This window comes from Sphingomonas sp. TX0543 (assembly GCF_048565505.1).
Classification (GTDB): domain Bacteria; phylum Pseudomonadota; class Alphaproteobacteria; order Sphingomonadales; family Sphingomonadaceae; genus Sphingomonas.
Genome location: NZ_JBLZUS010000003.1, coordinates 218,659 through 276,178, shown reverse-complemented (window position 1 = coordinate 276,178; position 57,520 = coordinate 218,659). Strand labels below are relative to the sequence as shown.

The 57,520-nt window shown below is 64.5% G+C and carries 53 protein-coding genes (1 of these 53 cut by a window edge); 35 read left to right on the top strand and 18 right to left on the bottom strand.

Annotated features, from left to right (window positions below; translation table 11 throughout):
• The 7 genes from ACM61V_RS19125 to ACM61V_RS19095 form a co-directional block, all read left to right on the top strand.
• Positions 1-1,104, top strand: partial view of a type IV secretion system DNA-binding domain-containing protein gene (locus ACM61V_RS19125; RefSeq protein ID WP_419714506.1) — the 3' portion only. Its footprint begins 1,203 nt before the window's first position; only the last 1,104 of its 2,307 coding nucleotides appear in the window; its start codon lies off the left edge, out of view; its stop codon occupies positions 1,102-1,104.
• Positions 1,104-4,148: a MobF family relaxase gene (gene mobF, locus ACM61V_RS19120; protein ID WP_419714505.1), complete on the top strand. Its 3,045-nt coding sequence runs from the start codon at positions 1,104-1,106 to the stop codon at positions 4,146-4,148. Before ACM61V_RS19125 ends, mobF begins: the two co-directional genes overlap by 1 nt.
• Positions 4,149-4,198: 50 nt before the next feature.
• Positions 4,199-4,399 (top strand): hypothetical protein, encoded by a 201-nt coding sequence (locus tag ACM61V_RS19115; protein ID WP_107396176.1) that lies wholly within the window; start codon positions 4,199-4,201, stop codon positions 4,397-4,399.
• A gap of 12 nt (positions 4,400-4,411) precedes the next feature.
• Positions 4,412-4,921, top strand: coding sequence for a DUF2726 domain-containing protein (locus ACM61V_RS19110; RefSeq protein WP_419714504.1), 510 nt, complete (start codon positions 4,412-4,414; stop codon positions 4,919-4,921).
• A gap of 6 nt (positions 4,922-4,927) precedes the next feature.
• Positions 4,928-5,587 (top strand): hypothetical protein, encoded by a 660-nt coding sequence (locus ACM61V_RS19105; RefSeq protein WP_419714503.1) that lies wholly within the window; start codon positions 4,928-4,930, stop codon positions 5,585-5,587.
• 72 nt (positions 5,588-5,659) lie between these two features.
• Complete coding sequence (locus ACM61V_RS19100; RefSeq protein ID WP_419714502.1) at positions 5,660-6,310, top strand: BON domain-containing protein; 651 nt, start codon at positions 5,660-5,662, stop codon at positions 6,308-6,310.
• 141 nt (positions 6,311-6,451) lie between these two features.
• The gene (locus ACM61V_RS19095) at positions 6,452-7,180 is read left to right on the top strand and encodes a Crp/Fnr family transcriptional regulator (RefSeq protein WP_419714501.1); all 729 of its coding nucleotides are present in this window, start codon (positions 6,452-6,454) and stop codon (positions 7,178-7,180) included.
• An 18-nt stretch (positions 7,181-7,198) separates the two neighbouring features.
• Here ACM61V_RS19095 and ACM61V_RS19090 read toward each other — a convergent pair whose 3' ends face one another.
• Both ACM61V_RS19090 and ACM61V_RS19085 read right to left on the bottom strand, forming a co-directional pair.
• Positions 7,199-7,822 carry a response regulator transcription factor gene (locus ACM61V_RS19090; RefSeq protein ID WP_419714500.1) on the bottom strand — a complete coding sequence of 208 codons (624 nt, stop codon included), beginning with the start codon at positions 7,820-7,822 and terminating at the stop codon, positions 7,199-7,201.
• Between the two features lie 364 nt (positions 7,823-8,186).
• A complete protein-coding gene (locus ACM61V_RS19085; protein ID WP_170112695.1) occupies positions 8,187-8,324 on the bottom strand; it encodes a hypothetical protein in 138 nt (45 codons plus the stop codon).
• Between the two features lie 266 nt (positions 8,325-8,590).
• Between ACM61V_RS19085 and ACM61V_RS19080 the strand changes: the two genes are divergently transcribed.
• Positions 8,591-8,986 (top strand): cupin domain-containing protein, encoded by a 396-nt coding sequence (locus ACM61V_RS19080; protein ID WP_419714499.1) that lies wholly within the window; start codon positions 8,591-8,593, stop codon positions 8,984-8,986.
• Between the two features lie 107 nt (positions 8,987-9,093).
• Here the strand turns inward: ACM61V_RS19080 and ACM61V_RS19075 are convergent, their stop codons facing one another.
• Positions 9,094-10,647, bottom strand: a complete 1,554-nt coding sequence (locus ACM61V_RS19075; protein WP_419714498.1) for an AAA family ATPase — start codon at positions 10,645-10,647, stop codon at positions 9,094-9,096.
• 161 nt (positions 10,648-10,808) lie between these two features.
• On the opposite strand from ACM61V_RS19075, the gene ACM61V_RS19070 reads away from it, so the two are divergent.
• Positions 10,809-11,786, top strand: a complete 978-nt coding sequence (locus ACM61V_RS19070) for an ATP-binding protein (protein WP_419714497.1) — start codon at positions 10,809-10,811, stop codon at positions 11,784-11,786.
• Here the strand turns inward: ACM61V_RS19070 and ACM61V_RS19065 are convergent, their stop codons facing one another.
• Positions 11,787-13,049, bottom strand: coding sequence for an MgtC/SapB family protein (locus ACM61V_RS19065; protein ID WP_419714496.1), 1,263 nt, complete (start codon positions 13,047-13,049; stop codon positions 11,787-11,789). It abuts the gene before it with no gap.
• A gap of 137 nt (positions 13,050-13,186) precedes the next feature.
• Here ACM61V_RS19065 and hemN point away from each other — a divergent pair, with 137 nt between their 5' ends.
• The 7 genes from hemN to ACM61V_RS19030 all read left to right on the top strand — a co-directional run bounded on the left by hemN (position 13,187) and on the right by ACM61V_RS19030 (position 20,363).
• A complete protein-coding gene (gene hemN / locus ACM61V_RS19060) occupies positions 13,187-14,530 on the top strand; it encodes an oxygen-independent coproporphyrinogen III oxidase (RefSeq protein WP_419714495.1) in 1,344 nt (447 codons plus the stop codon).
• Between the two features lie 512 nt (positions 14,531-15,042).
• The gene (locus ACM61V_RS19055; RefSeq protein ID WP_107396200.1) at positions 15,043-16,635 is read left to right on the top strand and encodes a PAS domain S-box protein; all 1,593 of its coding nucleotides are present in this window, start codon (positions 15,043-15,045) and stop codon (positions 16,633-16,635) included.
• Complete coding sequence (locus ACM61V_RS19050) at positions 16,625-17,239, top strand: response regulator transcription factor (protein ID WP_107396185.1); 615 nt, start codon at positions 16,625-16,627, stop codon at positions 17,237-17,239. Before ACM61V_RS19055 ends, ACM61V_RS19050 begins: the two co-directional genes overlap by 11 nt.
• A gap of 86 nt (positions 17,240-17,325) precedes the next feature.
• Positions 17,326-17,742, top strand: a complete 417-nt coding sequence (locus ACM61V_RS19045; protein ID WP_107396186.1) for a response regulator transcription factor — start codon at positions 17,326-17,328, stop codon at positions 17,740-17,742.
• Between the two features lie 47 nt (positions 17,743-17,789).
• On the top strand, positions 17,790-19,415 hold the full coding sequence (locus ACM61V_RS19040; protein WP_245897003.1) for an MBL fold metallo-hydrolase: 1,626 nt from the start codon (positions 17,790-17,792) through the stop codon (positions 19,413-19,415).
• A gap of 2 nt (positions 19,416-19,417) precedes the next feature.
• Entirely contained in the window at positions 19,418-19,837 is a 420-nt protein-coding gene (locus ACM61V_RS19035) for a hypothetical protein (RefSeq protein WP_107396187.1), read from the top strand.
• Between the two features lie 118 nt (positions 19,838-19,955).
• The gene (locus tag ACM61V_RS19030; RefSeq protein WP_245897004.1) at positions 19,956-20,363 is read left to right on the top strand and encodes a group II truncated hemoglobin; all 408 of its coding nucleotides are present in this window, start codon (positions 19,956-19,958) and stop codon (positions 20,361-20,363) included.
• Between the two features lie 77 nt (positions 20,364-20,440).
• On the opposite strand, the gene ACM61V_RS19025 is transcribed toward ACM61V_RS19030, so the two are convergent.
• The 7 genes from ACM61V_RS19025 to ACM61V_RS18995 form a co-directional block, all read right to left on the bottom strand.
• Positions 20,441-20,884, bottom strand: coding sequence for a hypothetical protein (locus ACM61V_RS19025; RefSeq protein WP_245897005.1), 444 nt, complete (start codon positions 20,882-20,884; stop codon positions 20,441-20,443).
• Complete coding sequence (locus ACM61V_RS19020; protein ID WP_419714494.1) at positions 20,881-21,795, bottom strand: GGDEF domain-containing protein; 915 nt, start codon at positions 21,793-21,795, stop codon at positions 20,881-20,883. The genes ACM61V_RS19025 and ACM61V_RS19020 overlap by 4 nt, the downstream gene beginning before the upstream one ends.
• Positions 21,796-22,170: 375 nt before the next feature.
• Positions 22,171-22,638 carry a hypothetical protein gene (locus ACM61V_RS19015; RefSeq protein ID WP_107393763.1) on the bottom strand — a complete coding sequence of 156 codons (468 nt, stop codon included), beginning with the start codon at positions 22,636-22,638 and terminating at the stop codon, positions 22,171-22,173.
• 21 nt (positions 22,639-22,659) lie between these two features.
• Positions 22,660-23,871 carry an NO-inducible flavohemoprotein gene (gene hmpA / locus ACM61V_RS19010; protein WP_419714493.1) on the bottom strand — a complete coding sequence of 404 codons (1,212 nt, stop codon included), beginning with the start codon at positions 23,869-23,871 and terminating at the stop codon, positions 22,660-22,662.
• A gap of 42 nt (positions 23,872-23,913) precedes the next feature.
• Complete coding sequence (locus tag ACM61V_RS19005) at positions 23,914-24,183, bottom strand: DUF1971 domain-containing protein (RefSeq protein ID WP_107393761.1); 270 nt, start codon at positions 24,181-24,183, stop codon at positions 23,914-23,916.
• 10 nt (positions 24,184-24,193) lie between these two features.
• Positions 24,194-24,592, bottom strand: a complete 399-nt coding sequence (locus tag ACM61V_RS19000; protein WP_107393760.1) for a group III truncated hemoglobin — start codon at positions 24,590-24,592, stop codon at positions 24,194-24,196.
• Between the two features lie 87 nt (positions 24,593-24,679).
• Positions 24,680-25,402 carry an NnrU family protein gene (locus ACM61V_RS18995; protein ID WP_419714492.1) on the bottom strand — a complete coding sequence of 241 codons (723 nt, stop codon included), beginning with the start codon at positions 25,400-25,402 and terminating at the stop codon, positions 24,680-24,682.
• Positions 25,403-25,451: 49 nt separating this feature from the next.
• On the opposite strand from ACM61V_RS18995, the gene ACM61V_RS18990 reads away from it, so the two are divergent.
• Together ACM61V_RS18990 and ACM61V_RS18985 are read left to right on the top strand one after the other, a co-directional pair.
• Complete coding sequence (locus ACM61V_RS18990; RefSeq protein WP_107393759.1) at positions 25,452-25,820, top strand: hypothetical protein; 369 nt, start codon at positions 25,452-25,454, stop codon at positions 25,818-25,820.
• Between the two features lie 12 nt (positions 25,821-25,832).
• Positions 25,833-26,582 (top strand): STAS/SEC14 domain-containing protein, encoded by a 750-nt coding sequence (locus ACM61V_RS18985; protein ID WP_107393758.1) that lies wholly within the window; start codon positions 25,833-25,835, stop codon positions 26,580-26,582.
• Between the two features lie 130 nt (positions 26,583-26,712).
• Here the strand turns inward: ACM61V_RS18985 and ACM61V_RS18980 are convergent, their stop codons facing one another.
• Positions 26,713-27,099 carry a response regulator gene (locus tag ACM61V_RS18980; protein WP_419714491.1) on the bottom strand — a complete coding sequence of 129 codons (387 nt, stop codon included), beginning with the start codon at positions 27,097-27,099 and terminating at the stop codon, positions 26,713-26,715.
• Between the two features lie 87 nt (positions 27,100-27,186).
• Here ACM61V_RS18980 and ACM61V_RS18975 point away from each other — a divergent pair, with 87 nt between their 5' ends.
• The 3 genes from ACM61V_RS18975 (at position 27,187) to ACM61V_RS18965 (ending at position 30,263) form a co-directional block, all read left to right on the top strand.
• Positions 27,187-27,798 (top strand): response regulator, encoded by a 612-nt coding sequence (locus ACM61V_RS18975; RefSeq protein ID WP_419714490.1) that lies wholly within the window; start codon positions 27,187-27,189, stop codon positions 27,796-27,798.
• Positions 27,799-27,899: 101 nt separating this feature from the next.
• A complete protein-coding gene (locus ACM61V_RS18970; RefSeq protein ID WP_170112526.1) occupies positions 27,900-29,732 on the top strand; it encodes a CHASE3 domain-containing protein in 1,833 nt (610 codons plus the stop codon).
• A 117-nt stretch (positions 29,733-29,849) separates the two neighbouring features.
• The gene (locus ACM61V_RS18965; protein WP_146163361.1) at positions 29,850-30,263 is read left to right on the top strand and encodes a hypothetical protein; all 414 of its coding nucleotides are present in this window, start codon (positions 29,850-29,852) and stop codon (positions 30,261-30,263) included.
• A gap of 14 nt (positions 30,264-30,277) precedes the next feature.
• Here ACM61V_RS18965 and ACM61V_RS18960 read toward each other — a convergent pair whose 3' ends face one another.
• On the bottom strand, positions 30,278-31,468 hold the full coding sequence (locus ACM61V_RS18960) for an acetate/propionate family kinase (protein ID WP_419714489.1): 1,191 nt from the start codon (positions 31,466-31,468) through the stop codon (positions 30,278-30,280).
• Positions 31,465-32,886, bottom strand: a complete 1,422-nt coding sequence (locus ACM61V_RS18955) for a bifunctional enoyl-CoA hydratase/phosphate acetyltransferase (RefSeq protein WP_419714488.1) — start codon at positions 32,884-32,886, stop codon at positions 31,465-31,467. The genes ACM61V_RS18960 and ACM61V_RS18955 overlap by 4 nt, the downstream gene beginning before the upstream one ends.
• Positions 32,887-32,905: 19 nt before the next feature.
• Here ACM61V_RS18955 and ACM61V_RS18950 point away from each other — a divergent pair, with 19 nt between their 5' ends.
• From ACM61V_RS18950 to ACM61V_RS18940, 3 genes are read left to right on the top strand one after another with little or no spacing between them, the layout of a single operon-like run.
• A complete protein-coding gene (locus ACM61V_RS18950) occupies positions 32,906-33,718 on the top strand; it encodes an NAD(P)H-dependent oxidoreductase (protein WP_419714487.1) in 813 nt (270 codons plus the stop codon).
• A 19-nt stretch (positions 33,719-33,737) separates the two neighbouring features.
• Positions 33,738-34,259 (top strand): N-acetyltransferase family protein, encoded by a 522-nt coding sequence (locus ACM61V_RS18945; protein ID WP_419714486.1) that lies wholly within the window; start codon positions 33,738-33,740, stop codon positions 34,257-34,259.
• Positions 34,259-35,296 carry a zinc-dependent alcohol dehydrogenase family protein gene (locus ACM61V_RS18940; RefSeq protein ID WP_419714485.1) on the top strand — a complete coding sequence of 346 codons (1,038 nt, stop codon included), beginning with the start codon at positions 34,259-34,261 and terminating at the stop codon, positions 35,294-35,296. Before ACM61V_RS18945 ends, ACM61V_RS18940 begins: the two co-directional genes overlap by 1 nt.
• An 18-nt stretch (positions 35,297-35,314) precedes the next feature.
• Here the strand turns inward: ACM61V_RS18940 and ACM61V_RS18935 are convergent, their stop codons facing one another.
• A complete protein-coding gene (locus ACM61V_RS18935; RefSeq protein WP_419714484.1) occupies positions 35,315-36,127 on the bottom strand; it encodes a universal stress protein in 813 nt (270 codons plus the stop codon).
• Positions 36,128-36,354: 227 nt separating this feature from the next.
• On the opposite strand from ACM61V_RS18935, the gene ACM61V_RS18930 reads away from it, so the two are divergent.
• The 6 genes from ACM61V_RS18930 to ACM61V_RS18905 all read left to right on the top strand — a co-directional run bounded on the left by ACM61V_RS18930 (position 36,355) and on the right by ACM61V_RS18905 (position 43,129).
• The gene (locus tag ACM61V_RS18930) at positions 36,355-37,131 is read left to right on the top strand and encodes a universal stress protein (protein ID WP_419714483.1); all 777 of its coding nucleotides are present in this window, start codon (positions 36,355-36,357) and stop codon (positions 37,129-37,131) included.
• 37 nt (positions 37,132-37,168) lie between these two features.
• Positions 37,169-38,206: a zinc-dependent alcohol dehydrogenase family protein gene (locus ACM61V_RS18925; protein ID WP_419714482.1), complete on the top strand. Its 1,038-nt coding sequence runs from the start codon at positions 37,169-37,171 to the stop codon at positions 38,204-38,206.
• Positions 38,203-39,765: a thymidine phosphorylase family protein gene (locus ACM61V_RS18920; protein WP_419714481.1), complete on the top strand. Its 1,563-nt coding sequence runs from the start codon at positions 38,203-38,205 to the stop codon at positions 39,763-39,765. Before ACM61V_RS18925 ends, ACM61V_RS18920 begins: the two co-directional genes overlap by 4 nt.
• Positions 39,765-40,670 carry a ribose-phosphate diphosphokinase gene (locus ACM61V_RS18915; RefSeq protein WP_419714480.1) on the top strand — a complete coding sequence of 302 codons (906 nt, stop codon included), beginning with the start codon at positions 39,765-39,767 and terminating at the stop codon, positions 40,668-40,670. The genes ACM61V_RS18920 and ACM61V_RS18915 overlap by 1 nt, the downstream gene beginning before the upstream one ends.
• A gap of 64 nt (positions 40,671-40,734) precedes the next feature.
• On the top strand, positions 40,735-41,556 hold the full coding sequence (locus ACM61V_RS18910) for a universal stress protein (RefSeq protein WP_419714479.1): 822 nt from the start codon (positions 40,735-40,737) through the stop codon (positions 41,554-41,556).
• A gap of 58 nt (positions 41,557-41,614) precedes the next feature.
• Positions 41,615-43,129: a catalase gene (locus tag ACM61V_RS18905; protein ID WP_419714478.1), complete on the top strand. Its 1,515-nt coding sequence runs from the start codon at positions 41,615-41,617 to the stop codon at positions 43,127-43,129.
• A gap of 425 nt (positions 43,130-43,554) precedes the next feature.
• On the opposite strand, the gene mgtA is transcribed toward ACM61V_RS18905, so the two are convergent.
• Positions 43,555-46,113 carry a magnesium-translocating P-type ATPase gene (gene mgtA, locus ACM61V_RS18900; RefSeq protein WP_419714477.1) on the bottom strand — a complete coding sequence of 853 codons (2,559 nt, stop codon included), beginning with the start codon at positions 46,111-46,113 and terminating at the stop codon, positions 43,555-43,557.
• 160 nt (positions 46,114-46,273) lie between these two features.
• Between mgtA and ACM61V_RS18895 the strand changes: the two genes are divergently transcribed.
• From ACM61V_RS18895 to ACM61V_RS18875, 5 genes are all read left to right on the top strand, one after another.
• Positions 46,274-47,320, top strand: a complete 1,047-nt coding sequence (locus ACM61V_RS18895; protein WP_419714476.1) for a lysylphosphatidylglycerol synthase transmembrane domain-containing protein — start codon at positions 46,274-46,276, stop codon at positions 47,318-47,320.
• A 72-nt stretch (positions 47,321-47,392) separates the two neighbouring features.
• On the top strand, positions 47,393-48,199 hold the full coding sequence (locus ACM61V_RS18890) for a universal stress protein (RefSeq protein ID WP_419714475.1): 807 nt from the start codon (positions 47,393-47,395) through the stop codon (positions 48,197-48,199).
• Between the two features lie 43 nt (positions 48,200-48,242).
• Positions 48,243-48,797, top strand: a complete 555-nt coding sequence (locus ACM61V_RS18885) for an HdeD family acid-resistance protein (RefSeq protein ID WP_419714474.1) — start codon at positions 48,243-48,245, stop codon at positions 48,795-48,797.
• A 67-nt stretch (positions 48,798-48,864) separates the two neighbouring features.
• Positions 48,865-51,237: a phosphoketolase gene (locus ACM61V_RS18880; RefSeq protein WP_419714473.1), complete on the top strand. Its 2,373-nt coding sequence runs from the start codon at positions 48,865-48,867 to the stop codon at positions 51,235-51,237.
• 64 nt (positions 51,238-51,301) lie between these two features.
• Positions 51,302-54,154 (top strand): cation-translocating P-type ATPase, encoded by a 2,853-nt coding sequence (locus ACM61V_RS18875; protein WP_419714472.1) that lies wholly within the window; start codon positions 51,302-51,304, stop codon positions 54,152-54,154.
• A 38-nt stretch (positions 54,155-54,192) separates the two neighbouring features.
• On the opposite strand, the gene ACM61V_RS18870 is transcribed toward ACM61V_RS18875, so the two are convergent.
• The gene (locus ACM61V_RS18870) at positions 54,193-55,188 is read right to left on the bottom strand and encodes a DUF6607 family protein (protein ID WP_419714471.1); all 996 of its coding nucleotides are present in this window, start codon (positions 55,186-55,188) and stop codon (positions 54,193-54,195) included.
• 13 nt (positions 55,189-55,201) lie between these two features.
• Entirely contained in the window at positions 55,202-57,424 is a 2,223-nt protein-coding gene (locus tag ACM61V_RS18865) for a TonB-dependent hemoglobin/transferrin/lactoferrin family receptor (RefSeq protein ID WP_419714470.1), read from the bottom strand.
• Between the last annotated feature and the right edge of the window lie 96 nt (positions 57,425-57,520).

Sequence of the window (57,520 nt, the reverse complement as noted above, 5' to 3'; positions counted from 1 at the left end):
GCACAGGTCCTGCGCTTCCTCCCCGATGACGGGGAACCCTTCTCGATCCGTGACTGGATCACCCGCGACAAGAAGCCCGGCTCGATCCTCTTCGTGACGTCGAGCTACGTCGACTTGCCGATGAACCGGGCGCTCCTGACGCTCTGGATGGACCTCGCCATCAACCGCCTGATGACGCTGCCGCGCACGCGGTCATTGCGGACCTGGTTCATGTTCGACGAGCTCGGCGCGCTCCACCGTTTGCCCGCGATCGAAAACGGTCTCCAGACCGCCCGCGCGTTCGGCGGCGCGATGATCCTCGGCATCCACAGCTTCGAAAAACTGGTTGAAGTCTACGGCGAACAGGGCGCGCGCAATCTCGCCTCGCTCGCCCGTTCCAAGCTTATTCTGGCGACCGCCGATCTCGACACGGCCGAGCAATGCGCGCGCTACATCGGCAACCGCGAGGTCCGCCAGATGGATGAGGCCTATAGCTACGGCTACAACAACACCCGCGACGCCTCGACGCTCACCCCGCGCAAGCAGGTCGAGCCGCTCGTCATCGCCGACGACATCACCAACCTGCCCTCGATGCACGGCTTCGTGAAATTCCCCGACGGCTTTCCCGTCGCGCGTATTCTCCTCGAGTGGAAGGACTATCCCCAGCTCGCCCAGGGCTTCGTGCCAAGACCCGATATTCAGCCCGTTCGGTCGAAGCGCGGAGAGGAAGCGTTCGAGGAGGATGGGGCAGGGGAGGCCGGCGGGCGTGATGGCGCGGGGCAGGTGATCGGAGAGGTGTCCGAGACCACCAATCTTGCGCGTGATCTGGCCGCGAGGATCCTGTCGGCCGAGGTCGAGGAGGAGGACGATGCCGCCCGGCGCGCAGCCCAACGCGCCGACGATCGCGACGAACAGGCAACGCCTGCCACCCAGGCCGCGGACAAGGCGGCAGCAGCGCGCTCTGGCAGCGAGGAACAGCCCGTCGCCACGCGCGATCGTGACGATCGGCGCGATGGCCACCGGCACGGTTCCACTGCACCGCAGGTCGAAGACCAGACACTCGCCGAACTGCGCCAGGACTTCTCATCGGGCCGCGACCATGATGGCATGGACATGGGCATCTGATGCTCTCCGTCGCCGGCGTCCGCTCCGCTTCCGGTGCCGCGAACTATTTCGCGAAGGACGACTATTACACCGTCGAGGGCTCGTCCGAGATCAGCGCCTGGGGCGGCGAGGGGGCCGATGCGATCGGCCTCTCCGGCGAGGTCTCCAAGGACGCTTTCGAAGGCGTGCTCAACGGCATCCTTCCCAGCGGCGAGGCGGTGGCCCAGGTCGAGAACCGGCGCGCCGGCTACGACCTCACTTTCTCGATGCCGAAATCGGCCTCCGTCATGGCCTATGTCGCCGGCGACAAGCGCGTGCTCGCTGCCAATATGGCGGCCGTCCAGAAGACCATGGCCTGGGTCGAAAAGAACCTCGCCGAGGGCCGCCGCGACGTCGAGGGGCGGAAGGTTCCGGTCCAGACCGGCAACCTCGTCTACGCGCTGTTCCAGCACGACACCAGCCGCGCCCTCGATCCGCAGGCCCACATCCATGCCGTCATCGCCAATCTCACCCGGATGCCCGATGGCAAATGGCAGGCGCTCCACGCGGACAAGATCTGGAGCCACAACAGCATCATCGGTTCGATCTACCATGCCTTCCTGCGCGCGGGCCTCGAACAGATCGGCTACCAGCTCGACCTCAAGGGCAAGCACGGCACATTCGAGATCGCTGGCGTGCCCAAGGCGGTGGTCGAGGAGTATAGTCAGCGACGCGAGGAGATCCTCGACCGGGCGACCCAGCTCGGCATCAAGTCGCCCGAAGGCCTGCGCGAGATCACCAAGCGTTCGCGCGATCCCAAGCTCGATGTCGAGGATCGCGCTGCGCTCAAGCAGGACTGGATCGACCGGGCGGCCGCGCTCGGCTTCAACGGCAAGGATCTGATGGCGGCGGCCGAGGCACGCGCCGGGATGATGCAACCAGAAGGCACGCTGGAGCGCGGTTACCGGGCGATTGCGGATGCCATCGAAGGCGCGCGCGATCGCCTAGGAAGCCTGATGCGTCCACGCGATCCGCTGGTCGACAATGCGCTGGCCCGCGCCGTCAAATCTCCGGGAGAGGCGCGCGCGCAGCTCGCCGTCGCATCGGCCGTGCGCATTCTTTCCGAACGCGAAGCCGCCTGGCCCGTCGCTCTTCTGAGCAAGACCGCGCTCGATCTTGGCCTCAAGGGCGTCACCGTCGACATGATCGAGAAGCGGATCGACCGGCTGGTCGAGAACCGTCAGCTCATACCGGGCATCGCGACCGCTGCGGACCGGACCGGCCGCATGGTCACTACCCAGGAAGCTCTGCGGACCGAGGAGAAGATCCTCGGGGCCGTCGAGGAAGGAAAGGGGAGGGCGGAGCCGATAATCGCAGCAGCCGATGCTCCCCAGCGTTTGCAGGATGCCGCCGCACTTCCCCTCAATCCGGGGCAACTCGCCGCCGCGACGGTGATCCTGTCTTCCGCCGACCGCACGGTCTCGATCCAGGGCGTCGCGGGTGCCGGCAAGTCGACCATGCTCCAGGCGGTCTCGCGTGTTGCCGAAGCGGAGGGCCGGACGATCACGGGCCTCGCGTTCCAGAACAAGATGGTGGCGGACCTCGCCGAAGGGGCCGGTATCAAGGCGCAGACCATCGCTTCGTTCGTGCTCGCGAACGAGCGGTTCATCGAAGAGCGCGGGACCCAGCGCTTCGATACCGCACGCGACAAGCTCGCCGGCACCATGCTCGTCGTCGACGAAACCTCGATGGTGTCGTCGAACGACATGCTCAAGCTCCACCAGATCAGCGCCGCGCTGGGCGTCGACAAGCTCGTCCTGGTCGGCGATCGCCAGCAGCTGTCCTCGATCGACGCCGGGAAGGCCTTCGCCATGATTCAGGCGGGCGGCGGCACCATGGCACGCATGGACCAGAATATCCGCCAGCGCACCGATCAGCTGCGCACGGTCGCCGCGCTCGCCAATATCGGCAAGGCCGCTGCGGCGATGAAGGTGCTGGGGGACCATGTCGTCGAGGCGTCCGAGCCTGCCGCCGCCGCGGCCGACATGTGGCTCGGGCTCGATCCCGCGGAGCGCGAGGCGACCGCCGTCTTCGCTTCGGGCCGTGATGCCCGGGCCATCATCAATCAGCGCATCCAGGACGGATTGATCGGCGAAGGCAGCGTCAAGGGCCAAGCCATCCATCTCACCGTCTACGAGCGGGTCAACACCACCCGCGAAGAGCTGCGCTACGCTTCGACCTACCGGCCGGGCCAGACGCTCGAAGTGGGTCGGGGCGGTGCGCAGGACATCGGCCTGGCGGGCGGACGCTACGATGTTCTGAAAGTCCACTCCAACGGCAAGATCGAATTGTCGGACGGCCGACGCAAGATTCGGTTCGATCCGCAAAAGCTCTCGCCGACGGAACAGCGCGATCGGCTGCAGCTCTCCGAGAAGAAGGACCTTCAGCTGCGCGAAGGCGACCGCATCCGCTGGACCGCCAACGACAAGGAGCGCGGCCTCCACAATGCCGCGCTCGCGCGGATCATCGGCGTCGATACCGACGGGGTCAGGGTCGAGACTGCAGACAAGGGGGTCCTGACGCTAGGGCTCGGTGATCCCATGCTGTCCAGACTCGACCTTGCCTACAGCCTCAACATGCACATGGCGCAGGGCATCACCACCGACAAGGCGATCACGGTCATGTCGGCGCATGAAAGGAATCTGTCGAACCAGCGGCTGTTCAATGTCGGCGTCACCCGCGTGCGCGATGAGCTCACCATGATCGTCGACGACCGGGAGAAGCTCGAGCGCCAGCTCGACATGAATCCCGGCAACAAGACATCCGCGCTCGAAACGCTGGGCCGGCTCGACATCGACGGCAAGAAAGGGCCCGGGGCTCAGCCCCGCGAGAAGTTCGACCCCGGTCCGATCGACGGGGTCGATCTCTCGGACCTTCCGCCGCTTCCGACCGACTTGCCGCCATTGCCAGACAGCGCTGCGCCCGCGCCAACCGCCAGGGACCCGAAGCCGCCGCCGGATCTGAAGCCCGATCGCGGTGACCCGCTGCCGCCGCTGCCGGAGCGCAGCCTGGGCCTCGACCTGTGAACTGGAAAGCCGCTGGCGGAGTGCCCGTGGCAAGGAGAAGGAGACGAACGATGGGTTGGGAATTTGAAGAAGCCGGAAAGTTCGGCAGTGAAAAGGCGGCGGATGACTATGCCCGCCGCAACAATCTCGATCCGCGCGATGTCCAGATCACGCGCAAGGGCGACGAGGTACAGCTCAATATCCGCCGATCGGCCGTCGATGGCCGCAACCTTCGCGACAATGGCGAAGGCCGCCGGGACGGCTGGGGTTGAAGGGAGGCAACAATGAGCACTTCCGAATTTCTGGCCTCGCTCCTGTTCGTGGCCGTCATCGTGGCGCTTGGCTGGTCGAAGATGTCCCGGGGCTTCGGGCCGCAGAAGCCCCTGGAGCCCGTGGCACGGCCGTTCATGACACAGCGCGAGCAGGCTATGCTGGCCGCGCTCGAGCACGTGCTGCCGATGTACCGCATTCACGCGCAGGTCGCGATGGGCGCACTCCTCAAAGTGCCTGCCGTGCCTGGCCGAAGGGTCACGCCGGCGGACTGGAATCCCTTCGCCCGTAAGATCGTCGACTTCGTGGTCGAGGATCCCACAACGGGTAGAGTGGTCGCATTGATCGAGATCGACGACCGCTCGCATGATGCCGACAAGGATCGGTTGCGCGATGCGATGACGGCGCAGGCGGGCTATCTGACCCTGCGGATACCGGCAGGCGCAAGACCGACGGTCCAGCACGTGCTCGGCGTCGTCGGCGTTCTTCGCGAAAACGCGGCCGACGCCGCGTACCAGGGATAGTTCGCTATGGGACTCGACGATCGCGACTACATGCGCGAGCGCTACCGCGCGCGCTCCGGGGCCACGAAGTGGAGCGATCGTGCCGGGCGCGTCGAAGGCGCTTGGTTCGATCCTGTCAACCGGGGCTTCGACTATCAGAAGGGCAGGTTTCGAGGGGCCCGGCGTGGCCGGGGCAGCCTCCTACGCTGGTTGCCTTTCGCGTTGAGCCTGCTGCTGATCGCGATCCCCGCCTATTATTCGCTCAAGCGCGAAGGCTGGCTGCCCGATACCCGGCCGGGTCTTGCGTTCCCCGAGAGCGGCAGCGTCACCATAGGCCCCGGGGTCAGACCAAAGAGCGCCACAGCCCGCCTGACCGTGACGACGTCAAATGCCAATGCGGTCGTCCAGCTCTTTGAACCGGAAAGCGGGCGGCATATCCTTTCGCTCTATGTTCGCAAGAACGAGCAGACGACGACGGTCGTCCCGCCCGGAACCTATCGAATGAAGATCGTCGAAGGGCAGCGCTGGCATGGGCCGAAGGACTTCTTCGGGTCATCCACCACCTATGAAGCCGTCGCGCAGCTGATGACCTTCACCGAGACGGAGGGCCACCAGATCGACCTCAACAGGCGTCCGAACGGCAACCTGCCGACGCGGCCAAACTGGAGCGCTCCCGCGCCGCTGTAATGCGCGGAGGCAGACGGCTTCTCATGATATTGTCACATCGGCCGCGTAGGTCTTTCGGGCAGGAGGAACCCCATGTCCGATGATCTCGATCTGCAAGAGGCCGTGCTGGATGAGTTGCGCTGGGAGCCTCGGCTGGAAGCGGCGCATCTTGATGTGATTGTCCATGACGACGTCGTGACGCTCACGGGGCACGTCGACACCTATGCCCAAAAGCATGCGGCCGAAGTCGCCGCCCATAGGGTCAAAGGTGTTCACGCGCTCGCGAACGACGTCGAGGTTCGCCTGCCGGCCGATGATCAACGCACCGACGAGGACATCGCCGCCGCAGCGCTCGAACGTCTGGCCTGGGACGTGACCATTCCCGACGGGACGATCCATCTGACCGTCGAGGATGGATGGGTCACACTCGGAGGCCATGTCGACTGGCACTATCAGCGCGAAAATGCAGAGCAGGCGCTGCAGCGGCTCTACGGGGTTACGGGCATTTCCAATGAAATCGCCATCAAGAAGCAGATCGACGCCGGGCATATCAGCGACGACATCATGCATGCACTGCATCGCTCCTGGTTCTTCGATCCCAAGACGATCGACGTCCGCGTCGATGAGGGAACGGTGTTCCTGAGCGGCACGGTTCACACGCCGCATGATCGGCAGGTCGCGGCGGCAACGGCCTGGGCTGCCCCCGGTGTGACCGACGTCCGGAACGAGATCGACGTCGCCTGATCTTCGCGGTCGCCGCACAGCAGCGGCTCGTTACGTATAGTTCCCAATGTCGAGCCGCATGAGCCGAAGCTACCCCCGGTTCATGCCGACAAGAACCCTTGAACCCGCCACGAGCTTGGTGCCACTTCAGGCCGTTCGCTCATGACCGCGCTTGCTTTCGCGCCCGCCCAGACCTGTCAGGATCCCGCGATCCACGGCTGTGCCGCGTGCCCGGTCCGCATCGATGCGCTGTGCGGAGCCCTCGAGACCCCCGACGAGCTCGAGACGATCCATCGGCTCGGCCGGCGTATCGAAGTGTCGCGCGGGCAGACGGTCGTTTGGGAGGGCGATGAATCGCTCGTGGTCGGCAATGTGATCGAAGGCCTGCTCAAGCTGTCGATCATCAGCGCCAACGGGACGGAGCAGATCGTCGGTCTCGCCTATCCATCCGACTTCATCGGCAGGCCGTTCGGCGCCAATGCCGGCCACAGTGTGACCGCGCTGGTCGATTCCACCATTTGCGTCTTTCCCCGGCGGGCCTTCGATGCTTTTGCCGAAACCCATCCGCAGCTTGGACAAGCGCTCTTGCGGCGCACGCTCGACGATCTGGACAGGGCACGCCAGTGGATGGTTCTCCTCGCCCGCAAATCGGCGAGCGCGCGCGTCGCAAGCCTTTTGCTGGACATGTGGGACCGCTGCCCGTCCGGACCGGACCGAACGGTCATGCTTCCCCTGTCGCGGCAGCAGATGGCCGATCTTCTCGGCCTGGTCATCGAGACCGTGAGCCGGTCGATCACCGCGCTCCGGGACAAGGGGGTGGTCTCGCTTCCCGGCGGACGACGGCTGGTTGTCGAGGAGCCCGAAAGCCTCAAGGCCATCGCGGCAGACTGAGCATCGCTCAGGAACGTCTCATGTCTCGGGTCGGTCCAGTTCAGCGGCGAAGGCGATCCTGAGCGCCTCCGAGAGGGTATGAACGCCGAATTTGACCATGAGGTTCGCGCGATGCACTTCGACCGTGCGCGGCGATATACCGAGTTCGAGGCCAATGGCCTTGTTCGCCAACCCCTGCACCAGCCCACGCAGGACCTGGCGCTCGCGCGTGGATAGACCCGCGACGAGCAGTCTTGCCTCTTGCGCGCGAAGATCTCGCAGCCGCTGTTCGCCCAGGCGCGCGAATGCCTGGTCGAGGGCGCCAAGTACGGCCTCTTTTTCGAACGGCTTTTCGATGAGCTCGACCGCGCCCAGCTTCATGACCTTCACCGCGGTCGCGACATCGCCATGTCCGGTGAGGAAGACGATCGGCATCGCGATGCCGCGCTCAATCATGACCTCCTGAACCTGCAGCCCGTCGATGTCGGGCATCCTTATGTCGAGAAGGACGCAGCCCGGCTCGAGATGCTTGACCTCTTTCAGAAAGGCCGCACCTGTTGCGAACGTCGCGACCCGGTAGCCGGACGTTTTTAGCATGAAACTGATCGAGCGTCGGATAGATTCTTCGTCATCGACGATATAAGCGATCCGCCGCTCCGTCACACATTCCTCGCCACTGCCGCGTCAGCGAGCTCCACAGGCAGCATGGATGCATCGGCTTTGCCGTGGCCGAGCCGGCGAGCGACTGGATAATGCTCAAAATTCGGACGGCAGACAGCGCACACGACACACCTTGTGTTTCCCCCGCCGCCAGTCGGGACGGTTGATCGCGCGCAAACATAAGGAAAAAACGCGCCCCGCGTATTTCCCGAAGGTATTATATTCCGCAGGCCGCCCGACCGAAGTCGAGAGCCTATGTTTCCCGCGCGACAGCGGGCCGAACCTCACGATCAAGATTGGAACGGCGTCGGCAACCTATGCCGAACGCCGTCTCATGTCCACCCAAAGGGGCAGGGCACCGCGGGGGTCAACGGACAGCGAGCGACCAGATCGCCTGCACGCCGAGTATCAGCGACAGAAGCGCCAGCCCGACCATCATGCGGAGCTGCGGCTGGCTGGCGCGACGCACGGGCGCAGCAGCGGTTCTGATCAGGAAGGCGGTCATGTCCTCGTCCTTTGTCGTCGCCTTGCAACCTTCGGGGAATCTTACGGTCGCCCCCATTCGTAATTTTACGGAAGGAAGCGCGATCGGTAAGACGATCGCATCGATTGCCAAGCCGGCCTCACGCAGCGGGACCGCGGCGACAGGCGTCTACGTAGCATCCCGGACAGACTTTTCCCGGCTGCCGCGCGAAATTGTGTGGTGCAGGGGCGGGCTCGGTCCGAAACCGCCCGACGGCATCGAAGGACGCATTTGCGAAAGGAAAATCCATGCGAGGGTTTGTCGCGGATATCGAGGATCTGACCACAGATAATGGCGACTTCCGGCGTGTCCTGTACACGGGCCGCAACCTTCAGCTCGTCGTCATGTCCCTGAAGCCCGGCGAGGAAATCGGCCTCGAGACCCACGACGACCGCGACCAGTTCTTCCGCGTCGAGAGCGGGGCCGGGGAAGTCCTGATCGACGGCGAAAAGACCCCGATCGCCGATAATGACGGCATCATCGTCCCGGCTGGTGCTCTGCACAATGTGATCAATACCGGTGACGCGCCGCTCAAGCTCTATACGATCTACGGTCCTCCCGAACATGTCGACGGAACCGTCCACCGCACCAAGGCCGACGCCGAGATGCACCACGAGCATTTCGACGGCAGGACGACGGAGTAGGCGCTTTCGCGCGCGCCACTTGTCATCTTGCAGAGGGTTTGCCTGCACCCATCCTTTCCATGAAACTCTGGTGTGTCGGCGACGGTATCCAGACCGCCTAGAGCGCCTTATTCACGAAGAAGCGCCCGGACGTTCTGCGCGACGCCTTCGCGTGGGCCAGCCGCGGTTACACGGTGCCAGGTCCCAAGCTCTCCGATATCGTAACGCTCCTGCAGACGGGCGACGGCGAGGTCTGCATCTGAAGCGTCGTTCTTTCGGCCTTCGATCCTCGCCTGAAGCGTTGCCGGGGGCGCCTCGAGCCATATGCCTGAAAATGTGGCGTCCAAGTCGCTTGCCGTCCTTTCGATTGCGTCGCGTTCCGCGCGGTCGGCAAATACGGCGTCAGCGATCGCCGAATGTCCGGCCTCAAGCGCGCGTGCCGCGAGCATGCCCATCTCTTGGTACACGCCGTCGCTGGCCTCCTTGGTGTAGGCGTCCTTGCCCAGCGGATCTTCGGGCTTCAGCCCGGCCATTCGCTTGCGCAAGACATCCGACCGGACGATGCGCGCGCCAGGCGCGCGTCCGAGCTCACCGCCGACGATCCGCGCGATGGTGGATTTTCCCGTGCCGGAAAGACCGCCGATCGCGACCAGACGCGGTGGGGGTGCGTCGAGGAGGCCGATCGCCAGCGAGAAATAGGCCTGCGCACGCGCCACGAGCGGCTGAGGGTTGTCAGAGGCCTTGCCTTGGGCGGCGAGCGCGTGCGCCCGGATCGTCGCGCGAATGGAGAGAAAGAGCGGCAAGAGAGGCAGTCCGTCCTCGTCGCCAGGCGACATATCCAGATAGCGGTTGAAAAGGCCATTGGCCTGGCGCCGTAGCCCGCGCTCCCACAAATCCATCAGCAGGAAGGCGAGATCGTAGAGCACATCGGTGGTGGCCAGTGCCTCGCTGAATTCAAGGCAATCGAACAGGACCGGCTCGTCGTCGATGACCGCGATGTTGGCGAGGTGAAGGTCGCCGTGGCCGTGCCTCACCCGGCCCTTTTTGCTGCGGGCGTCCAGCAGGGCCGACCATTGCCCGCCAAGTAGCAACGGCCGATCGACGAGGCGATCCCTCTCTTCTTCGGCAAAAAGCTCGGGATACCGCGCCAGGCTCTCGCGGTTACCCTGGATCACCGCCTCGATTAGCGCGTGGCCGGCTTGTCCGTCGGACCGCGCGGCGGTCTCGTGGAAGGCGACAATCGTGTCCGCGAGCTTCAGGACGAGCGCATCGTCGACCTCTCCGCGCTCGACGACATGCTCGAGCAGTGCATCGTCGGGGAAGCGGCGCATTTCGAGCAGCCAGTCGACAACCTCATCGCCCTGGCCGACCCGAAGCGCGCCAGTCTCGGTTCGGCACAACGGATGGACCGCCAGGTAGAGCTCCGGCGCGCTCCGGCGATTGAGTTCGAGTTCGGCCGTCAGCGCCGCACGGCGTTGGTCGACGTCCGAAAAATCGAGGTAAGGGAAGCGAACGGCGCGCTTCATCTTCCAGGCGCGGTCGCCGGCAAGGAAAACATAGGCCGCATGAGTATCAATGCGGCGGGCAGACTCGGCCGGGCAGAGCGTTCCCGGCGCCTCCAGATAGGCGACGGCGTCGGCCTGGGCATAGTGCGGGTCCGTCGGGATGGTCGATGCCGTCATGTCGCGCTCCGTCGACGCTCTGCTCGCGGCGAAACTAAGCCGGCGCGCTGCCCGGCTCCATCGGGAAGTCTACTAGGAGCAACCCCGAAGCAGAGTTACGTAACTTCCCGAATTCACCTCCAACTGTTCGCGCGCGATGCAAGCACGAGAGGAGGGGCCTCATGCTGGACGCCGCAAAGCAAATCTCGAGCCGCGAAAACATTCATGATTTGCGCAACCTCTTTGGAATCGTCGCGTCGGGAAGCCACCTCCTCGAGGGTCGGCTGACTGCCGAAAAGCGATCGCTTATCCTCGACGCGATCTCGGATGCTGCGCGACGTGGCGGACATTTGACGACAGCCCTCCTCGCCAAGGATGCCAATCCCATGCTCAAGTCGTTCGATCTCAATGAACATCTGAGCCAGCTGGAAGGGCTTCTTGCCGCGCAGGCAGCGCCAGGACTGGAGATCTGCCTCGACATTTCAAGCACGCGCTCGCCGGTCAAACTCGACGCTGCCTCGCTCGACGCCGCCATCCTGGAGCTCGTCGCCAATGCCCGGACGGCCGTTCGGGCAGGCGGGACCATCCACGTACGGAGCAAGCGAATCGGCCGGCGCGCGTGGATCCTCGTCGCAGACACCGGCATCGGGGCAAGCCGGGCGAGCCTCGACGCCATCCTAGCGGGCGAGACGAAGGCCGGGGCTAACGGCTCGGGGCTTCGGCGGGTGCGCCGTTTCGCGGAAGCCGCTCACGGGCGGTTTCTGATCCGCAGCCGCGAGGCATGCGGCACCGTCGCCGCGCTCGCTTTGCCGGTCACGCTCTTTCTCGGCGCGAGGAGCGAAGCGGCCAACGTCGGATTCCCTCATGTCTCGGACCGAACTCGGTCCAGGGTGCGAGCACGGCGCGGCGCCCAACAGGCGGCCTTGTCAGCGCGGCAGTGGACGGTCCGGCACCCTCAACCCGAAAAGCAGGAGCATGCAATGGCGACCCAACCCGGCGCTCCGGAGCCTGACATCGTCCGGCCGCAATCTCCCCCCGAGAGACCGGCGCCAGCAGATCCGGGAGAACGTCCGCAGCCGGGCGGTCCTGAAATCCTCCCCGATCAACCCGACTTCGATCGGCCCGACAGCTCGCCGCCAGAAATTCCCGGAACACTGTGATCACCGCACGGCCAGAAGGCCGGCGATACCGACTGCCGAGGCGACCACGGACCCCACCAGGGGAGCCGCGGCCTTCCATCCCTTGTGCCGCGGGCCCGCCAGGACGAGGGCGAGCACGGCTTTGAAGGCCGTGTTCGCAAGGACCGGAACAGCCAGGACAAGTCCGGCGGCTGTGCCATCGAGCGTGTTGTCGGGCATGCCCGACAAGGTCAGCACGGCCGCATCGACGTCCATCATCCCTGTGAGGCCGAGCACCACGACGATGCCCTGATCGCCATATTGCCGCATCGCCCAGCGCGCTGCGACCGCCATAGCCGCTACCAGACCGGCAAGGATCAAGGCGGGACGAAAATCGAGCGGGTTTCCGAGGCTGATGTCGCCGGCGTTCGCTTCATCCCGGCGATGGCGCAGAGCCAGCAATGTTGTCAGACCCCCGACCAGGAATGCCGGCACCATCGCGATCGCCAGCGAGACCGCGGCATGAGGCACCAACGCCGTCGCCAGTACCTGAACGCGTACGAACATCACCAGCGACGCAAGCGCGATACCGGCCACCAAGGCGCCCTCGGGCCCGTCATTCTGCTTGAGACGCCGCGCATAGCTTGCGGTCACCGCCGTCGACGAGACGAGTGCGCCGCACAGCGCGGTAATCATGATCCCTCTGGCCGATCCCAGACGGCGCGAGGCAACATAACCGACAAAGGAAAGGCCGAGGACGATGACCACCACCAGCCAGATTTGCCGAGGGTTCCAAGCCCCGAAGGGGCCAAAGTGGCCATCGGGTAGGAGCGGCAGGACGACCAGGGCGACGAGCGCGAACCGGGCGATCGACTCGACCTCTTGCTGCGACATGCCCTTCAGCATCGCGTGGGCCTGACTGCGCATAGTCAGGATGAGCGTCGTCACGGCCGCTGCCGCCAGCGTCTCCGTTACCATGCCCCGGGTTGCCAGCATCCCGAGCGCAAAGGTCACGACACCGACCAGCGTATTCGTCACTGACAGGCTGGCTTCGCGCAGCAGCGCGTTGCGATAACCGATCACGAGGCTGGCGAGGATCGCAAGGGCCATGACGGCGGCGACGATGTCGGGAAGATAGCCGGCAATCCCGCCGGCCAGTCCGAGCAGCGCGAATGTCCTCAGCCCGCTCACGCGGCTGCCATCGGCGGCATCGCGCTGGCGCCACCCGCGTTCGATCCCGATCAGTATCCCGACGGCGAGCGCGGCTGCCAGCCCGCGAAAGATCATATTGTCGAACAGCGTCATGCGTCGTGACTTGCTCCTGCGCCTTCACGCGCTTTGGTTACTGCGGTCTGCAATGATTGGCCCGTCCACGGGATGTCAATTCGGGCGCTACCCTATTGCCCGCGCATCCCGATTTGATTGCCATCAAGGCAAGCGCCGTGAAGAGGGGCCATATCCGCGGCATGTGGCCCTATTTCCCCGATCTCCTCGACCGCGCCGTCCCGCGATATACGAGCTATCCCACGGCGGCTGAATTCGCTGAAGGTATGGCTGAGGAGCCCTATCTCCGCCAGCTCGCGGCCGTCGATCCACGACAGCCAGTCTCGCTCTACGTCCATATTCCCTACTGCCGGGAGATATGCTGGTATTGCGGCTGCAACACCGGCGCGGCGGGGCGGGCCGGGCGCCTCCAAGCCTATCTGGACGCGCTGTGCGCGGAGGCAGACCTCGTATCGGCGGCGCTTCCGCCAGGCGTCGAAGTTGCGCGCATCTCTTTCGGCGGCGGTAGCCCGAACGCCCTGTCCGCACTCCAGTTCATTCGCCTCGCCGATCATCTGATGACGCGTTTTCGCGCGTTCAGTCCGTTGTTCTCGCTCGAGCTCGATCCTCGCGGACTCGACTCCGCCTGGGAGCATGCCATCGCCGGCCTGGGCATCGCGCGCGCAAGCCTTGGCGTCCAGACCTTGGCGCCGCACGTTCAGTCGGCGATCGGCAGGCATCAACCGCTCGAGATGATCGAGAGCGCCGTGGAGCTTCTGCGCCGTGCCGGTGTCGGCTCGCTGGGCTTCGATCTCATGTACGGGCTGCCCCACCAGTCGAGCGCGGATCTCGCTGACACGATCGACATGGCGCTGGCGCTCCAACCCGACCGTTTCTCAGTGTTCGGCTACGCGCATCTGCCTGCAGCAATACCCCGGCAGCGGCGCATTCAAGGCGACGCGCTGCCTCGAAGCAGGGAGCGCTTCGAGCAGGCCATGCTGGCCGATCGGCTGTTGCTCGAGGCAGGATATGTTCGAGTCGGGTTCGATCACTATGCGAAGCCGGACGATCCTCTTGCCCGCGCAGCCGGTGCCGGAGGGCTCCGGCGAAACTTCCAGGGGTTCACCGACGATGATTGCGATGTCCTGATCGGTCTCGGGGCGAGCGCGATCAGCAGCTTCCCCGACCTCCTTGCACAGAACGAGAAGAATGCCGGCCGCTATCGCATGCTGGTATCCGACGGCCGGGCGCCCGTTCGCCGGGGCGTGCTACGCGGGCCGGAAGACCAGCGTCGGGGGCGTCTGATCGAGCGTATCCTATGCGACGGGACCGTGAGCCTTCCAGCGGACCTCAACGCCGTGATCGGTCCGCCGCTCGGCGTTTTCCTGACGCGAGGGCTGGCGACGCGGGAAGGGGACACAATCGCGCTGACGGAGCAGGGGCGGCCCTACGCGCGGGCGCTCGCCTATCTGCTCGATGGTCACCGCGCCGAAGGGGAAGGTGCCTTCAGCAAAGCCGTGTGATCGTTCGGGTGCCCGCGTGGTAAGGGAATCCCGCTCCTCCGCCGGGTGACGGTCGGCCGGGCGGGCACCGCTTGCGCGCTAAATCATAGCGATCCCATAACATCTCTTGGCCGACCCGCGCCCCGATTGCTACTATCGCAAGCGGGGGACGGCGAGTTCGAATGCTGGCTCGCTCCCACTATCGCAAAGGGAGACGCCACATCCTCAAAGCACGCCGCGAAGCTGGAGAGAACCAATCCGGTTTGCCGGACATCACGCATGGTGCCTCGTTGGGCCGCATGCGAGGTTCCGTCCTGCTTGCGGTGATAGTCTTTACCGCGATTTTCCTGGCGCTGCGCCTGCTTCCGCCGGTTTTCAGCGACCCGTTGCTGCAATTTCTGGCCGCGCTCGCACTCACGGGCCTGATCGGCCTGCGCTTGCCGCTCGCCTTTCCATTCCTCGCCGCGGTCGCGGCGATCACGTTCCTTGGCGTCGTCACCTCCGAAGGCGAAATTGCGACGCCGCGCGGGTGGATGGGCGGCGTCGCGTTTCTTGTCGCCCTCGGGCTTCTTGCCAGCCGCAAGACCTTAGTCCGTCAATCCCCACCCGAAGCTGGCGGTGACGCAGCCGTCGCAGAGGAACTGAACCTCCTGATCGATGGGGCCGAGGACTACGCGATCTATATGCTGGACCCGGAAGGCCGCGTGACGATCTGGAACCATGGCGCCGAGCGCCTGATCGGCTGGACCGAAGCGGAAATGGTCGGCAAGTCGGCCAGTCTCTTCTACCCTACCGACACGATCGATGCGGGCCGGCCAGCTTCGGACCTCGCGGCTGCGCGCGACCAGGGCAAGGTCGAGCTCGACGACTGGAGGGTCCGAAAGGACGGAAGCGAATTCCTCGCCCACGTCTCCATCACGTCGCTTCGCGGTCAAGACGGGGCGCTGCGCGGCTTCGCCACTATCGTGCGCGACATAACCGACCAGCGCGCTGCCGAAGGGGCGCTGCGGACCAGCGAGAACCACCTTCGCTCGATCCTCTCGACCGTCCCGGATGCGATGATCGTGATCGACGAACGCGGCATCATGATGTCGTTCAGCGCCGCTGCCGAACGGCTCTTCGGCTACACGCAGGCCGACGTCGTCGGCAAGAATGTCAGCATGCTCATGCCCTCTCCCGATCGCGAGCGCCATGACGGCTATCTCGACCGGTACCTGCGCACCGGGGAAAAGCGCATCATCGGGATTGGCCGCGTCGTCTTCGCGGCGCGCAAGGACGGCACGACCTTTCCGATGGAGCTGTCGGTCGGCGAGGCGACCGGGGAGGGACAGCGGTTGTTCACCGGCTTCATCCGCGATATCACCGACCGCCAGCGGACCCAGGAGCAACTCGAGGAGCTTCAATCCGAACTGATCCACATCGCGCGTGTAAGCGCCATGGGGACCATGGCCTCGACGCTCGCGCACGAACTTAACCAGCCGATCACCGCCGTCGCCAACTATGTCGAAGCCGTCCGCGATCTTCTGGCTGTGCCCGATCCGGAGGATCTGCCGATGATCCGCGAGGCGCTGCAGGATGCCGTCGGCGAGGCCATGCGCGCCGGACATATCGTCCGCCGGCTTCGCGACTTCGTTGCCCGGGGCGAAGTCGAGAAGACGGTCGAGAAGCTGCCGCTGCTGATCAACGAAGCCGCCGCGTTCGGCCTTTTGGGCGCAAACGAGAAGTCGATCGAAGCGCGTTTCGACATCGACCATGACGTCGCGGACGTCCTCGTCGACAAGATTCAAATCCAGCAAGTCCTGGTGAACCTCATCCGCAACGCGGTCGAAGCGATGAGCACATCCGAGGAGCGCGTCCTCACAGTCTGTACCGAACCCGACCAGCCTGGTTTCGTCAGGGTGACCGTGGCGGACACTGGGCCTGGCGTCGCGCCCGAGGTGGCCGCGCAGCTTTTCACCGCGTTCATCAGCACGAAAAGCGAAGGAATGGGGCTGGGGCTCTCGATCTGCCGAACGATCGTCGAAGCAAATGGCGGCAGGATTTGGATGGAACCGCGAAAAGGTGGCGGTACACAGTTTCATTTCACTTTGGTAAGAGCGGAGCCGGAGAAGTTGGATGGGCGATAAGCGTTTAATTCATATAGTCGACGATGAAGATTCCATCCGCCGATCTGCCGGGTTCATGCTCAAGACCTCCGGCTTCGCGGTCGAGACCTGGACATCGGGCGTCGAGTTTCTGAAGCACGTCAAGAACGCGGAGCCGGGCTGCATTCTGCTCGACGTCCGCATGCCCGAAATGGACGGCCTCGAGGTCCAGCAGGCGTTGGCCGAGCGCGGCGTCGCGATGCCTGTCGTGGTCCTGACCGGCCATGGCGATATTTCGATCGCGGTCCGGGCGATGAAAGCCGGCGCAGTCGACTTCATCGAGAAGCCTTTCGAAAAGGCGGTGCTGATCTCTGCGATCGAGACCGCCTTTGCCCGCCTGGACGATACCGAGGGCCGCGCCAGCCGATCCGCCGAGGCTGCCGTGCTTGTCGCAGGGCTTACCGCCCGCGAGCAGGATGTCCTCAAGGGTCTCGCGCACGGCCTGCCTAACAAGACGATCGCCTACGATCTTGGCATTTCGCCCCGCACCGTCGAAGTGCATCGCGCCAACCTGATGACGAAGCTCAACGTCCGCAGTCTTTCCGAAGCCCTTCGCATCGCATTCGCCGCCGGGCTCAACACCTGACCCCTAGGACGATTACGTAGCGACCTTCGGCGCCGTTCCTGACATTTCCCGTCGACCAGCAATCGCGCTGGAGTTGATGGTGTATCATGGCAGGCGAAAATATCGCTACTCCGTCCCCGGATCGTCCCCGACTTCTTCTCGTCGAAGATGACGCTGGTGTCCGGCGCTCGCTACAGCTCTTGCTGCGTGCGCGGGGCTTCGACGTGCGGGCCTATTCCGCGGGGGCCGCTCTGCTCGCCGACCCGCTTGCGGACAGCGCGGGCTGTTTCGTCGCCGACTACAGCATGGACGATCTCGACGGTCTCGAGGTGCTCTCGCGCCTTCGCTCCCGAGGCTGGACCGGTCCCGCCGTTCTGATCACCGCCTTTCCGACCGCCGATCTTCGGGAACGCGCTCTTGCCAGCGGTTTCGACGAGGTCCTGGAAAAGCCGTTCCGCGAGCATGTTCTTGGCGACACCGTGGTACGCCTCACGCAAGCGCGCGAGGCTCATCGACTTTCATAGCCCCGCCGCGACGAGCCGGATCAAATATCGAAAATTGGAGAATTTGGATGGAGGCACCCGAGCTCATCTTTCATGGCGCAGCGCAGACCGTCACCGGCTCCTGTATGGAAGTCGCATGGGGCAAGCACCGGATTCTCATCGATTGCGGAATGTTCCAGGGATCCCGGAGCCTCGAGCGCTGCAATCACGACCCGTTCGATTTCCGGCCCGAGGCCATCGATGCGGTCATCCTCACCCACGCCCATATCGATCATAGCGGCCTCTTGCCGCGCCTGGCGGCAGAGGGCCTTAAGGCTCCGATCTTCACGACATCGCCCACGATGGACCTGATCGGCTATATGCTCGCGGACTCGGCCCGCCTCCAGGAACAGGATGCCGCGCACCGCAACAACCGCAAGGACCGCGCGGACGAGCCGAAGGTCGAACCTCTTTACACCATGGCGGACGCCGAGGCTGCGCTCGCGCTGGTTGAACCCGTCGAGCTGGGCGACTGGTTCGAGCCCGCTCCCGGCTTTCGGGCGCGGCTGTGGAACGCCGGCCACATTTTGGGATCGGCCTCGGTCGAACTCGAGGTTGGCGGCGTCACGACCCTTTTCTCGGGCGATCTCGGTCCGACGCCGAAGACGTTCCAACTCGCCCCCGACGGCCCGTCCGACATCGACTATGTCGTGTGCGAGAGCACCTATGGCGACCGCGACCGCGAAGATGTGACGATCGCCGAACGACAGGCTCTTCTCGAACAGGAAATTCGCGACGCAATGAGCCGCGGCGGCAATCTCGTCATCCCGGTCTTCGCGGTCGAGCGGACGCAGGAACTGCTGTTCGACATCGCCAGTCTCATGAACAGCGGCCGTCTTCCCGAGCGGCAGGTCTTCATCGACTCGCCTCTCGCGACGCGCGCGACCAGCGTCTTCGCCAAGCATGATCATGAGCTTGCGGCGATGGGGGAGGGGGAGGTGTTCCGCCTGCCCGCATTCCACTATGTCGAGAACTCGCTGGAATCGATGCGGCTCAACACCACGTCCGGCGCGATCATCCTTGCAGCTTCGGGCATGTGCGAAGGTGGGCGTATCCGCCATCATCTCGTCCACAACCTCGCCCGCCAGGATTCGACGATCCTCTTCGTCGGATACCAGGCCGTAGGAACGCTCGGCCGGATCATCCGCGATGGCGCCGAGCGGGTGCGCATCTCGGGCCGCGACATAGCGGTGCGCGCGCGTATTCGCGCAATAGACAGCTATTCGGCCCATGCCGATCGCAGCGATCTGCTCGCCTGGATCGGCAAGCGCACGCCGATCAAGGGAACGCTTTTTCTCGATCACGGCGAGGAACCCGCGATCGCGGCGCTCAAGGCAGCGAGCGAGAAGCTGGTTGCCGTTGCCGACGTCAGGGCGCCGGCGCTGGGCGAACGCTACAGTCTCGTGCCGAACGGTCCGGCGAAGAGACTGTCGACTGGCGATCCCGTCCGACAGCGGTGCGTGTCGCGCGATTGGCAGAACGATTACGCCGATTTCACAGTGCATCTCAAACGCAACCTGCAGCGGATCTCCGACGAAGCGGCCCGGCGCCACGCGCTCGAGCAGATGCGCAAGGTGCTCGATGACTATGACCATTTCCGCGAAGAGCGCCGCCATCGTGCGGAGGAGACCCCTTCGCAGAGACGCCGACGCTGACCATGCCGGTAACCCTTCCATCGGACGAGAAGCCGCCGTCGATCGCCGTCATCGGAGTAGGTCCGTCCGACCAGTTCGCCCTTGTCGAGGCGATCGACAGACACCGGATACAATGGGGCGGCGTCGTTGATAACCTTCCGGCGCTGGGATCGATGGCCCCCGGGGCGTCGGCGGTGATCCTCCTAGACGGCGACGGGTTGGCACTGCAGTTGATCGAAGTCCTCGATCAAAATGCCGCTCTTCTATCGAGAAATGCGGTTATTCTTCAGATCAGCAAGCCGCCGGTGCGGCTGGCGGTCGCCGCGATGCAGCGCGGTGTCATCGACGTGCTGGTCAAGCCGTTGAACGCGGTACGCCTCGACGCTGCGCTCCAGGACGCTGTGATGGAATGCGAGCGTCGCGTGCGCGCCCCTGCGCGCTGAACGTCCGAGTCATGGTTTGACGTCGGTCAAATCCGCAATCGACCGGTCATTCTACAAGCGGCTTCAATGGTGTCGCGCGCGCCAAGAGCGCCCGCGATCCAAATAGATGGAGGATAGCGTGGCGGCAGCGCAGGAAGCAGCGTCGAAGACGCCTTTTGACCTGATCGGCGGAGCGGACGTGGTCCGCACGATCGTCGATCGCTTCTACGATCTCATGGACGAGGAACCGGCATATGCACGGCTGCGCGCCCTCCATGCCAGCGACCTCGCGCCGATGCGCTCCTCGCTCTCCGGTTTCCTCAATGCATGGCTCGGCGGCCCGCGAGACTGGTTCGCCGAGCATCCCGGTGTCTGCGTCATGTCCGCCCATGCCCGCATAGCGGTCGACCAGGAAACGGCCGAACAATGGGCCGACGCCATGCGCCGGGCCATCTACGAATCCCCCGTCGATGCCAACCTGGGTGCCCGGATGTCGGAGGCGCTGACCTCGATGGCGCAAGGCATGATCAAGCGGGCCGCGGCCTGACCGCCCGCTTCCGCCCTTCAATTTGAGCGGGAACCCTCCCCACAGCCGGGTTCCCGCTCTCTCCGCCCGCACTCTCCTCAGGCGCCAGGCGAAGAAACGGCGTCCGTATCCTTCTCATCCTTCGTGCAATGATCGGCCGCTTCACGCAAGATGCTGGCCCAGCAGCCGATCAACAGGCCCTGCGGGCGGTCGTTTTCCGAAGTGATGGTCGCATAGATGGCAAGGATGTCGGCGAGCTCGCGCATCGGGATGACGCCGGCGCGACCGAGCACGGATGCGAGCACAGTCAAGGTTCCGCCCAAGGCGCGAACCGCGGCTGGGTCCATTCGCAGTTCGTCCGGACCCGCATCCGCCAGGGCATCGTCTATCAGCCCGGGCTTAACGCCTTTGACAAGATCGTGCGCCAGCTGGAGGTGAGCGGTTGCAGTGTCATGCTCGCTCGCGCTGCCGAGCAGCTCAAGCGCCTCTGCCATCAAAGCGACCGCGCGCCCGACCTCTGGCTTGGTTTCCGGCTCGGTCACGCGGTCTGCTCGCGCAATGGCAGCGGCGCCACATGGCCGGGTTGGTGTGAGAGGCTCTCCGCCGAACCTATATGGATCGCGTTCTTCCCGCTTCGCTTGGCCTCATACATGATCTGATCGACCGCGTTCATCAGGGTCGGCGCGTCCCGCTCGACATGAGGCGGTATCACGAGCGCGCCCATGCTGCATGTTACCGGCCGTTCGCTCGCCGCAAGCACGGCAGAAACGCGCTCATGCAGTATTCGCGCAAAGCTCTCGCCCGCGTCCGCAGGATGAACGCGCAGCAGGAGCGCAAATTCATCGCCGCCGATCCGGCCAAAAACATCCTGACGCCGCACCATCTGGGCAGCGCCGCGCGCGAAGGTTCTCAGCACCCTGTCGCCGGCCGCATGGCCGTAGCGATTGTTCACCGCCTTGAAGTCGTCGAGATCGAGGATGGCGAGCAGCAGCGTCTCGCGGCTCTGCCGCGCGGCGTGCAAGGCCCCGGTAAGCCGCAGGTGAAAGTTCTCGTTGTCGAGAGCGCCGGTCATACGATCGACATGCGCCAGGTGCTGCTGGCGATCGAACGCACGGCGGAAGCTCATGATCGCGCCTGCGACGAACAGATAGGTGCCGATACGGACCGTGACACGCACCGCGAGCGCCGTCGCTGACGATGCGGGGACGCCGATATGCGGCATCACGGCGGTGAACGCGCAGATCAGCGCGACGAAATAACCTGCCCTTTCACCCAGAGCCCAGCACGCGGCGCAGATGATCGGAATGTAGAGCGGTGCGAGCCCAGCGTCCGGGAAACGGCTGTCAGCGAAGGACAGCGCGGCGGTCGCGCTGACGACGAAGAGCCAGGCCCGCTCGCGTGGCATCGCCTCCAAGGCTTCTGCTAGTCGACCTACCGGCAAATGGCTGTTCACGCACTGACCCTACTCGATCCTCGAAGTTCCGACTCGATAGTGGAATGGGATAACGCCCAGCCGGCGGCACGTCCCCATTAGAGACGTGCCGGCCCCGGAACCGGGTGTTGGAAACCTGAGAGTTAGTTCAGGCGCGGACGCCTTTGGGCCGGGTGGCCTTGGACATACGCGTCCGCCACCCGGTCAAGAAGCTTGACCGGCTCTAACTCTACGAAGGTTTCCACGCCTCCACCCATGTCTCCATGGGCGCGGCTAGGGTAAGCCCAACTGGTTAAGAAAAGCAAGAAAAGGCCGGGAGCGCCGACCCAAAAACGATCCGTATCGGAGTCTGTTTCGCAGGAGGTTCATTTGGCACCCTCCCGAGACAGATAAAAACTAGCCCAGAAGGCCGTGCGCACCCGCCATGGCGCCAAACACCGTAACGAGGGCGATGCCAAGCAGGATCCGGTGCATTCGCTCCATTCGGTCGAAATCGCCCGCAGGGTCGTTCGATAGCTCCATCCGGCGATGCAGAAAAAGAGGTTCGATCAGATACAGCATCGCCGCGAAGATCGCCCAAAGCCCGACCATCGCGTGCATCCACCAGTAATGGAGATCGAGAAAGCGCGACCACAGGTCGGCGCGATGGATCATCCAGAGTCCGGACAGCCCGGCCAGAGCCACCCATAGCCGGGCCTGCCAGGCAAAGCCGCTCTCGAAACGGTGGAACGCGGCGAGGCGCTGGTCCGGCGGGTTTCCCCGCCGGATCGCCGGCATGAGGACCGTTGTCACGAAGGCGACGCCACCGATCCAGGGAACGATGGCGATAACGTGCAGGACACGAGCCAGAGTAAAGTCGTCCATCGCGCCACCTCGTCAGGGCCTTCAGGCAGCGAGCAATTCGTCCGCCGGCCCGAAGAATTCATAATGGATACGGTCGTTCGCGACACCGCTAAGCGACAGGGCAGCGACAAGCGCGCGCAGGAACGGGCGCGGGCCGCACAGGAAGAAGTCGGCCTCGTCGACCGGCGTATTGGCCGTCAGCCAGTCGGCATCGATCAGGCCTGCCACGTCATAGTCGCGCCCCTGCGTGTCCTCGGCGCGCGGCGTCTGATAGAAGATCGTGGTCCGCCCATTGTGGTGCTGCGCGGTGAGCGCGCGGACATGCGCGCCCATGGCATGGGTCGTTCCGTCGAGCGTCCCATGCGCGAAGTGAACGGGAAGTTCGGGGTGCTCCCGCGTGATCGTCTCCAGCATCGACACCATCGGAGTGAGGCCGACGCCCCCCGAAAGGAGGACTACGGGCCGCTCGGGCCGGGCCGCGAGGAAGAATTCGCCGGCCGGCGGCGCGACCTTCAGGATGGCGCCCGGCTTGACGTCGCCATGCAGCCAGCCCGAGGCCAGCCCCAGCGGCTCACGCTTCACCGAGATGCGATAGGTGGTGCCATTGGGCGCATCCGAGATCGAATAGTTGCGCTTCACCGGAGGATGTCCGGGAATTTCGAACCAGAACGTCAGATACTGTCCCGGCTTGTGACGAATGACCGGGCCGCCGTCGACCGGGCGCAGCGTGAAGGAGCTGATGATGCTGCTTTCGCGCTCCACCGCCTCCACCTTGAATTCGCGCCAGCCCGTCCAGCCGCCGTCAGCGTCCGCGAGGTCGCGATAGATATGGCCCTCGCGCGCGATGAGAATGTTCGCAAGGAACCAGTAGGCCTCGCCCCAGGCAGCAAGGATCTCATCGGTCGCGGCGTCACCCAGCACCGCCTTGATGGCACCGAGGAGCGCTTCGGCGACGTGCGGATAATGCTCGGGCAGGATCTGAAGCCCGACGTGCTTCTGGGCGATGCGCTCGACGGCCGGCGCGAGCGCGCCCAGATTGTCGATGTTGCTCGCATAGGCGAGGATCGCCCCGGTGAGGGCGCGAGGCTGGGAACCGCTGTCGCCATGGTGCGACTGGTTGAACAGGTCACGGATCTGCTCATTCCGGAACATCCGCGAATACATCTCATGGACGATGTCGAGCCCGTGGGCTTCGAGGGCAGGGACGGTGGCTTTGACGAGCGCAATGGTCTCGTCGCTAAGGGTCTGCGACATCAATATCTCCAGGCTGTGTTGAAAGTTGGTCCGCGAACCGGCTCAGGGGTCGGGCGGCTCTGTGTAGAAATCGACCTGCATTTTCACCTGCCCCAGAGGGGTCACGAAATGCGTCTGCTCGGGGTTCACGACACCCGGGTTGCCGGGGCTCAGGACCTTCTCGGCGTGCGGCTCGCAATAGGTGAGATTGAGTTCCCCCTCGATCACGCGGATCAGGCCCCAGACGCCGGGCTTCGTGCGATGCTCGCCGCGAAGCGCGGCCGGGATCGTGCTTTCATCAAAGACGGGCGTGGAGCGATAGGGTTCGGCCATGTCGCGCGCCTCACGCCGCTGCCCGCGGCTTCGCGGGATCGAGTTTGAAAAACAAAGCGAGCTGCAAGCTTTCGGCAATCCTTGCCGCTTTGGCCTGCAAGGCTGCCGCCGCTTCGGGCGACATCAGTTCGGTGGTCGTCTCGTTCCAGAGGTCGAGCCACCGGTCGAACAGCTCGGGAGTGATGCGGCCGACATGCTTCATATGGGCAGGAACGGGCTGGCCCTTGTAGCGCCCACTGGTCAGCATCACGGAGGACCAGAACGCGGTCAGCTTTTCGAGGTGCTCGGGCCAGTTCGCGATCGCGTCGTTGAAAATCGGGCCGAGCTCGGCATCCTCTCGAACCCGCGCATAAAAACGGTCCACGAGCCGTTGCAGCCCAGCTTCATCGATCCCGGATTCTTGGCCCACGACTCAGGCTCCAATCATGCATTACAAATGCATCTATAGGGCGGGCCCGAAATATGCAAGCAAAATACATCTTAAACTGTCCCGCGCTCAGCCCTTCTGAAAAGCGACTGTGGGATCAGGGCCGAAAAGCCACGGATGGGTCAACAGCAAGCCAGCATAGGCGGCGATCGTTGCCACGATCGCGACGGACAGGAGTCCCCTCGGCCAGGCCCAGCGCCTGGATACTCCCGCGAACGGCAGAGTGGGGCCAATAGCAGCCAGTTCCTCCCACCGTGGTCCCAGCTCACGCCGTTTGCGCCGGTCGATCACCGGCATCGCGACGAGCGCGAATAGAGCAAATCCGCCGAACATGATGACTGAAACGAGATCGCCGTTGGGAACCACATGGCTGAGCCCCCAGAGCGCAAAGGCCCAAAGAAGCGGATGGCGGGTGATGCCGACGATACCGGCCCGAGCAGGATCGAAGCTTGCGCCCCGGAAACCGACCGAAAGCGGGTTTGGCGACAGCAGCCCGCCGACGGCCAGGAAAAGAGCTGGCGGCATGACAAGGATCGGCACCCAATATTGACCAAGGGTTTGCGGCCATAAGGGGATGTAGGGCGCGTGCCGCGCTGCGACGATCAGCCACACGAGAAGGGCGGTCGACACCGCTCCGTAGATTGCCAAATAGAGCTTCTCGCCGAGCAGCCTCACGAGGCGCGCGCGCAGCGCCGGGCGTGCCGGGATGCTATGACTGGCCAGAAACAGGAGCAAGATAGCGACGAAATCGGCCATCTGCGCAAAATGCCCCGCTCGCGCCGGGTCCGGCATCCGTAAAGACCCTAATTCTCCGGTGACGGCCCCGCGCTAGACCAGAGGCATGACCTGGAAAACGATCCGCCTCGAGCTCGCCCGAACCCCTGACTTTCCCGAAGGGTCCACCTCACGGCAATACATCCTGTCCTTGCCTGTCGATGACGCCGGCCGGATCGATGCCGCGGCGATCGAGGCAGAGCCTGCCCGCGCCACCGTCCGACGCATCTGGGATGGCGAGCCGGATCGCCACGGCTATGTCATCCGAACCGAGCGGGGATGGGCCTTGTCCTACGCCGTCGGTGAGGATGATGACGAGCCGATCTTCCATCTCGAGACCCATCGGATCCGGAAGGACGAATATCTGACGCTCACCGAGAATGACGGCGAAGTTCAACCATTCCGCATCGCCGAGTGCGACGACGCGCAATCCTGAGGAAGCGAAGCCATGTTGAAGGATCAGACCGAGCACGACGACATCGTCATCCTCTCCATTTCGGGCAAGCTTGAGAAGGGTGATGTCGATCAGGCGATGCGTCGCCTCGACACCGCGTTCAAAGGCGGCGGCAAGGTTCACCTGTTCGTCGAGGTTCTGGGCTTCACGGGCATGCCGAAGGAGGCCTGGTGGAGCGATCTCAGCCAAGGCTTCCACTATCTGACACGCCTCAAGCAATTCGGCCGTATAGCGATCGTGAGCGATCAAAGCTGGGTGCGCGTCGCCTCCCGCATCGAAAGCGCGCTCCTGCCGTTTGTCAGTTATGAGGTCTATACGCCCGACCAGCGCGAACATGCGCTTGCCTGGGTCAAGGGCGATGCAGCCACGGCGCGGCCCGAGACGCTGCGCGTCATCTCCAACGGGGATGACGACATCGTTGCCTTCGAGGTCGATGGGCGCGTGACCCGCGACGGCATCGACGCGCTTTACGCGCATCTCTCGCCGCTCGCGCGGCCGGGCGCGAAGCTGAAACTCCTCAATCATGTGAAACATTTCGCGGGCTTTGACCCGGCGATCCTCGCCGACCCCCAATATCTCCAGCTCAAATTGACCCTGCTTCGCCATGTTGCTCGCTATGCGGTCGTGGGAGGTCCTTCCTGGCTGGACGGCGTGGCGAAGGTCGCCGATCCTCTCCTTCATATGGAGATCCGCCATTTCCCTGAGAGCGATCTCGAGGCCGCCCGGACCTGGTTGCTCACCTAGGGAAGCCGTTCGTCCCATCAACGCACCGAAGGGAGAGGGGCCCCGTGGTCCCCCCCACTGCCCGATTTGGGTGGGGCTGGCTGGATCAGGTGCCGACGATCACAAAGCCTTCGGTCGTCTTATCGCGCCACTAAGCGGCCCAGCTTAGCCGCTCGATCTCGTTGATAAGCTGCTGAACGTCGACTGGCTTCGCCACGAAGGCGCTGCGCGACGGCAGATCGGCGGCCGTCAGCCTTGCGACACCAGAGGACACTATAAGGATCGTCGGCGGCCAGCGGTTGCGGATGACGTGCGCCAGCTTAACGCCGTCCATCGAACCTGGCATCTGGACGTCCGTTACGACAATCTCGATCGCCGCATGACTCTCCAGAGCTGCAACGGCCGTGTCGGCGCTGTCGGCCTCGAAAACGACAAAGCCCTCGTCCTCGAAAAATGCCGCAAGGCTCATTCGGATCAGCGGTTCATCGTCGACGACCAAGATGGTTCGTCCGACGTCTCCCAGTTCGTATCTGCTCACCCCGCTCCCGCCCTGCTTTGCTCACTTCGGCGCGCCGGGAGCGCCGGAGATTATAGTGTAACCGCCTATAACCAGAGAAAAGCGCGTTTGGTTCCCGTCGCCGGAGAACAAACCCGCCAATTCGTGCGCGCCGGCGTCCAGGGCGCGATCGCGGTTGCCATCATGGGGCTAATCGGTTGTAAGAAGTCCCGCGCTCACCGGGGAGATTGTGCTCGGGCGCTCGCCGCGCATGGAAGGATCACAGGCCTGCGGCCATCAGTAGAAGGTTGGCAGTCGGAAGCAACCATAGAAGAGGCGGCAATGCTCCAGAAGAATTCGGAAAATGAGCCTGATAGCAATCCGTTGCGAATTCTGGTTGTCGATGACGAAGCGCTTCTTCTCTATCATCTGGCAGACATGATCGAAGATCTTGGGCATGTCCCGGTCTGTGCCTCATCCGGCCCCGACGCGCTGACCTTCCTGGCCGATGATTCGCACTTCGATCTCGTCATCACCGATCAATCCATGCCGGACATGAAAGGCACTGAACTGGCGGCCGCGGTGCGACAGCGAAGCCCCCAACTGCCGATTGTTCTCGCCTCCGGCTATGGAGAATATGCCAGCGACGGCGACCTTGACCTGCACTGCCTGGCGAAGCCGTTCACCTTCGCGGATCTCGAACGGGTCATCGCTGAGATCGCCCTGTCTCCCAATAGCTAGATCGCGGCCGAGGAAGAACGACGATGGGGGATGCCTTGCGAACCGTGGAACAAACGACCGGCGACCGGGGTGATGACAGGCGCAGGAGTCGTTCGACTTTCTTGCTCCTGGCCATCGGCGCGGTGACGCTGGCGCTGCTGCTGATGGGGGCTTTCTACCTCAGCGAGCAACAACGACGAAGCGAGGAGTGGGTCAGGCACACCCTCAGCGTCGAAAACCGCATCACACAGCTATGGTCATCCATCCAGTCCGCGGAAACCCAGCAGCGCGCCTACCTCATCACTCGCAAGAGCGGATATCTCGACAATTTTCGAACCTCCCTCCAGGCGATTGCGACCCAACAATCCGAGCTGGCGGAAATCACGTCCGATAATCCCATTCAGCGCCGCGCGATGGCGAAGCTCAAGCCGCAGCTCGCCGGTCGCATCGACGCCCTCAATCTCGGCCTCACCAAGCTCAATGCCGCAGGATTTGCCGCGGCGGCCGAGCATACGGCGAGTGGCACCGGCACGGCGTATATGGAAGGGGCCAAGGCGGCCCTGGGCGAGATGAGCGCAGAGGAGAACCGGCTGCTCTCCGAAAGGCAGCGAAGCGCGGCGCGACAGCGAAGCGGGTTGCAGATCGCCCTGGGCGTAGGTTTTGTCGGACTGATCGCGCTCATGGCCTATGCCCTCCGGGACGCCAGCGCACGCTACCAGGCGCTGGAGCAGAGCCGGGATCATCTCGACAATGCTTACGGGGTCTTGCGCGACGAAGTCACTCATCGCGAACAAATCGAGGCCCAGCTTCGCCAGCTTCACAAGATGGAGGCGATCGGCCAGCTTACCGGCGGCATCGCGCACGACTTCAACAACATGTTGTCAGTCATCATGGGCAGCATCGAACTCGCGATGCGACGCCTGACCAGCAAACCGGACAAGGCCGCAGACGCGCTCAGGACTGCCCAGGAAGGCGCGAAGCGCGCGGCTTCACTGACGGCGCGGCTGCTTGCCTTCGCGCGCCAGACACCGCTCGAGCCCAGCGTCGTCGATCCCAACAAGCTCGTCATCAACATGTCGGAATTGCTGCGCCGCACGATCGGCGAGCCGGTCGCGATCGAGACAGTGCTGACAGGCGGCGTCTGGCACACCGAGATCGACGCGCATCAGCTCGAGAACGCGATCCTCAACCTGTGCGTCAACGCGCGCGATGCAATGCCCGATGGTGGCAAGCTGACGATCGAGACGTCGAACGCCTTCCTCGACGAGAATTACGCGGCCGCGCACACCGAGGTGACCGCCGGCCAATATGTGCTGGTCTCGATCACCGACAACGGATCGGGAATGCCGCCCGAGGTCATCGAAAAGGCATTTGATCCCTTCTTCACGACCAAGGGTGTCGGCAAGGGCACCGGGCTTGGCCTCAGCCAGGTATTCGGTTTCGTGAAGCAGTCGGGCGGCCACATCAAGATCTACTCCGAGATCGGCCAGGGCACATCGGTCAAGCTATACCTGCGCCGCAGCTTCGCGCGCCCTGAAAGTCAGGAGACCTCGGCGTTCGATGCGGAATCGTATCAGGCTCCGTTCGACGCCCTGATCCTGCTGGTCGAAGATGACGATCAGGTCCGCAACCTGACCCACGAAATCCTGCTCGAGCTCGGCTACCGCGTCGCCATAGCCGTCAACGGCGGCGAAGCTCTGGAAAAGCTCGCAAGTCTCGATCGGGTCGATGTTCTGCTCACCGACATCGTCATGCCGGGCATGAGCGGGCGCGAACTGGCCGACAAGGCGCAGGCGGACCATGGCGCGATCAGGGTGCTTTACATGACCGGCTATACCCGCAACGCCATCGTTCATAACGGCGTCGTCGATGCCGGGGTGAACTTCATCCAGAAGCCATTCGGACCAGACCAGCTTGGGCGCCGTCTGGTCGAGGTCCTACGCAAAGACCCCTAGCAACCGCATCATCGCGCCCCGCCGGTCGCCTCGCCTCTATCTGCTTGCGCTGCTTGCCGGAGAAGACACTCTCCGCTAGTTTGCGAATTAGTCGCAATAAGGAGGCGGAGCGCGATCGTGCTGCATATATCCATGCCACCCACTCACGCCGTGCCCGCGGGCGCCAGCCTCGTGGTCGCAGCGATCCGTTCGTGGCACGAGGCGCGTCGGCGGGCGCTCCCGGTTCAGCAATATCTTTACCGGACGCTTGCGCCGCATGACTGCGGAATGCTCGCCCCCGTGCTCGACAGCCTCATCCGGTTCTTCGAGACGACGATCCGCCGGCCGCTCGCGGTCGGCTCGGCCGATGCGCTCACGAGCGACGAGCAGGCGCTCGTCGACATCCTGCAATGCGCGGACGACAGGAAGCCTTCTGCTCCCACCGAGGGCTTGCCCTTCCTGTGGGCGGTCTGGTCGGCGCGGATCATGATCCGCAAGGTCCTGGCCGACGCCTTTCGCATCCGCGGAGGAGCCGAGGTCGTTTTTGTTTGAGGCGCGGTTGGCGGCTACCCTGCCATCCGGTTGAGGGCGGCGATCGTATGCATCGCAATCATCCGCTCTTCATCGGTCGGAATGACGAGCACCGCGACCCGGCTTTCGGGCGCACTGATTCGGAAATCATTGGCTTCGTTCGCGCGATCGTCGAGCCGCACACCAAGCCATTCGAGCCGCTTGCAGATCCCGTTCCGAACGCCGGCATGATTCTCCCCGATGCCGGCCGTGAACACGAGCGCGTCGACCCCTTGAAGGGACGCCGTCATCGCTCCGAACTCGCGCGCCGCCTTCCATACGAACAACTCGATCGCTTCAGCAGCCGCCTGGCTCTCGTTGGCCGAGAGGGTGCGCATGTCGCTCGAGATACCCGAGACCCCCAACAGTCCCGATCTTCGGTAGAGCAGGTCCTCGACCTCCGACACGCTCAGGCCAAGTTCGGACTGGAGGTAGAGCACCACGCCCGGATCGAGCGACCCGCATCGTGTCCCCATCATAAGGCCGTCAAGGGCGGTGAAACCCATCGTCGTGTCGATGCTCTGTCCGTTCGCCATCGCACAAAGGCTTGCGCCGTTCCCGAGGTGGGCCGCGATGACGCGTCCCGCCGCGAGGCCCGGAGCGATCCGCCCAAGCTCGGTCGCGATATATTCGTAGGACAGCCCATGGAATCCATAGCGGCGCACGCCGCGATCGTGGAATGTGCGTGGCAGCGCCATCCGCGATGCAACCTCCGGCTTGCCGTGGTGGAATGCCGTGTCGAAGCAGGCGACCTGCGGCAGATGGGGGCTCAGACTGCGCACCGCGCGGATCGCAGCGAGATTGTGAGGCTGGTGAAGCGGCGCAAGCGGGCACAGCGTCTCGAGTTCGGCAAGCAGCGCATCGTCCACGAGCGCCGGCGCAGCAAACTGCGTTCCGCCGTGGACGACGCGGTGCCCGATGGCCACCACCTCGCGGTCTCCGAGATGGTCGATCGCCCAGGCGAACAGGTCTTTCAGCAGATCGGCATGGGTTAGCTCCGCGCCGCCTGGCCATGTCCGCTCGACCAGCACGCTACCGGCGGCCGATTGTGCGCGCAGGGACGGCTCGATCCCGATCTTCTCGATCTTGCCGCTCGCGGCGAGTAGCGGGACCGAAGGATCGTCGAGCGTGAAGAGCGCGAACTTGATGCTCGACGAGCCCGCGTTGAGACTGACGACCGCCTTCATGATGTGGGTACCGGAAGGCCAGGGGCCGCCTTTGGCGCAGCGCGGGCTAGAAGGACGGCGATCGCGCAGGAGGCGAGCCGCGTTCGGAGGCTGTCCGCTCGGCTGGTCAGGATGATCGGAACGCGGGCACCGAGAACGACCCCTGCAGCGTCCGCGCCGCCAAGGAAGGTCAACTGCTTCGCGAGCATGTTCCCGGCCTCGAGGTTGGGAACCACAAGGATCTCGGCTTTGCCCGCCACTGGCGAAACGATCCCTTTCTCCTGTGCCGCCGCCTCGCTAATAGCATTGTCTAGCGCCAGCGGTCCGTCGAGGATACCGCCAAGAATTTGCCCGCGGTCGGCCATCTTGCAAAGGGCGGCCGCCTCCAGCGTCGAGGGAAGGATCGGGTTGACCGTCTCGACCGCGGAAAGAATGGCGACCTTAGGCTCGGCGATCCCCAGAACGTGGGCGAGATCGATCGCGTTCCGGATGATGTCGGCCTTTTCCTCAAGCGAGGGGGTGATGTTGATCGCCGCGTCTGTGATGATCAGCGGTGCGGGATGTCCCGGCACGTCCATGACATAGGCATGGCTGATGCGCCGTTCGGTGCGCAGCCCGGTTTCCCTCGCGACGATCGCGCCCATCAGCTCGTCCGTGTGGAGCGAGCCTTTCATCAGCAGCCTGGCCTCGCCGGCTCGCACGAGCGCGACTGCCCTGGCCGCGGCGGCATGGCTGTGCTCGGCATCGACAAGGCGGAATGCCGAGATGTCCTGGCCGGCCTCCCTCGCCGCCGCCTGGATCTTCTTCGCAGGCCCCACCAGGATCGGTTCGATCAATCCCTCGCGGGCCGCATCGACAGCGGCGATGATCGCTTGCGCCGTGCAGGGATGGACGACTGCCGTGGCGGGCGGATCGGCACCCTGCGTTCGTTCGATCAGGAGCCTATAGGCGTCGTGGTGCGAGACACGGACGTCGGGAAGCGCGACCCGTTGCCGGCTGATCTTTTCGCACGGCGCCCGCACCTCCGCCTGGCCGGTGATCACCTCGGCGCCATCCTGGTTCAGGCAGCGGCAGTCGAGGACGACCGTGCAGTCCTCCGCGCGCTTTTCCACGACGCGAACATGAGCGGTGATGGTGTCTCCGAGATCCACCGGTTTCAGAAAGTGGAGCGACTGGCTGACATAGATCGAGCCGGGGCCGGGCAGTTGCGTGCCAAGGACAGCCGATATCAACCCTCCGCCCCACATCCCATGGGCAATCACGTGGTGGAACATGTTCGTCGCCGCGTCGCCAGGGTCGAGCTGGGCAGGGTTCACGTCCCCCGAGACGAGAGCAAAAAGCTCGGTATCTTCCACGGACAGGGTGCGCGTCGCGCTCGCCTCGTCGCCCACCGCGATCTCGTCGAAGGTGCGGTTCTCGATCAGCTCCCCACCGGTCATGAATTACGCTCCAACAGATTTGATCGCGCGTGACGGACTGCATCACCTTCGCCGCCCGCTTCTGACACCGTCTCTTGAATGGGGCATTACGGGAAACCCCCATCCCTTCGTCGCTGGCTACGTAATGTTCCCAGCACCTTCGGGGGCCTGCCGGCGTTATGATCGCCACCGGAGATCCGCCATGCCCGAGCCCCAGCCCCTGCAACACTATCCCTTGCATGTGGTCGTCGTCTGTCATCCCGAGCCCGACAGTTTCAATCTGGCGGTGGCACACCGATACTGCGAAACCGTCGAGGGTTACCGCCACCGCACCGAACTGCGCGACCTGTACCGTCTGGGCTTCAATCCCGTCCTCTCGGCCGGCGAGCTGTCGCCGGGAGAGAGCAGTTCGCCGCCCGCCGATGTCGCGACCGAGCTCGATTTTATAGACCGGGCCGACGTTATCGTTCTGGTTTACCCGATCTGGCTGGGAGCACCGCCGGCGATGCTGAAGGGCTATATCGATCGAGTCTTTGCGGCGAGCACCCGTTACGGCGGCTTCCGGCAGCGCGAAGATGCGCCGGGGCGAGAGCGCGGCCACCTGGTCAGCTTCTCATCCTCGGGATCAGCCAAGCAGTGGCTCGACGAGCAGGGGGCCTGGCTCTCGCTCAAAAACCTGTTCGACACTTATCTGCGGAACGCCCTGCTCTTCAAATCGACCGAACACATCCATTTCGGATCAATCGTGGAAGGGCTTCGGCCGCGCTTCGTGGGCGAGCATCTGGTCGAGGTCGAAGAGGCCGCGCGCCGGATCGCAAGCCTGGTCCATCCGCGCGGAATCGCGGAAAACTGACGAACGGATGGAGCATACCATGACGGAGGCGATTGCGATGGAAGACACGACACGGTTGAAGACCCGTTCGGGACTCGAACTCGAGATCAGGCCGGTGCGACGAGACGATGGCCCTCTCTTGCGCGAGTTCTTCGCCGGGGTCGCCACCGATGATCTTCGTTTTCGCTTCCTCTCGGGCGTGAACAGCGTCTCGGATGATCAGATCGCGCAGATGGTCGATGTCGACCACAAGCAGACCGAGGATTTTCTGGCCCTTGCCGACGGCCGTCTGGTCGCGACCGGGCTCGTTGCCAGCGATAGCGGCCGTAACCGTGCGGAAGTCGCGATCGTCGTGCGCGCCGATCACAAGAAGCGCGGCATCGGCTGGACCCTTCTCGACCACATAGCCGATTATGCCCGCTCGATCGGGATCAAGACGCTGGAATCGGTCGAGGACCGTCACAATCAGGCTGCGATCGACGTCGAACGCGATTCCGGCTTCACCGTCAAACCCTACGGCGACGATCCCACCCTTGTCGTCGTCTCCAAGCAACTGGGCTGATGGCAGTCGAATCTCGTCTCCAGCCCATGTTTGCGATGCAACTCGACGCGGTGGGCGGTCCGCTCCATCCCGTCGCCCGATCCTTGCCGGTCGCGCAGGCTGGCGAGCTGCTCATCGAAGTCGCGGCCTGCGGCGTTTGCCGCACCGACCTCCACATCCTTGACGGCGAGGTCACGGCGAAGCTGCCGATCGTACCAGGCCATGAGATCGTTGGGCGTGTCGCAGCGATAGGCGAGGGCGTTTCCGACTTTCGAACGGGCGAGCGCGTCGGGGTGCCCTGGCTGGGGAACAGTTGCGGCGCTTGCGCCTATTGCCGCACCGGCCACGAGAACCTCTGCGATACGCCCGGCTTCACCGGTTGCACGCGCGACGGCGGTTACGCGACTCATGCCATTGCCGACGCCCACTTTTGCTTCAAGATCCCGGACCTGTTTTCGGATGTCGAGGCCGCACCGCTGCTTTGCGCAGGCCTGATCGGCTGGCGGTCGCTTCGTGCGGCGGGCGACGGAGCGCGCCTCGGTCTGTATGGTTTCGGGGCGGCCGCCCATATCATTGCCCAGATCGCTCTCTGGCAGGGCCGCGACGTCTATGCCTTTACCCGGCCTGGCGATCTCGAAGGGCAAAGCTTCGCCCGCTCGCTGGGTTGTTGCTGGGCGGGGTCATCCGACGAGCTTCCCCCTGACGAACTCGATGCGGCGATCATTTTCGCCCCCGTGGGCCCACTCGTGCCCATTGCGCTCAGAGCGGTTCACAAGGGCGGGAGGGTGATATGCGCGGGGATCCACATGAGCGATATCCCCGCCTTCCCCTATGCTGACCTCTGGGGAGAACGAACGATCGCTTCGGTCGCGAACCTGACCCGAGAGGACGGGATCAGCTTTTTCGACGTCGCGCAGAAGGCCGCAGTCCGGTCGGTCACAACCAGATTTCCGATGACCGATGCCAATATTGCCCTGGGGGAGCTGCGGGAGGGCACGCTTGTGGGAGCCGCCGTGCTGGTGCCCGATCAAGCCGATTGGAGCGGGGCGCTGGCCTGATGGACTTTCCGCGGCGGATCAGTGCGCGATCAGGACCGGCAGGGTGTGCTCGCCCCGGATGATTTCGCTCGTAACGCCGCCCACCAGGGCTTCGCGCAGCCGAGAATGCCCAAAACCTCCGACGACCACCAGGTCGGCGCTCTCGGCGACCGCACGGCCCAGCAATGTCGCAGCTGTCGACAGATGACCGCGCCGGGCGATGCTGCTGACCGCCGCGTGGCCCCGGCGCGTGAGGCGTGCGCACATGTCGTCGGCCTCGCTCCGCAGCGACAGCGGCGAGTTCATCGGCAAAACCGAGATCAGATCGAAGCGCGCGTGCGTATCGGTCCATTCGAGCGCACGATCGAGCGCGATCGACGCCTCGGTTCCGCCATCCCAGCCGACAACCACCCTGGCCGGCCGATGCGCCGGTCCTTGGCCAGTCATAAGAACAAGGGGTTTGCCGGCATGCAGCAGGAGCTTTTCGATCAGCATCAACCGCAGGTCCCGGTCGAACGCCGTGACCGGCCCGAGCAGAATGAGATCGAAGCACCGCGCTGCCCGGACAATCGCGTCGAGCAATGCATCGACAGGATCGATGAATATCCGAACCTCGCAGCCACTGGCGTGCGCCAAGGACCAGGTCTGCTGTTCCTTCTTTTCGAGCAGCTCGTTGAACTGCTGTTTCGAGAGGTGAGGCGGAAACGTCCTGTCCCCTGGGACGGGAACCGCCGCGACGAGCCCTACCGTCACGTCCGCGCCGAACGGTCCGGCAAAGGCGAGGGCCGCCGCCGCCGATCCCTCGGAAGCCTCTGATGGATCCACCAGAGCAAGGATAGCGCGCTTCGTCATCTGCTCACCTTTGCCATCGAACGTCGAAAGTCCGGCACAACAGTTGGCCGGGAGCATCACATGTCCTGAGGCGCCTCAGGGGCCAATCGGGGACTATACGTAAGCCAGCGGAGACCTTGGTAAAGTTACGGAGTGCTGGCGTCCTGGATTGGCGTCATCCTTGCGCCATGACCAACAGTTCCCTCATCAAAGACGTCCTCGCCATCGTCGATGGCGACGACGCATCCTTGCCCGCCGTCGATCAGGCCGTTGCCTTCGCCGCCTTGCACGATGCCTGCCTGACGATCATCGTCGCCAGCGAGAATGTTTCTCTCGCGGCCGCGGCCGAACCATACGGCTATGCGCTCGCGCTGAGCGTCGCCGAAGAGCTTGGCGCCCAGCATCTCGCCGCCGTGCGAACGCGCGTCAAGGATTCGCCAGTCGACGTCGACGTCCATGGACTTCTCGATGATCCCGCGGTCCTGCCGAGAGCGGCCAGAGGTGAAAGCCGGTACGCCGACATCGTGCTCATTCCTGGCGCGGAGCGCTGGCGTGACGACGCGCTGCGGCGGCACATCAGCGAGACCGTTCTGTTCACCGGGACTCCCATTCTCATCATGCCGGCCGACTGGACGCCGCGCGCCTTCACGCACCTGGCGCTGGGATGGAACGCCTCGCTGGAATCATTCCGGGCGACGCGCACTCTGCTGACCCTGGCCGAGCCCGGAGCGAGCACCGACGTTCTCGTCGTCGACCAGATCGAAAACTATCAGGCTGGCCAGGCCGTGCCCGGCAGCTACATCGCGCGTCACCTCGCCCGGCACGGCCTTCGGGTCGAGGTCCATGCGATCCCCTCCTGCAAGCGCGGCGCGGCCTACACCATGCAAAGCTTCGTCGCGCAGCATGGTGCCGATGCCCTTGTCGTCGGCGGCTATGGGCGCTCGCGTGCCCTCGAATTCATCCTGGGCGGCGTGACGCGCGAACTGATCGGCTACCAACAGGTCCCGGTCGTCCTCGTTCATTGATCCTCAGATGACGCGCCAACGCGCGAGGAGATCCCGCATGAAAGCTCTCGTCTATCACGGCCCCGGCCAGAAAAGCCTCGACGACTGTCCCAAGCCTGCGATCCAGGCGGTCACGGACGCCATCGTGCGGATCACCCGCACGACGATCTGCGGCACGGATCTCCACATCCTGAAGGGCGATGTCCCCACATGCGCGCCCGGCCGCATCCTCGGCCATGAAGGGGTGGGGATCGTGGAGGAGGTCGGTTCGGCCGTCAGCCGCTACAAACCGGGAGACCATGTCCTCATCTCTTGCATCACGTCCTGCGCGCGCTGCGACTATTGCCGCCGCGGCATGTATTCCCATTGCCGCGACGGCGGCTGGATCCTCGGCAATGTGATCGACGGCACCCAGGCGGAATTTGTCCGTATTCCGCACGCGGATAACAGCCTTCATCCGATCCCCGCCGGTGCCGACGAGGAAGCCCTCGTGATGCTGAGCGATATCCTTCCCACCGGCTACGAATGCGGGGTTTTGAACGGCAAGATCAGCCCTGGCAGCAGCGTCGCGATCGTGGGCGCGGGGCCCATCGGGCTCGCGGCGCTACTTACCGCGCAGTTCTACGCTCCGGCATCGATCGTCATGATCGATCTCGACGACAATCGTCTGGGCGTCGCGCAGCAGTTCGGTGCCACCCACGTTCTGAACAGTGGCCGCGAAGACGTTGCGCAGAAGATACGCGAGCTCACGGACGGCCAGGGCGTCGACACGGCCATCGAGGCAGTCGGCGTGCCGGCGACATTCGAACTTTGCGAGAAGCTCGTGGCGCCCGGCGGCGTCATCGCAAATGTCGGCGTGCACGGCACGAAGGTCGATCTCCACCTTGAAGACCTATGGTCCCGGAACGTGACGATCACCACCCGCCTCGTCGATACCGTGACCACGCCCATGCTTCTCAAGACAGTACAGTCCGGTCGCCTTCAGCCCGCCAAGCTGATTACCCACCGCTTCGGCCTCGGCGAGATCCTCCAAGCCTACGAGACGTTTGGCCATGCGGCCGACAGCCATGCTCTCAAGGTGGTCATCGAAGCGTGAATGTCCCGGTAACGGCCAGCGGCGGCGCAGTTCCGAAGGGTCTCGACGTCGCGGTTTACGGAGAACCGTCTCTCGCCAGGGCGCGCAAGCTCGGCCTCCATACGCACCACGAGCTCGTGGCTCTCATGAGCACTGACAGTCCGGTCTGCCGTGCCGAAGGCCTCGCCGCCCATACGCAGATCTTCGTGCAGAATGGAGGACGGCCGATCGCGGCGACGCTCTTCCAGGTGGAGGGCGACATGCTGGGGCCGGATGAGATCGGCCTCTCGGAATCCGCTTGGACTGCGCTCGGCGCGGAGGAGGGCAAGCTCGTCAGGGTCAGTCATGCGCCGCCCCTCGAATCGATCGCCTGCGTGCGGCAACGCATTTACGGCCACAGGCTTGGCCAGCGCGCCATCACCCAGATCGTCCAGGATGTCGTTGCGGGCCGATATTCCGATGTCCATCTCGCCGCGTTCCTGACCGCGGGCGCCGCGCTCCCACTGAACGAGGACGAGACCTATTTCCTCACAAAGGCGATGGTCGATGCGGGCGAGCGCCTGAGTTGGCCCGAAGGCATAGTCGTCGACAAGCATTGCGTCGGCGGCCTGCCGGGCAACCGGACGACTCCGATCATCGTCGCCATCGTCGCGGCCTGCGGCCTCACCATGCCGAAGACATCCTCGCGCGCGATCACGTCGCCGGCAGGGACCGCCGACACGATGGAAACGCTCGCGCCCGTCGACCTCGACGTGGCCCAGATGCGTGAAGTGGTCGCGACCGAGGGAGGGTGCATCGCCTGGGGCGGCGCCGTCCGGCTCAGCCCGGCCGACGATATCTTCATCGGCGTGGAGCGTGCGCTCGACATCGACACCGAGGGACAGCTTGTCGCTTCGGTGCTGTCGAAGAAGATCGCGGCAGGCGCGACCCATGTCGTCATCGATATCCCCGTCGGACCAACGGCCAAGGTCCGAAGCGCTGCAGCGGCCGACCAGCTGGCGGGGCGGCTCTCGGCGATCGCAGCCCGATTTGGCGTCCAGATCGAGTGTATCCGGACCGACGGCAACCAGCCGGTCGGCCGGGCGGTGGGTCCAGCTCTCGAAGCCCTGGACGTCCTGGCGGTGCTGAAAGGCGAACCCGACGCGCCGTCTGACCTGCGCGATCGCGCCTGCCTTCTCGCCGGCGCGATTCTCGAACTGGGCGGAGCGGCGGCGGCCGGCGGCGGTCTTGCGCTTGCCGAAACCACGCTCACGAGCGGAGCCGCGTGGACGAAGTTCGAGCGGATCAGGGCCGCGCAAGGCGGTGCCCGTATTCCTCCGGCAGCTGCGCTGGTCGAGGAGATTACCGCCCGCCATAGCGGGCGTGTCACCCATATCGACAACCGCCGGATCGCGCGTCTCGCAAAGCTCGCGGGCGCCCCCGATACGCCAGCAGCCGGCCTCAGGCTCGCAGTCAGGCTTGGCGACGATATTGCGGCCGGCCAGCCGCTCCTTTCCCTCTACGCGGACTCCCAGGGCGAAATGGCCTATGCCCTGGCCTACGCTGCCGCGAACCCCGATATGATCGCGATCGCCGGCTGATGCCGATGCTGTTCGCCATGCCGGGCAATGAAGCCCTTGCCGCCGCCATTGCGGACCGCCGCGGCTGGCCTGTAGGCGTTCTCGAGGTTCGGCGGTTTCCCGACGAGGAAAGCTACCTTCGGCTTCACTCGGACGTCGCCGGCCAGGACGTCGCCATCGTCTGTACGCTCGCGCGGCCGGATGCACAGTTTCTCTCGCTCCTCTTCGCGTGCCGCCTCCTGCGGGAAAGCGGGACCCGATCGATCCGGCTCGTCGCTCCCTATCTCGCCTATATGCGCCAGGACCGCCGGTTCCACGACGGTGAAGCCCTGACGTCGAAGCAGTTCGCCGAGTTGCTTTCGCAGGAATGCGACGGGCTGATCACCGTCGATCCGCACCTCCACCGCTACCGGAGCCTCTCCGAGGTCTACACGATCGACGCGGTCGCTCTCAGCGCCTCCGGTCTTCTCGCCGAATGGATCGGCGCCAATATCGCGCGGCCGTTGATCATCGGGCCCGACAGCGAGAGCGAGCAATGGGCCGGCGCGATCGCCTCCGCCTGCGGCGCGCCGCATGTCGTCTTTTCCAAGTCGCGAATGGGCGATCGCGACGTGCGCGTCGAGGCGACGGATCTTTCCGCCTGGCGTGGGCGCGTGCCGGTACTCGTCGACGATGTGATCTCCTCGGGAGAGACGCTCGCCGACGCCGCGCGCCGCATCATTGCTCAAGATTTCCCGCCGCCCGTCTGCGTCGCGGTCCACGGCATCTTCGCTCCGGGCGCCGAGAAAGCGCTCAGCGCACTGGGTTGCCGCGCGGTGACGACGAACGCCGTCATGCACCCGAGCAACGCCATCGAGCTCGCGCCGCTTCTGTGCGATGCGCTGGCGAGCGAAACCGGCGCTCCGGACGCGAAACGAATTACGTAATACACCCAAATGAACCGCCGCCCGCCTTCCGATAGCTGTGGTGTAAACCAGCATGGAGGTCAGCATGGCGATCAAGGATCTGCTCGCAGTCGTCGACACAGGCGACAAGGATGAGCAATTCATCAAGGATGCACTAAGCTTTGCCGAGTTTCACGAGGCCCGGCTCACCTTTCTGGTGCTCTCCGTCATCCCCTCGGGCGACTATGCGGTCATGTGGGGCGCGCCCTATGTCATCCTGCAGGACTTCGTCGAGGCGGTCGAGACGAAGGAGAAGCGTCTCGTAGAGCGCACCCGGCTCTCGAACATCGAAGTTCGGACCATCTCAGACCAGCCGGGCGTCATGCTGACGAAGGCGGCCGTCCAGGCCCGCTACGCCGACATGGTCTTGTTCGGCCCCGCCGAAACCTACGAATATCCCCCGGTCCGGCGCGACACGATCGAAAGTATTCTCTTCGCGTCGGGACGGCCCGTACTCGTGCTCCCGAATGGCTATCAGCCGCGCACTTTCGATCATATCGCTCTGGGCTGGAATGCGTCGCGCGAGGCGACCCATGCCCTGCGGGATGCGACAGGCATCGCCGCATCGGGCGCCAAGGTCGAGGTGCTCGTGCTCGACGGCCGCCCGTCGACGAAGGGACACGGTTCCGACCCGGGCGCGGACATCGCGCGTCATCTTTCGCGGCATGGCTTCGCGACGAACGTCGTCACCCTGAACGCCCTCGAAAAGACCGATGCCGAGACGCTGGTCCAGGGTGCTCGCCAGCATGGCGCAAACCTCTTGGTGCTCGGCGCCTATGGTCATTCGCGTCTGCGCGAGATGGTCCTGGGCGGCGTTACCCGCGAGCTCATCGCCGGAGCGCCGCTCCCGCTGCTTTTCTCGCACTGATCACTCGCAGGCCGGCCCGGCAGGGTCGGCTCGCCAAAACCGGAGAGGAGACATCCCGATGTCCGACGAAATTCTGAACAAGGGCACATGCCCCGTCACCCACCTGACCACGGCCTTCGGTGCCCCGGTCCCCGACAACCAGAACTCGCTCACCGCAGGGCCGCGCGGCCCGCTCCTCGCTCAGGATGTCTGGCTCAACGAGAAGCTGGCGAATTTCGTGCGGGAGGTGATTCCCGAACGCCGGATGCACGCGAAGGGCTCCGGCGCCTTCGGTACCTTCACGGTGACCCACGACATCAGCCGCTACACGCGCGCGAAGATCTTTTCCGAAGTGGGCAAGAAAACCGAAATGTTCGCGCGATTCACGACGGTCGCCGGCGAACGCGGCGCGGCCGACGCCGAGCGCGACATTCGTGGCTTCGCTCTCAAATTCTACACCGAGGAAGGCAACTGGGACATGGTCGGCAACAACACGCCGGTCTTCTTCCTGCGCGACCCGCGCAAGTTTCCCGATCTCAACAAGGCGGTGAAGCGCGATCCGCGCACCAATATGCGCAGCGCCACGAACAACTGGGATTTCTGGTCGCTGCTCCCTGAGGCCTTCCACCAGGTGACGATCGTGATGTCGGACCGCGGCATTCCGAAGAGCTATCGCCACATGCACGGCTTCGGAAGCCACACCTACAGCTTCTACAACGAGGCGGGCGAACGCTTCTGGGTCAAGTTCCACTTCCGCACGCAGCAGGGCATCGCCAATCTCTCGGATGAGGAATCCGCGGCCCTGGTCGGCGGCGACCGGGAAAGCCATCAGCGCGATCTCTACGACGCGATCGAACGCGGCGAATTTCCGAAATGGACCATGTTCATTCAGGTCATGCCGGAGGCGGATGCCGAAACCTACCGTTTCCACCCCTTCGATCTCACCAAGGTCTGGTACAAAGCCGACTATCCGCTGATCGAGGTCGGCGAGTTCGAACTGAACCGCAACCCCGACAATTTCTTCCAGGACGTCGAGCAGTCGGCCTTCGCGCCGTCGAACGTCGTGCCCGGCATCGGCTTTTCGCCCGACAAGATGCTTCAGGCGCGTCTCTTCAACTATGCGGACGCCCAGCGGTACCGGCTCGGCGTCAACTATAACCAGATCCCGGTGAACGCCCCGCGCTGCCCGGTCTTCAGCAACCATCGCGACGGCTATGGTCGCGTCGACGGCAACTATGGCGGCCTACCGCACTACCAGCCCAACAGCTTCGGACAGTGGGTCGACCAGCCGGACTATCGGGAGCCGCCGCTCAAAATCCGCGGCGACGCCGATTTCTGGAATTACCGCGAGGACGACGATGATTATTTCACGCAGCCCCGACGCCTGTTCCAGATCATGAGTCCCGCGCAGCAGCAGGTGCTGTTCGAGAACACGGCGCGGGCGATGGGTGATGCCCCTGACTTCATCAAACAGCGCCACATCGACAATTGCACGCGTTGCGATCCGGCCTATGGCGCCGGCGTAGCGCAGGCACTCGGCATGACCGCCAAGGGGCCGGCCGAACTCTCCGCAGAGCCGGAGCTCGCCGACTGATCACGCGCTGACCGGCAATCGCCATGCCTTCCTTCGCGAAGCAGGGCGATTGCCGGCGCATTTGCATATCGGACTACAGCGGGCCGGCAGCACAGTTTCGGCCCGCTATGCGCGCATCCCTGATGATGCGGAGGGCGACCTTCAGGCTTCCCGGCGCCGATCGCGCTCGGCAAAGCGTCCAGAGCCAAGACCCACCGAGAGCATCGAGCATCTTTGCCCGGGAGCAGATGTCCGCGTGCGGGGTGTGAGCACGGACGAAGGAGCATAGGCTCCTAAGCCGTAAATCCGACAGGTGCGGCGCACCGGGCAGTGCGCAGTAGATCAGGTCCAGCTGGCGCTCCCCGCAGGAGATCTGCCGCTTGGTTCGATCGTCGGCCAGGTATCGTGCCGTCGGACGAAACCTCACGCCCGCACCGCATGCACGCCTAGACCGGCATTCTGGTGAGACGCGCGCTCAGGGCCTTTGCGGGTGCCGCGCGGAGCGCATAGCCCTTGAGCAGTTCGGCCGCGGCGAGGTAGATCAGGATGAGGGCCGCAATTCCGGCAACGAGCCCGATACTGGGGCTCGTGAAGCCGAGAAGGCCTGCCCAAGGTCCGAATGGAAGGACCACCGCACTGGCGAGACCGAGAAGGGCGCTCGCCGTCAGCGCGCGATGCGGCTTGCTCCGCCAGAACGGCAGGCTGGTCCGGATCACGAACACCACGAGAATCTGCGATGCCATGGATTCGATGAACCAGGCGGCGCGGAATTCGCCGATGCCGGCATGGACGACGCCAATCAGCAAGGCGAAGGTCGCGATGTCGAAGATCGACGACAGCGGACCCATGATCGCCGTGAAGCGCATGATAGCCGCCATGTCCCAGGCATGTGGCTTGGCAAGATCCTCGCTGTCGGCACCGTCGAGCGGGATACCGATCTGGGAGAGATCGTAGAGCAGGTTGTTGAGGAGAACCTGGACCGGCGTGAGCGGCAGGAACGGCAGCCAGAGCGAGGCCACCGCCATCGTCAGCATATTGCCGAAATTCGAGCTCGTACCCATGCGCAGATATTTCATGATATTCGCATAGGTCCGCCGACCCTCCATGACCCCATCGGCGAGCACGCCGAGGTCAGGCGCGAGCAGGATCATGTCGGCCGCGTCGCGCGCGACGTCCGTCGCGCCATCGACCGACAGACCGACATCGGCCGCGCGGATAGCCGGCGCGTCGTTGATGCCATCTCCGATAAAGCCGACCGTGTGCCCGCGCGAGCGCAAGGCCCGGACGATCCGGGTCTTCTGATCGGGTGTGACGCGGGCGAATATATCGACTTCCTCGACCCGGGCGGCCAAAGCCTGATCGCTGAGGTGGGCGATCTCGCTGCCGGTCAGCATCCCGTTCACGGGAAGGGCAAGCGTGCCGACGAGATGACGCACCACCGGCGCTGCATCGCCGGAAATAACCTTGATGGCGACCCCGGCAGCCTCGAGCCGTGCCACCGCGTCGGTGGCGCTCGGCTTCGGCGGATCGACGAACACGCAGTATCCCGCGAACGTCAAACCATCGTCATCGTCGTTTTCGATGCGCTCCCGACCCGGGGCGTCCTTCCACGCGACGGCCAGCAGGCGCAGGCCTTCCGCCGCACGCTCGTCATGAAGGCACATGATCCGTTCGCGCAGTGCCTCGTCAAGCGGTACACTCCTGCCTTCGGCGGTCTCGGCGGCGTCGCAGAGCGCGAGCAGCGTTTCCGGCGCTCCTTTGACGATTTCGATGCGATTTCCGCCCTGCTCGGCAAGTACCGACACCCGCCGGCGCTCGAAGTCGAACGGTCTTTCGTCGATCTTGGTCCAGCCCGTCAGTTCCTCTTCCGCCATATGCTCGAGCAAGGCCTCGTCGAGGGGGCTCTTGAGGCCGCTCTCGAACCGGGCATTCACCGCGGCGAGCTCGACAACGCGTTCACAATCACGGCCGTCCAACCCAGGGTGACCGACGAGCGTGATGTGGGCTTCGGTCAGCGTACCCGTCTTGTCCGTGCACAATATGTCCATCTGGCCGAGATCGTGGATCGAGGAGAGACGCTTCACCACCACCCGGGCGGCCGCCATCCGCTGTGCCCCGCGCGACAGCGCGACCGTCATGATCATCGGCAGCAGTTCCGGCGTGAGCCCGACTGCGAGTGCCATCGCAAACAGGAAGGACTGCAGGGGTGGCCTCCCGAGCGCGAGATGAGCGAGCAGGACGAACATGACGAGAAACACCGTCAGGCGAACGATCAGCATCCCGAGACGATGAATCCCATGCTCGAAAGCGGTGGGCGGCGGCGCCTTGTGCAAAGCTCCCGCGATTGCTCCCAGCCTGGTTCGCTTGCCGGTCGCGACGACCAGCATCTGAAGCGAGCCTGCAATCAGCGACGTACCATGGAAGACCGCACCAACGGTGTCGTCGTCACCCGAACCGGCCTCGGCGGGCTGCGGTGTCTTCTCGACCGGGTATGGCTCGCCGGTGAGAAGGGCCTCGTTCACTTGCGCCGCGTTCGCCGAGAGGACGATGCCGTCGGCAGGAACCAGGTCGCCGGCGCTGAGCGCGACGACGTCGCCAGCGACAATCTCCTCGACCGGCATCTCCGCGAACACGCCATCGCGCAAGATCTGGGCGCGCAGGGCGATCGACTGGCGAAGCGCGTCGGCCGCTATCTGCGCCCGGTGCTCCTGCACCATGTCGAGAAGTGTCGAGAGCAGGATCACCGCTGCGATGATCGTGAAACTGACGAGATCGCCCGTAATCCCAGCGACAGCCGACGCCGCGAGGAGGATAAGGACGAGCGGATTGGCGAGGCGCCGGACAAGGTCGAACAGAAGCCTTCGATGTTCAGCCGCGCCGAGGCTGTTCGGACCGTCGCGCTCCAGCCGCTCGGCGGCGCTTTCCGTCGACAGGCCCGCAGGAGAACTCGCGACCGCTTCGAACGATGCTTTGGCGGACGAGGTCCAGAATCTCGTTTCGGTCATACGGCGCCTGCGCCCCCTTTGCTGGGCCAAACGGGGCCGCAGATTGTGACGTAGCGGCCTGCGGCATCAGCTCAATTTTCCCAATCCGCAATGCTACGTAACGACGCGCGAGCGTTGATGACGCAGGTTCGCCGCGGCTCCTGGAGGCAGGCAAAGGGCGATGCATGTAGACGCACAGGTTCGGGACAACCCGGAGCCGGAACGGGCAGGCGGCGGTGGCTGGCGCTCCTGGTTTTTCGGCATCGTCATCGTGGCCGCACTGGTCGGGGCTGTGCTCCATTTCGGCGAAATCCAGAATTTCGCTCACCTCGTTACGCGCGCGCAGCCGCTCTGGCTGGCTCTGGCGCTTCTCCTGCAGATTTCGACCTATGTGAGCGTCGCAGCCGGTTGGTCCGCCGTCCTCGCAGCGGCCGGCACGCCCCGACCGCTCCCTCGCCTGGCCCGCATCGCGGTCGGAAAGCTATTCGCGGACCAGGCGGTGCCCAGCGCAGGGATGGGCGGCAATATCCTGCTGGTCGACCAGCTTTGCGCACTTCGCGTCAAGCGCGGTACCGCGGTCGCTGCCCTGCTGATATCGATGATTGGCTTTTACGCGGCCTACGCCCTCTTTGCCCTGGTCATGCTGGCGCTCCTGTGGCTGCACAACAAGGCGACGCCGCTCATGGCCGGTACCGTCACGACATTCCTGCTTGTTGCGCTTGCCATTCCGTCTTTGGCGCTCTGGCTTCGCCACCGCGGCAGCGCGCCCTTGCCGCCGCGTCTCGAGCGGATCGGCGTGGTCCGCGCCTTGCTCGACTCGGTAGCTCAGGCGCCTTCCAGCCTGGTCGCAAACCGCCATCTCCTGCTCGTCGTGACAGCCTGCAACGCGCTCATATTCCTTGCCGATGCCGGCTCCTTCTTCGCGTGCCTGCGCGCACTTGGACAGCCGGTGTCGCCTGTAACCGCCTACATCGCGCTCATCATGGCCTCGATCGTCGTCACGCTCGGGCCTATTCCGCTGGGCCTTGGAAGCTTCGAGGCAACCGCGGTCGCGACGCTTCGGCTCTTGGGGACGCCCGTCGAGGCGGCGTTCGCGGGGACCATGCTGCTTCGCCTGCTGACCCTCTGGCTGCCGCTGATCCCCGGCATGATCATCATGCGATCCGGCCTGAAGCGGCGCAAGCGGCGCCCGGAACGTGCGATCAGACCGGCCGCGCGGCATCCGTAGAGTCACTAATACCGACGCCCGAACGGAACGATCAGAACAGTCTCAAATCAGCCAGGTGCGATGGAGACGGCCATGAAGAATGTTCTTTTGCTGCTGCACGACGATGTCGGCCAGGAAGCCCGCTTGCAGGCGGCACTCGACCTGACACGCGCGCTCGACGGGCATTTGACCTGCCTCGATGTGGCCATGCTCCCGGCCCTCGTAGGCGATCCTTATTGTCCGGACGGCGGCGCCATCCTTTTGCAGGAAGAGCGGGCGCGAGAGAGCGTCAATCGCACCCATGTTCGCGAGCGTCTGGAGCATGAGGATGTGTCCTGGGATCTTGCCGAAGTCACGGGCGACCTCTCGACCTGCCTCAAGGATGCGGCAGGGCTTGCCGATGTCATCGTCGTCAACCGCAAGCTCGACGAATTCCCCTATCCGGACATGCGCGAGCTGGCCGGCGAGCTAGTCGTCAAGTCCGGCAAGCCGGTTATTGCCGTTCCGGACAACATCCGCAGCTTCAACGCCGTCGGCCGCGCGATCGTCGCCTGGAACGGCTCCCCGTCGAGCATGGCCGCGCTCCACGCCGCAACCCCGCTCCTGAAGCTCTCGGAATCCGTCATCATAATCGAAATCGATGATGGCTCGCTGCAGACGCCTGCCCGCGAGGCCGCCGCCTATCTGTCGCGCCACGGCGTGCATGCGCTCATCCGCCTCGAAAAATCGCATGGCCGTCCGACCGGCGATATCCTGATGTCCGAAATCAGGGATCGCAGCGCCGAGTATCTCGTCATGGGCGGGTTCGGCCATCGCCGTCTCGCCGAAGCGCTGTTCGGCGGCGTCACGCGCACTCTCCTCGAGAAGAGCCCGGTGCCGCTCTTCCTCGTCCACGGCTGACCCAAGAAGCGCACCGCAGCCATCAGCCCATTGGAGTCGATCGATGACCATGGCCGCCGCGAACTGGGACCAGATGAAATGGCGCCCAAGCCATTCGAACTGGGGATGGGTCGCCGGCTACGGCGCGGCCCTGCTTGCGCTCGGCATCATTCCCTTCCTGCAGCCAGTGCTGGCTGGCCTCGCGCTTGCCTGGATCGTCGGTTTCGTCCTCATCCTCGCCGGTGTTCTTGCCCTGTGGGCGGGCCTGTCAGGTCGCGGCTGGCGCAGCCACTGGCTCGACTTGGGGATCGGCGCCCTGTCGATCGTGGTTGGCGGGGCGATGCTCGCGAGCCCGATCTTCGGTGCCTTGTCCCTCGCGTGGATGCTCGGCTTCTGGCTCGTCATATGCGGTGTGGCCGAACTGGCCGCCATTTCGACCATGCGCCTCCATCGTGGCTGGCTTGCCCTTCTCGGGATCATCGATGTGGTGCTCGGGTTCTTCCTGTTTGCCGCCGACCCCGTCACCGCGCTCGCCTTTCTCGGTTTCACGATAGGGCTTAGCCTCGCCTTCCGCGGGGCCTCGCTCCTCTTCCTGGGTCTGCGCCTTCGGCGCTATTGAAGCAGGCGCTCGGCGCCCTTGCGGGCTTTATGCATCATCCGCTCCGACAATATCTGGCGAGACAATCATGGCTGACGCGACCCAGGATGGATCGGGCTTGGTGACCGACCACGAACTCCGGCTGATCGATGCTTGGTGGCGCGCGGCGAACTATCTGAACGTCGGGCAGATCTATCTCTCGGCCAATCCGCTTCTGCGCGAACCGCTCAGGCCCGAGCATATCAAGCCGAGGCTTCTCGGCCATTGGGGCACGTCGCCCGGCCTCAATCTCGTTTATGCTCATCTCAATCGGTTGATCCGAAAATATGACCTCGACGCGATCTACATGGCGGGTCCTGGTCATGGTGGTCCGGCCATCCTTGCCAATGTCTGGCTCGAGGGCACCTACAGCGAATTCTATCCGGACGTGACGCGCGATGAGCCCGGCATGCTCCGGCTGTTTCGCCAGTTCTCGACGCCAGGAGGCGTCCCCAGCCACGTCAGCGTGCCGACCCCGGGTTCGATCCATGAAGGCGGCGAGCTCGGCTATGTTCTGCTCCACGCCTTCGGCGCCGTCATGGACAACCCGGACCTGCTCGTGGCGGCCGTCGTCGGCGACGGCGAAGCGGAAACGGGACCGCTCGCGGGCAGCTGGAAAAGCGTCGATTTCGTCAATCCCGCCCGGGACGGCGCGGTCCTGCCGATCCTCCACCTCAATGGCTACAAGATCTCCGGTCCGACCGTCTGGGGGCGCCGCAGCGATGAGGACATCGCCAAGTTTCTGGAGGGTCAGGGCTATGCCCCCCTGTTCGTCGAAGGCGACGACCCGGCGGTCGTCCACCGGGCCTTTGCACATGTGCTGGAAACGGCCGTCCTGCGTATTCGCGCCATCCAGGAACGCGCCCGGGCGGGGGGACTGGACGGCGAGCCGCGCTGGCCGGCGATCGTGCTCAGGACGCCGAAGGGCTGGACTGGCCCTAAAATCGTCGACGGCGTGCAAATCGAGGGGACATTTCGCGCGCACCAGGTGCCCGTCTCGGAGGTCAGGACCAATCCCGAGCATCTTGCGATCCTCGATGCCTGGATGCGCAGCTACCGTCCCGAGGAACTGTTCGATGCCCAAGGATGCCTGAAGCCCGAAATCGCGGCGCTCGCTCCAGCCGGTCCACGACGCATGGGCGCGAATCCGCACGCCAATGGCGGCCTCTTGACCGAGGATCTCGAGCTGCCCGACTTTCGCGGCTATGCGCTTCGCGTCGCGGAGCGGGCGCGGGAGAGAGCCGAATCCACGCGCGTACTGGGCCAGTATCTGCGCGACGTCTATCGCGCCAATCCGACCAATTTCCGCCTCTTCTGTCCCGACGAGACCAATTCGAACCGGCTTGGCGCCGTCTTCGAGGCGACAGACCGCTGTCTGGTCAGCCGGACCGGGCCCGACGACGATCATGTCTCGCCGAGCGGGCGCGTGATGGAGGTCCTCAGCGAGCATTGCTGCCATGGCTGGCTGGAAGGCTACACGTTGACCGGACGGCACGGCCTCTTCGCGACCTACGAGGCCTTTGCGATGGTCGCGGATTCGATGGCGATCCAGCACGCAAAATGGCTCGAACATGCCCGGCGTGTACCCTGGCGCGCGGACGTGCCCTCGCTCAACTACCTGCTGACCTCGACCTGCTGGCGCAACGATCATAACGGGTTCAGCCACCAGGGACCGGGCTTCATCGACACGATCATCCACCGCAAGCCCATCGTCGCGCGCGTCTATCTGCCGCCCGACGCGAACTGCCTCCTCTCGGTCGCAGACCACTGCCTGCGAAGCCGCAACTATCTGAACCTCATCGTCATCGACAAGCAGCCCCAGCTCCAATGGCTGACCATCGACGAGGCCGAGGCCCATTGCGCGCGCGGGGCGGGCGTCTGGGACATGTACAGCAATGGCGCCGAGGCGCCCGACATCGTGCTGGCCTGCGCCGGCGACATCCCGACGCAGGAAACCGTGGCGGCCGCCTGGCTTCTCCGGCGCCATGCGCCCTGGCTCCGGGTCCGCGTGGTCAACATCGTGGATCTGATGCGGCTATGCCCGGCCGAGCGTCACCCCCATGGCATGAGTGATGCCGATTTCGTCGATATCTTCACGGCGACGGCGCCCGTCCTCTTCGCCTTCCATGGCTATCCTGGCGTCGTCCATGACCTGTTGCACGGCCGCTCCGCGCACGATCGCTTCCACGTGCGGGGCTATAACGAGGAAGGTACCACCACGACCCCCTTCGACATGGTGGTCCTCAACGGCATCAGCCGGCTGCAGCTCTGCATCGACGTGCTACGCTATGTTCCGCGTGCGCTGGCCGAGTGCGGCGACCTTCTAGCCCATTGCCAGAGGCTCCTCGCGGAGCACCAGCGCTATACCCGCGAGCATTTCGAGGACCTGCCGGAGATCGCCGACTGGACTTGGTCGGACTGATCGTGAAGCGACCGGGGGAACGATGAGAATGGCTCCGCTGGTTCCCGCGCGTTAGCTTCGCTGTATGTCGCCGCCGCGTTCTTTCACCCCGGCAAACGATGCCTCGCTTGAAGAGGCGCTGCTCGTCGCGCAACGGTTTGGCGTCGATCCCGCGACCGGCCTTTCGCCAGAGGAAGCAGACCGGCGCCTCGCGGAATTCGGGCCGAATGCCCTCCGATCGCGAAAGCCCGTGCCGTTGTGGCAGCGCATCCTCGTGCAATTCCAGGATCCGCTTGTCTATCTTCTGCTGGTTGGTGCTCTGGTGGCGGGTGGAGCCTGGCTCATCGAGCGGGCGGAGAGCTGGCCGATCGACGCGGTTGTCATCGTGACGGTCATCTTGCTCAATGCAGCACTCGGCTTCGTTCAGGAAAGCAAAGCGGCCGATGCGGTCGCTGCGCTTTCCCGGATGACGGCGGCAAATTCCTCCGTCCTTCGCGGAGGCGAGCGGCAGCGCATTCCGAGCACGGATCTGGTCCCGGGCGATATTCTGATCCTCGAGGAAGGCGATGCGGTGGGAGCCGACGCAAGGTTGCTCGGTGCCGCAGCCCTGAAAATCCAGGAGGCCTCGCTGACCGGAGAAAGCGAGGCGGTCTTCAAGGACGCCCGTCCGCTGGCCGCTCCGGTCCCGCTCGCCGATCGAGCCTCGATGGTCTTCAAGGGAACCGCAGTGGTCCAGGGCAGTGGCCGCGCTGTCATCATCGCGACCGGCATGGACACCGAGATGGGCCTCATCGCCACTCTCATCGACGAGGCCGTCGAGCAGCCGACGCCGCTGCAGATGGAAATCGCGCGCATCGGCCGCATGCTCGGGATTGCCGTCATCGCAATCGCCGTCGTGGTCGTTGCGACAATCCTCATCGTCTCGCCGATCAAGACGATGGGGGATCTTGTCGCGGTGCTGCTCCTGGGGGTCTCGCTCGCGGTGGCTGCCGTTCCGGAAGGTCTGCCAGCCATATTGTCGCTGGTTCTGGCCCTCGGCGTCCAGCGCATGGCCGCCCGCAATGCCGTGGTGAAGAACCTCACGTCGGTCGAGACGCTCGGCGCGGCCACCGTCATCTGTTCGGACAAGACCGGCACGCTCACGCGGTCGCAAATGACGATACAGCGCATCGCGACCGCCTCTGGAGACAGTCACGTCTCCGGGGTGGGCTATGCGCCGCATGGCGATGTCATGACCCTCGACCACGAACCAGTCCTCGGGCAAGCCCGGGCCGAGCATATCGTCGTTCTGAGCGGCGGCAGTCTTGCGGGCAATGCGGGGCTCGCGCAGGCGAATGATGGCGAATGGGAGATACGGGGCGATCCGACCGAAGCGGCGTTCCTCGTCGCCGAGCGCAAACTCGGGCTCGATGCGCGCCGGAAGGCGCGCTTCGAGCGTGTCGCCGAGATCCCCTTCAGCTCGGACCGCAAGATGATGTCGAGTATCGAGCGGGATCTCGAGCACGACGGCGAGCTGATCATCGTCACCAAGGGCGCACCCGATGTCCTTATCGGGCGGTGCAGTCATGTTCGCGTAGGGCTGGCGGTGTTGCCCTTTGACGATTCTCGCCGGGCCCAGGCGCTTGCCGATGTCGAACGGCTATCCGGCGAAGCACTGCGAACGCTCGCGGTCGCCTATCGCCTCCTCCCCGTGGGCGAGCAGCGGCCGGAGCCCGACGAATCTCTCGAGCAGGATCTCGTCTTCGTCGGCACCGTCGGCATCATCGATCCGCCGCGCGAGGAGGCGGCCATCGCGATCGCCGAAGCCCACGGCGCGGGTATACGGGTGATGATGATCACCGGCGATCACCCGCGGACGGCCTCGCGCATCGCCATGCAGCTCGGTATCGCAGACGCGGACGGGGAGGCTCTGACCGGGGCTGACCTGGATAAGCTCGACGAAGCTGGCTTCGCGGCCGCCGTCCGCTCGACATCCGTCTATGCGCGCGTCTCCCCAATCCACAAGCTGCGGATTGTCGACGCGTTGCAGGCCGATGGTCACATCGTCGCGATGACCGGTGATGGTGTGAACGACGCACCCGCGCTCAAGGCCGCCGACATTGGCGTGGCGATGGGGATCACCGGCACCGAGGTCACCAAGGAAGCCGCCAAGATGATCCTCGCCGACGACAATTTCGCGACGATCGTCGCCGCGGTTCGCGAGGGCCGCGCCATCTTCGACAATATCCGGAAATTTCTCCGCTACCTTCTGTCCTCGAACATGGGGGAAGTGCTGACGGTTTTCCTGGGTGTCGTGGGTGCGAGTATCATCGGCCTCGACAGCGCAAGTGGCGGCGGCCAACTGGTCGTGCCTCTGCTGGCGACTCAGATTCTCTGGATTAATCTTGTCACCGACTCTGGACCGGCGCTCGCGATGGGTGTCGATCCGGAGACCAACGCAGTGATGGCGCGGCCGCCGCGCGGGAAACAGGACCGCGCGATAGACGGCCGAATGTGGCGCGGCGTGGTTGCGGTCGGCCTTGTGATGGCGCTGGCCGCTCTCCTGACGATCGACATCCTTCTGCCGGGCGGCCTCATCGAGGGCACCTCTTCATTGGAAGAGGCGCGCACGGCGGGATTCACGGTGTTGGTCCTCGCCCAGCTCTTCAACAGCTTCAACGCACGGTCGGAAACCGTCAGCGCCTTCAAGGGGCTCTTTGCCAATCGCTGGCTATGGGCCGCCGTCGCCCTCTCAGCGTTGCTGCAGGTAGCAGTTGTGGAACTGCCGTTCCTCAACGCGGCCTTCAGCACCGAGCCGCTTTTGCCGGCTCATTGGATCTTGTGCGTCGGAATGGCCAGCATCGTGCTTTGGGTGGCGGAGTTGCGCAAATTCGCCCTGCGCCGCAAGGATTTCGCCTATATCAGCGGGCAAAGCGAAGTTGCCTCACTCCGACCTTGAAACATGCCGTCAAATAGTACCGACCTTGCAGTTGCCCTTCATCGCCTCGTCACCTCGGCAATCACAGCGCGGCCGCGCTGGATGGCGGCGGCTGTCGTCAGCTTGCGCTGCTGCAGCTGATCGGCAAGATCCATCAGCCGTTCGCCCGACGCGGAGCCGGTTTCCGCGACTTCGGCCACCGAGACGCCATGATCGCGCGTGACGGCATCGTCCCAGGCGGTCCTGATGGACGCCCAATAATCCTTGGTCGCGGTCCAATAGGCGTCTGCGGCGGCGACATCGAAGTCCTCCGCCTTCGCGTAGGTGTTGAGGACGGATTCCTGGACAAACGGGACGATCTTTCCATTGCCATTGCTGCCCGGTTCAGGCCCCATCTTGATATTGTCCTGCCAATGGATCCAGCCGGTTGGCGAGGGTGAGTGCCGGTTGATCGCGAGATAGCGATCGTAGGGCGGGTTGCGCACAGCGTCCCGGCGCGCGAGCGGCCGCCACGTCCAGCTGCTGCGCCAGCGGCGAACGCCGCCTTCCTCCGTCCACTGACCCCAGCCGCCATAGCGCGGGCTGTCGTCCGTCTGCCAGACCGTCTGCGACCAGCGGCCGGCACGCATGGCTGGTGGGACCGCCTCTAGGTTCCAGCGCCCCTTGCCGGCATAAGAGAGGACATTCTCGGGCTCATAGGTCCAGTCCTGCCGCCAATGCTTGATGACATGGACCTTTCCAGCATCGTCCTTCACGACCAGCAGATGCTGAAGCACGATACGGCGCCCGCTGTCCTCAATCACGCGGACGCTTTCGTGCCCGCCCGATACCTTGGGGTCGATCGGCGTGTAGTCGCTGCGCCACGGCGTGGTCTCGCGCATGTCGAAGGTGACCTTGTAGTTTCCGGCCATCGCGAGAATGGACGCGCGGTCCGCCTGAAATGCCGCGGCCTGCGCCGTCGCATCGGTTTGGGCAACCGGAGCATCGGCATATGCCGGAACGGCGCAGAGAAGGCTGGCCGCAAGCAGTGCGGACCGGAAGAGTGGTGTTTTCATTTTCGTCCCCAATTCAGAAGCGGGCGCTCAGCGAGACGCTGACGTTGCGGCCGGGTTGCGTGTAGGCGTCGGTCACCGGCGAGCTTGCCGCAAGACCGCGGACATCGCTCCACCAGGCGTATTTCCGGTCGAAGATGTTGAAGAGGCCGGCCCGCACGGTGAAGGTCTCGCCGAGGCGAACATAGGCCGTCGCGTCGAGGATCGTGAACGCCCCCGGACGGAAGCAGGGCGAGCCGCTGCAGATCGTCGTCGGCCCCGTCACGTCGACATAGGTTGTGCGCCCCAGCTCCTTCTGAGCGCTGTGGGTGGCAATCAGCTGGCCGCCGAACCGGCCGCCCGGATCGTCATAGCCCACACCGAAGACGAGCTTCAGCGGATCGATCGTCGAGAGGGGGGAGTGGACGCCATTGCCGTCGATCACCGTTCCAGTCGCATAGCTGATCGCCATCCGGCCGGAGAAACCGCCCCGGGCTCTCAGGTCGAGCTTTCCTTCGATGCCCTCGATCCGCACGCGGTTGAGGTTGATGAACTGGAATACCGCAGGGTTCGTCGGCGTGAAGCCGCCGCTCACCACCTGCTGGCTGATGAAGTTCTTATACCGGCCTGTGAACCCCGTGATCCCTGCGTTCACAGGCCCCTTGGCGAAGCGCACGCCGCCTTCCCAGGTCTCGCTCGTCTCGGGACGCAGATTGGGATTGGGGATCGAGGTGTAGCCCTGGGCGAGGTTCTCGAAGAACTGGTTGACCTGGCTTGGCGAGGGCGCCTCGAACCCGCGCGCATAGTTGGCGAACAGGCTTGCTCCCTCGACCAGCTTCACGACCCCGCCGATCTTCGGGCTGAGCCGCGAGCCGTCCTGGCCCGCCGACTTGAAGGTCGCAAGCAGCGGATCGTCCTTCGGATCGAGCTTGTAGTAGTCGAACCGAATGACGGGGTACAGGGTCACCCTGCCGTCGGCGAAGGCCAGTTCGTCTGCCAGGTAGCCGCCGGCGAGCGTATAATCGGTGACGGGAAACGCCCTGGTCGGGAAAACATCCGGCGGCGTCGGTACTGTGCCGCTGCGCAGACCCTGCTGGCGCGTGATGCTGACATCGCCGCCATAGACGAGACGATGCTGCACGGAACCGGTCGCAAAGTCGCTGCGCAGTTCTGCGCTGGTGCCCAGCACGCGGTTCTCGAAGGTGTTGAGGCGAGTACGGTCGGCGGCCGTATTGCGATCCTCCGCCGTGAATTGTTCGTTCTTGCCCTCCTGATACCAGAGCGTCACCTGCGCTTCGTCGATCGCGCCCGCCCCGCGATAGCGCCAGTCGAGGCTGACGCGGTCGCGCCGCGTCTTGTCGCGCGCCTGGAGACCGAGCACGCTGGTAGCGCTTGTGGCGACCGGCGCCACCCCGCTCAGGACATTGGTGCGGACATGATCGTCGAGATGATCGACCGTCAGGCGAATGCGATGCGCATCGCTCGGGCTCCAGACGATCTTTCCAAGCAAGGCATTCGATCGCGTGTCCTGCGGATTGGGCGTCGTGCGGGTGGAGTTTGGCGCGTCGTTGGTGCCCTTGTTGTCGAGTTCGTGCCCGTCGCGCCGTGTATAGGCGAGCAATGCCGACCAGTCGCCGCTGCGCCCCGCGAGGATCGCGGTTTCACTGAACTGATCGTCCGCGGAATCGTAGGCGCCGCGCACCAGGCCCGCGATCGTCTTGTGGCCGGTCAGGAAATCGCTTGGATCGCTGGTGATGAAACTGACCGCCCCGGCAAGGCCGTCGCTGCCGTATAGCGCGGAGGCGGGGCCCCGCAGGATCTCCACCGACTTGATGAGGCCGACATCGACATAGTCGCCGCGCCCGGCCGACTGTGCCCCGAAGTCGAAGCCATCGGGGACGCGGACGCCATCGACCTGAATGAGGACCCGGTTACCCTCGATTCCGCGGATGTTGAAACCGGCATTGCCATCGCGGCCGGTCGAACCCAGCGCCGCACCAAATCGGGTAGGCGCCCGGCGAACGCTGACGCCGGGCTCGAACCTGACAAGGTCCTTGACGTCCGAGACCATCTCGTCGGCGATCTGCTTGTCGTCGATGACCGTGACGGTGGCGGGCACGTCGACGATCGGCTGCGGCAGCCGGGTCGCGGTGACCGTGATCGTGTTGGACGGGTTGGGGCGTACCAGAGGATCGCCGTCCTGGGCGAGCGCAGCGCTCCCGCCCGCCGCGTACAGCGCAATAGCGGATGCCGCCGCCATGTTTCGCGATATCGCGATCCAGCGCCTCGCTCCTATTACAGTTCGACAATCGCCCATCTTCGCCCCCAACATATATGCGAGTGATTCGCATTAGCG

Coding starts and splice junctions, on each gene's coding strand:
- mobF (WP_419714505.1), top strand. CDS start 1,104: ATGCTCTCCGTCGCCGGCGTCCGCTCCGCTTCCGGTGCCGCGAACTAT.
- ACM61V_RS19115 (WP_107396176.1), top strand. CDS start 4,199: ATGGGTTGGGAATTTGAAGAAGCCGGAAAGTTCGGCAGTGAAAAGGCG.
- ACM61V_RS19110 (WP_419714504.1), top strand. CDS start 4,412: ATGAGCACTTCCGAATTTCTGGCCTCGCTCCTGTTCGTGGCCGTCATC.
- ACM61V_RS19105 (WP_419714503.1), top strand. CDS start 4,928: ATGGGACTCGACGATCGCGACTACATGCGCGAGCGCTACCGCGCGCGC.
- ACM61V_RS19100 (WP_419714502.1), top strand. CDS start 5,660: ATGTCCGATGATCTCGATCTGCAAGAGGCCGTGCTGGATGAGTTGCGC.
- ACM61V_RS19095 (WP_419714501.1), top strand. CDS start 6,452: ATGACCGCGCTTGCTTTCGCGCCCGCCCAGACCTGTCAGGATCCCGCG.
- ACM61V_RS19085 (WP_170112695.1), bottom strand. CDS start 8,324: ATGACCGCCTTCCTGATCAGAACCGCTGCTGCGCCCGTGCGTCGCGCC.
- ACM61V_RS19080 (WP_419714499.1), top strand. CDS start 8,591: ATGCGAGGGTTTGTCGCGGATATCGAGGATCTGACCACAGATAATGGC.
- ACM61V_RS19075 (WP_419714498.1), bottom strand. CDS start 10,647: ATGACGGCATCGACCATCCCGACGGACCCGCACTATGCCCAGGCCGAC.
- ACM61V_RS19070 (WP_419714497.1), top strand. CDS start 10,809: ATGCTGGACGCCGCAAAGCAAATCTCGAGCCGCGAAAACATTCATGAT.
- ACM61V_RS19065 (WP_419714496.1), bottom strand. CDS start 13,049: ATGACGCTGTTCGACAATATGATCTTTCGCGGGCTGGCAGCCGCGCTC.
- ACM61V_RS19055 (WP_107396200.1), top strand. CDS start 15,043: ATGGGCGGCGTCGCGTTTCTTGTCGCCCTCGGGCTTCTTGCCAGCCGC.
- ACM61V_RS19050 (WP_107396185.1), top strand. CDS start 16,625: ATGGGCGATAAGCGTTTAATTCATATAGTCGACGATGAAGATTCCATC.
- ACM61V_RS19045 (WP_107396186.1), top strand. CDS start 17,326: ATGGCAGGCGAAAATATCGCTACTCCGTCCCCGGATCGTCCCCGACTT.
- ACM61V_RS19040 (WP_245897003.1), top strand. CDS start 17,790: ATGGAGGCACCCGAGCTCATCTTTCATGGCGCAGCGCAGACCGTCACC.
- ACM61V_RS19035 (WP_107396187.1), top strand. CDS start 19,418: ATGCCGGTAACCCTTCCATCGGACGAGAAGCCGCCGTCGATCGCCGTC.
- ACM61V_RS19015 (WP_107393763.1), bottom strand. CDS start 22,638: ATGGACGACTTTACTCTGGCTCGTGTCCTGCACGTTATCGCCATCGTT.
- hmpA (WP_419714493.1), bottom strand. CDS start 23,871: ATGTCGCAGACCCTTAGCGACGAGACCATTGCGCTCGTCAAAGCCACC.
- ACM61V_RS19005 (WP_107393761.1), bottom strand. CDS start 24,183: ATGGCCGAACCCTATCGCTCCACGCCCGTCTTTGATGAAAGCACGATC.
- ACM61V_RS18995 (WP_419714492.1), bottom strand. CDS start 25,402: ATGCCGGACCCGGCGCGAGCGGGGCATTTTGCGCAGATGGCCGATTTC.
- ACM61V_RS18990 (WP_107393759.1), top strand. CDS start 25,452: ATGACCTGGAAAACGATCCGCCTCGAGCTCGCCCGAACCCCTGACTTT.
- ACM61V_RS18985 (WP_107393758.1), top strand. CDS start 25,833: ATGTTGAAGGATCAGACCGAGCACGACGACATCGTCATCCTCTCCATT.
- ACM61V_RS18960 (WP_419714489.1), bottom strand. CDS start 31,468: ATGAAGGCGGTCGTCAGTCTCAACGCGGGCTCGTCGAGCATCAAGTTC.
- ACM61V_RS18955 (WP_419714488.1), bottom strand. CDS start 32,886: ATGACCGGTGGGGAGCTGATCGAGAACCGCACCTTCGACGAGATCGCG.
- ACM61V_RS18945 (WP_419714486.1), top strand. CDS start 33,738: ATGACGGAGGCGATTGCGATGGAAGACACGACACGGTTGAAGACCCGT.
- ACM61V_RS18940 (WP_419714485.1), top strand. CDS start 34,259: ATGGCAGTCGAATCTCGTCTCCAGCCCATGTTTGCGATGCAACTCGAC.
- ACM61V_RS18935 (WP_419714484.1), bottom strand. CDS start 36,127: ATGACGAAGCGCGCTATCCTTGCTCTGGTGGATCCATCAGAGGCTTCC.
- ACM61V_RS18925 (WP_419714482.1), top strand. CDS start 37,169: ATGAAAGCTCTCGTCTATCACGGCCCCGGCCAGAAAAGCCTCGACGAC.
- ACM61V_RS18915 (WP_419714480.1), top strand. CDS start 39,765: ATGCCGATGCTGTTCGCCATGCCGGGCAATGAAGCCCTTGCCGCCGCC.
- ACM61V_RS18910 (WP_419714479.1), top strand. CDS start 40,735: ATGGCGATCAAGGATCTGCTCGCAGTCGTCGACACAGGCGACAAGGAT.
- ACM61V_RS18905 (WP_419714478.1), top strand. CDS start 41,615: ATGTCCGACGAAATTCTGAACAAGGGCACATGCCCCGTCACCCACCTG.
- mgtA (WP_419714477.1), bottom strand. CDS start 46,113: ATGACCGAAACGAGATTCTGGACCTCGTCCGCCAAAGCATCGTTCGAA.
- ACM61V_RS18895 (WP_419714476.1), top strand. CDS start 46,274: ATGCATGTAGACGCACAGGTTCGGGACAACCCGGAGCCGGAACGGGCA.
- ACM61V_RS18890 (WP_419714475.1), top strand. CDS start 47,393: ATGAAGAATGTTCTTTTGCTGCTGCACGACGATGTCGGCCAGGAAGCC.
- ACM61V_RS18885 (WP_419714474.1), top strand. CDS start 48,243: ATGACCATGGCCGCCGCGAACTGGGACCAGATGAAATGGCGCCCAAGC.
- ACM61V_RS18880 (WP_419714473.1), top strand. CDS start 48,865: ATGGCTGACGCGACCCAGGATGGATCGGGCTTGGTGACCGACCACGAA.
- ACM61V_RS18875 (WP_419714472.1), top strand. CDS start 51,302: ATGTCGCCGCCGCGTTCTTTCACCCCGGCAAACGATGCCTCGCTTGAA.
- ACM61V_RS18870 (WP_419714471.1), bottom strand. CDS start 55,188: ATGAAAACACCACTCTTCCGGTCCGCACTGCTTGCGGCCAGCCTTCTC.
- ACM61V_RS18865 (WP_419714470.1), bottom strand. CDS start 57,424: ATGGCGGCGGCATCCGCTATTGCGCTGTACGCGGCGGGCGGGAGCGCT.